Raw genomic sequence first — 55,257 nt, 5'->3', positions numbered from 1 at the left:
AATCGGCCAAGGGCTGAAATTCCTTGATACACAAGGGATATTAACGTTTCGAGAACTGAGGAGCGCGACGAGCCGCTTTGAGACCGTACTTCTTACGTTCCTTCATCCGCGGATCGCGAGTCAGGAATCCGGCTTTCTTCAGGGAAGAACGGAATTCCGGGTCAGCTTTCAGCAGTGCACGGGAGATGCCGTGACGGATAGCACCGGCTTGGCCGGAGATTCCGCCGCCGTGCGCGATAACGAGCACGTCGTAGCTTCCCAGTGTTTCTGTCAGTGTCAGAGGCTGCTTAACGATCAGTTTGAGTGTTTCCAAACCGAAATATTCATTGATGTCGCGTTTGTTGATGACAATGCGTCCTTCACCCGGTACGAGGCGAACACGTGCTACCGAATGTTTACGACGACCTGTCCCATAGTATTGTACTTGTGCCATGAAACTGTCCTCCCTTATTCTTATCCGCGAAGTTCGTAAACTTCAGGTTTTTGTGCTGCGTGTGGATGCTCGGCGCCTGCATATACTTTCAATCTCAGCTTCATTGCGTTACCTTGGCGAGTCTTAGGAATCATGCCGTGTACAGCAGATTCGATGACGCGTTCCGGTTTCGTCTTCAGCAGATCTTCAGCAACCGTAACTTTCAGGCCGCCCGGGTGCATCGAGTGACGGTAGTATTTCTTGTTCTGCAGCTTCTTGCCAGTCAGGTGAATCTTCTCAGCATTGATTACGATGACGAAGTCGCCGCCGTCAACATGCGGAGTGAATTGCGGTTTATGTTTGCCGCGGATCAAAGCCGCCGCTTCGCTGGCCAGACGTCCAAGCGTTTTGCCTTCGGCGTCGATGATGTGCCATTTGCGATCGACTTCGCTTGGCTTAGCCATATAAGTGGTACGCATGAATAGTTCCTCCTTGTTCTCATACAAAAATCATGGGGTTCATCTATCTCGTTTGTTCATTACATTTCGTAGTTAGGTCATACATTCAAAGGTATTACGGCGGTTCTCCTGAGGGGGGCCGTGGGATAGCCATCAAGAAAACACAACTTTTATTTTACAGCATAATGACACCGGACGCAAGCCGTTTTTTTGAATCTTATTCAAGGATTTTCAGCTATCGGAGGAGGCGCGTCCCACGAGTCATATTCCACGCTCCAGAGCGCCAGTCCTTTGGAGACCGCCGTTGGTCCGGCCGCTGCACGGTCGCATGCGGCAAGGATATCGGTGACCTGCTCCGGACGCCGCTTGCCCTCCCCAACCTCAATAAGCGTACCCATGATAATACGTACCATATGCTGCAAAAATCCGTTACCGGTAATAAACGTATGAATCACCCCTTGATCCTCCGTGCCGGGGCGGCACATGCTCCGGTCCACTTCCATACGGACTTCGTATATCGTGCGCACATGAGAAGCCTTTGTGGAATGTCTGGAAGCAAAGGAGGTAAAGTCATGGGTGCCAACTACATGGCGCAGTCCCGACTCCATAGCGGGCACATCCAGCTTCACCGGATGATGAAACTGCCAGCGCCGCTGAAACGGGTCGGGGAACCGGTTCCCGTTAATCGCATACCGGTACGTTTTGCGTTTGGCGAACCGGCGGGAGTGGAACGAGAGCGGAACCTCACGCGCTTCCGTAACGACGATGTCCTCCGGCAGCCGGGCGTTTAGCGCCAGGCACCAGCGTTCCAGCGGGATCTGCGAGCCGGTTATGAAGTTAAACGGCTGCCCGTACGCATGCACGCCGGCATCCGTTCTTCCCGAACCCGTGATTTTCAGCCGTTCTCCCGTCAGATGGAAGATCGCCTGCTCCAGGCAGTCCTGGATTGTAGCCCCTTTAGGCTGCGTCTGAAAGCCGTTGTAGTTCGTGCCGTCATAATGAACTTTCATCAATAGGTTGCGCATTGAATCTCCTTTTCTCAAAAAAAAGAAGCCCCTACGGGAGCTCCTTCCATTGAACCAAGCGGATTTCCACGGGCTCGAGAAGTGCAGCGCACTGCCTGCTCGGCGTCCGCCGGAACCGGCCGTCGGTAGGAGCCGGGACATGACGCCGCCGCCTCTCTCAGCTTGTACTGCCCCGTCGGGGCTTCCCATGGCTTAAGCCTTTGGGCAAGCCGAGGGAAGAGCCGGGCCATATTCCACTGATACAATATCACCGATCATTTCCCCTATCCGTTCTCCGGAGGAAAACGGGGTCAGGGATCTAATCGTTTATAAATGCCTTATTCGCTTACGCGCGGTCTACCAATTCAAGATAAACCATAGGCGCTGCGTCGCCGCGGCGAGGTCCCAGCTTCAGGATACGCGTGTATCCGCCTGGACGCTCGGTGTAGCGAGGTGCGATTTCGGAGAACAGTTTTTGGATTGCGTCCTGTTCGCCGTCAACCGTTTCGCGGCGAACGAAAGCCGCCACTTGACGACGGGCATGCAGATCGCCCTTCTTCGCTTTAGTGATCAGTTTCTCAGCGATGGAACGAACTTCCTTCGCTTTGGCTTCCGTAGTCTGGATGCGCTCGTACAGGAACAGGTCCGTTACCAAGTCGCGGAACAGCGCCTTACGCGCACTGGAGTCACGCCCCAATTTTTGGTATGCCATGTTTTTCCCTCCTTTGCAGTCGTGAGTCTCGTTCTATTCTTCCGTGCGGAGTCCCAAACCCAGCTCTTCGAGCTTCTCTTGAACTTCCTCCAAAGACTTGCGGCCCAGGTTGCGGACCTTCATCATGTCTTCTTCAGTTTTCGTTGTCAGCTCCTGCACCGTGTTAATGCCGGCGCGTTTGAGGCAGTTGTAGGAACGTACGGACAAATCGAGCTCTTCGATCGTCATCTCAAGCACTTTTTCTTTCTTGTCTTCCTCTTTTTCGACCATAATTTCGGCGTCTTTCGCTTCGTCCGTCAGACCGACGAACAGAACGAGGTGCTCGTTCAAAATTTTGGCCCCGAGGCTTACCGCCTCTTCCGGTCTGATGCTTCCATCCGTCCAGATTTCCAGCGTCAGCTTGTCGTAGTTAGTCACTTGTCCGACGCGTGTATTGTCAATGGTATAGTTGACGCGAGAAATGGGAGTGTAGATGGAATCCACCGGAATCACGCCGATCGGCTGATCTTCGCGTTTATTGCGGTCAGCTTGGACATAGCCGCGACCACGGCCTGCAAAAATCCGCATATGCAGTCTCGCACCGGGTCCCAGCGTGGCAATATGAAGGTCCGGGTTCAGGATCTCAACGTCGCTGTCCGCACGGATATCTCCTGCAGTAACGACGCCTTCTCCTTCCGCATCAATCTCGAACACCTTCTCCTCGTCGGAATGAATCTTCAGAGAGAGAGCTTTCAGGTTCAAGATGATTTCGGTCACGTCTTCCATTACGCCGGGAACGGTGGAGAACTCATGCAGAACGCCGTCTATCTGGACCGAAGTTACTGCAGCACCGGGAAGCGAGGACAGCAGGATGCGGCGAAGCGAATTCCCCAGCGTCGTGCCATATCCGCGTTCCAGCGGCTCAACTACGAATTTCCCATAGGTTCCTTCTTCATTAGCTTCAACGGTCTCGATTTTCGGCTTTTCGATTTCTATCACGAGTGTACCCCTCCTTCAAACGTCGCTCCTAAATGAAACGGTCACCTGTTCGGTGCATCATGTAGTATGCCTAAACAACCATTATTAGCAGATGGCGCCGGTATTATACCACATTGTACATGCTTATTTCACTAGACGCGGCGACGTTTTGGCGGACGGCATCCATTGTGAGGAACCGGAGTCACATCTTTAATCAGGTTAACTTCCAGGCCAGCAGCCTGAAGGGAACGGATGGCTGCCTCGCGGCCCGCGCCCGGTCCTTTAACCATAACTTCTACGGATTTCATGCCGTGCTCCATTGCCGCTTTGGCTGCAGTTTCTGCCGCCATTTGCGCTGCAAACGGAGTGGATTTACGGGAACCTTTAAATCCTTGGCCGCCGGAGCTTGCCCAGGAGATTGCGTTACCGTGAGGATCCGTAATCGTAACGATGGTGTTGTTGAACGTGGAACGGATGTGTGCCACGCCGGATTCGATATTTTTACGGTCGCGACGTTTGGTACGTACGACTTTTTTAGGTTTAGCCATTGTCTCTTATCCCCCCTTACTTCTTCTTGTTAGCTACCGTACGACGCGGGCCTTTCCGGGTACGGGCATTGGTTTTGGTACGCTGACCGCGAACAGGCAATCCACGACGGTGACGAACACCGCGGTAGCAGCCGATCTCAGTAAGACGTTTAATATTCAAGGAAATTTCACGACGCAGGTCGCCTTCCACTTTGACCGATTTGTCGATCGTTTCACGCAGTTTGCTCACTTCATCTTCCGTCAGATCACGGACACGTGTATTAAAGTCAATCCCTGTTTCTTTCAGAATCTTTTGGGAAGTTGTTCTGCCGATTCCGAAAATGTAAGTCAAGGCGATCTCAACGCGTTTGTCACGTGGTAAATCCACACCAGCTATACGAGCCATTTTACGCTACACCCCCTTCTTTAACCTTGTTTTTGTTTGTGCTTCGGATTTTCGCAAATTACCATTACAGTCCCTTTGCGGCGGATGACTTTGCATTTCTCGCAAATGGGCTTTACAGAAGGTCTTACCTTCATGCTTATTACCTCCTAAAAGTTTTACAAAAGTAAAACCGGCTGTGAAAGCATACGCCCGTTCATCGCTAGGGGCGAAATCTTTCTTGAATGAGTAGCAATCTATTTACGATAGGTTATACGGCCTTTGGTCAAATCATAAGGCGATAACTGTACGACCACCTTGTCTCCCGTCAGAATACGGATAAAGTGCATCCGCAGCTTTCCGGAAACATGGGCAAGAATCTGATGACCGTTCTCCAGCTCGACCTTAAACGTTGCGTTCGGCAACGGTTCGATGACGGTACCTTCCACTTCAATGACATCTTCTTTGGCCACAGTCAGTCTCCTTTCTTTATAGCGCTAGGATCCGCGGACCGGACATAACTCTGAACGGCAAACCGCAGCTTCCCATTCGTTACGCGTCCGCTTTCCTGCAGGCTGTTTACAACTTCTCCGCTGATCCGGGGCAGCAGCTCCAGATGAAGAACATTCTTCTTCTTCGGCTGGTCAAACTTGCGTTTGTCCCCGTCCGCAATCCACACAAACCGGCTGTCTGCAACCGAGATCACCACGGCATACTCTCCGGCGTCCTTGCCTCTTAAAATTCTCACGATTTGACCGACCTGCGGGCTGCTCGTCACTGTCATGAAGATCACCTATGCATTCAGTTTCGTGAAAATTTCCATGCCGTCAGGCGTTACCGCCACTGTGTGTTCAAAGTGAGCGCACAGCGATCCGTCCACCGTGACGACCGTCCAATTGTCTTCCAGCGTCTTGACGTAACGTCTGCCGGCGTTGACCATCGGCTCGATCGCAAGCACCATCCCCGGCTTAAGCCGCGGTCCGCGGTCCGCAATGCCATAGTTCGGAATTTGCGGTTCTTCATGCAGTTCTGTCCCAATTCCATGACCAACATACTCGCGGACAACCGAGAAGCCGGCATCTTCGATGTATCGCTGAATGGCATTGGAGATTGTAAACAATCGAACGTCCGGTTTTACGAGCGCCAGACCCGCGTAGAGGGAGCCTTCCGTGACGTCCAGCAAACGCTGGGCTTCTTCGGAAATGCTGCCGACCCCGTACGTCCAGGCGGAATCGCCATGGTATCCCTGGTACTGAGCGCCGATGTCCAGCGTCACAATGTCGCCTTCCACCAGCTTGCGTTTCCCTGGGAATCCGTGTACCAATTGTTCGTTAACCGAAGCGCATATACTGGCCGGAAACCCGTTGTAGCCTTTAAAAGACGGCACAGCGCCTTGACTGCGAATGTACTGATCGGCAATTCTGTCGAGTTCCCCAGTCGTTATCCCCGGCTCTATGGCCTCCGCAATGCGGCGGTGGCATTCGGCTACAATCCGCCCGGCTTCCCTCATAAAAGCAAGTTCCTGTTCGGACTTACAAATGATCATTACACTAACCTCGCAGTAAAGACACAATTTCGGACGAAACCGTATCGATTTCCTGTTCACCGTTGATTTGACGCAGCAGACCCTTCTCCTGATAGAAACTGAGCAGCGGCGCCGTCTTGTTGTCGTACTCGTCCAGACGTTTTCCGACGCTTTCTTCGTTGTCGTCCGGCCGTTGGTACAATTCTCCGCCGTCCAGGTCGCAAATACCGGCCTCTTTCGGCGGATTAAAAATCAGATGATAGGATGCGCCGCACACGGTGCAGATCCGGCGGCCGGTCAGACGCGCCAGCAGCTGTCCGCGGTCGACATCCAGATTGATAACATGATCCAGCGATGTGTTCAGACGGGCCAGAATATCATCCAGCGCTTCCGCCTGCGAAAGGGTTCTTGGAAATCCGTCAAGCAGAAAGCCCTTTTTGCAATCGGGCTGCTGCAGCCGTTCTTCCACAATGCCAATCGTTACATCATCCGGTACAAGCAGTCCCTGATCAATAAAGGATTTGGCTTTCAGCCCAACCGGCGTACCCTGTTTGATCGCCAGGCGAAACGCGTCGCCCGTCGAAATATGGGGGATGCCAAACTCTTTCACGATCACGGCCGCTTGCGTCCCTTTGCCTGCCCCGGGAGGGCCCATAAATAGGATGTTCACGCTTTAGTCTCCCCTCCAAAAGTTCGCCGTCAAGCAGGAAACAGCACAATAGGTGCCGGGAAACAGGCTAACACGCTTCTCCGGAACCTATCGCCTATTTATTGATAAAGCCTTTGTAGTGACGCTTGATCAGCTGGCTCTCGATTTGTTTCATCGTATCCAGCGCTACGCCGACTACGATCAGCAACGCCGTGCCGCCGATCTGAACCGATTGCGGCAGACCGGACAATGCGCCGAAGATCATCGGCAGTACGGAGATAAGAGCCAGGAACAGCGCGCCGGACATGGTCAGGCGGGACATTACTCTGGTCAGATATTTTTCCGTTGCTTTACCCGGACGGATGCCGGGAATGTATCCGCCGTTCTTCTTCATGTTATCCGCCATTTGCTGCGGATTCATCTGAACGAAGGTGTAGAAGAACGTAAATCCGATGATCATCACAACGTACAGGACCAGCCCAAGCGGACTATGAATAGACAAGTTATTCGTAACCCACTTGGCCCACTGGTGAGTGGACCAGAACGAGGAAATCACTACCGGGAATTGAAGCAGCGACACCGCGAAAATGACCGGAATTACACCTGCCGCGTTGATTTTCAGCGGAATATGGGTATTTTGTCCGCCGTACATCTTGTTCCCTACCACACGCTTAGCGTATTGGACAGGAATCTTACGGATGGCCTGCTGAACGAAAATTACACCGACGATTACCAGCACAATTACGACCAGCACGAGAACGACTTTAAGAATATTGAGGAACACCTGACCCGGTACGATAAAGCTCGACTGGGCCGTTGTGGTGATATACCCCGGAAAGCCTGCGACGATTCCCGCAAAAATCAGGATGGATATCCCGTTCCCAATCCCCTTCTCGGTAATCTGCTCCCCAAGCCACATCAGGAACGAAGTACCGGCTGTCAGCACAATAGCAACCAGCAGGTAATCCGCAAAGGTTGCATTCGGCATCATAGGGGTTGAATACATACGGTTAAATCCGATCGTGGTGGCAAACGCCTGGATCAGGCCCAATATTACGGTACCATATCGGGTAACCTGAGCCAACTGCTTTTTCCCGTGCTCGCCCTGTTTTGCCCATTCGGCAAATTTCGGGATGACATCCATCGACAGCAGCTGCACGATAATCGATGCCGTGATATACGGGTAAATGCTGATGGCAAAGATCGAGAAGTTCTTGAGCGCGCCACCCGAGAAGGTGTTGAGCAGATTCATCAACGCTTCCCCTGCTTGATTGGATGCTTCTAACGCTTCTTTGTTTACGCCGGGAACCGGCACATACGATCCGATGCGGTAGATGATCAGCACGAACAGGGTGAACATGATCTTTTTGCGCAAATCCTCAACATTCCATATATTCTTAAGCGTCTTGAACATTAGATCACCTCGGTTTTACCGCCGGCAGCCTCGATTTTCTCTACCGCAGATTGAGAGAACTTATTTGCTTGTACAGTCAGCTTCACGGTCACTTCACCGTTACCGAGTACCTTGATGCCGCTTTTCGCATTTTTTACAATGCCCGTTTCCATTAGCAGCTGAGGAGTAACTTCAGTTCCTTCTGCAAAGCTGTTCAGTTCCTCAATGTTCACAATCGCGTACTCTTTGCGAGTAGGATTGACGAAACCACGTTTTGGCAGACGACGATAGAGCGGGTTCTGTCCACCCTCGAATCCAGGGCGTACACCACCGCCGGAACGAGCGTTTTGACCTTTATGACCGCGGCCCGACGTTTTGCCGTTACCGCTGCTGGAACCGCGACCTACACGGTTGCGTTCCTTGCGGGATCCGGGAACCGGAGCAAGTTCATGTAACTTCATCGTTTGCACCTCCTTATTGTTGTTGATTGTATACCAGGCGCTTAGCCTTCAATTTCAGTAACGGATACCAAGTGGCTCACTTTGTTGATCATACCGCGAATTGCGGGATTATCGTTGTGTACCACTGTGGAGTTCAGCTTACGCAAGCCCAGCGTCTTAACGGTTACGCGCTGCGTTTCCGGACGTCCGATCAGACTGCGTACGAGGGTGATTTGCAATTTAGCCATTGACGTTCCCCTCCTTAACCGCGCAGTTCTTCGACGGATTTGCCGCGGAGTTTCGCGACTTCCTCAATGCGCTTCAGACGGGACAAACCCTCCAAAGTGGCATTGACCATGTTCATGGAGTTCGAAGAACCCAGAGATTTAGTCAAAATATCGCCAACGCCGGCAAGCTCGAGCACTGCACGAACCGGACCGCCTGCGATAACCCCGGTACCTTGGGATGCCGGTTTCAGCAGCACGCGTCCTGCGCCGAAGTGGCCGGTAACCAGGTGAGGAATCGTTGTTCCTACGAGCGGGATATGGATCAGGTTTTTCTTGGCATCTTCGATGCCTTTACGGATGGCGTCCGGTACTTCACCGGCTTTACCGATGCCTGCACCGACCCAGCCATTGCCGTCGCCGACAACAACCAGTGCGCTGAAGCTGAAACGGCGTCCGCCTTTTACAACTTTAGCAACACGGTTAATGTGAACAACTCTTTCTGTCAGCTCTAAAGTGTTCGGATCTATACGCAAGTCGTTAACCTCCTTCTTAGGTATATTCTAGAATTCAAGGCCTGCTTCGCGAGCTGCGTCAGCCAGTGCTTGAATCCGTCCATGGTACAGGTAGCCTCCGCGGTCAAATACAACTACAGAGTGACCTTTAGCTTTTGCACGCTCAGCGACCAGACGGCCCACCTTGCTTGCTGCTTCTACGCTGCCGCCGTTCTTGATTTCAGAGCTCAGCTCTTTGTCAAGCGTCGATGCGGATGCCAGCGTTACGCCAGCCACGTCGTCGATCAGTTGTGCGTAGATGTGCTTCGAAGAACGGAACACATTCAGACGCGGACGTTCAGCCGTACCTTGGATTTTCTTACGAACACGCAGGTGTCTTTTCAGGCGTGCTTTGTTTTTGTCCTCTTTGGTAATCATGACTTTCCTTTCACTCCCTTCGGTTTGCCGTATAGCGGCTTCCCTTTAAGAAGCCTGGAGTAATCCGCCGGTCAGCCGGTTATTTCTTCTTACCGGCTTTACCTTCCTTACGGATGATGCGTTCGCCTTCATATTTAATCCCTTTGCCTTTGTAAGGCTCAGGCTCACGTACAGAACGGATTTTGGCAGCATAAGCGCCGACACGCTCTTTGTCGATCCCTTTTACGATGATCTTCGTGTTCGCCGGAACTTCGAATTCGATGCCCGGCTCCGGAACGATTTCCACCGGATGGGAGTAGCCCACGTTCAGAACGATTTTATCTCCGGACTTGCTTGCACGATATCCGACCCCAACCAGTTCCAGAGATTTCGAAAATCCTTCCGTCACGCCGCTGACCATGTTGTTGACAACGGAGCGGGTCGTGCCGTGAAGAGAGCGATGCAGTTTGTTGTCCGAAGGACGAACAACGTTAATTTCGTTATTTTCAACCGTAACCTTCATATCTTTATGAAGCTCACGAGTCAAAGTACCCTTAGGGCCTTTTACAGTAATCACGGTGTTGTTGACAGTTACGTCTACACCGCTTGGTACTGCGATTGGTTTGCGACCAATACGAGACATGTGTTGCACCTCCTTATCTTGTGACTTGTATTACCAAACGTAGCAGACAACTTCTCCGCCGGATTTAGATTGACGAGCTTCCTTGTCGGTCATAACACCTTTGGAAGTCGAGATGATCGCGATGCCCAGGCCGCCCAGTACGCGAGGCACTTCGTTGCTCTTCGTGTACACGCGAAGACCAGGCTTGCTGATTCTTTTCAGACCGGAGATGACGCGCTCTTGGTTCGGGCCGTATTTCAGGAAAATACGGATAATCCCTTGTTTGCTGTCTTCGACAAACTCCGCGTCGCGGATGAAACCTTCACGCTTCAGGATGTCGGCGATCTGTTTCTTCATTTTCGAAGCAGGCATTTCTACCGTTTCGTGGCGAACCGTGTTCGCGTTACGAATACGAGTAAGCATATCTGCAATAGGATCAGACATAGTCATTGTGTGGAAACCTCCTTCCCGTTATAAGCTACTTACCAGCTTGCTTTTTTCACGCCAGGAATCTGGCCTTTATAAGCTAATTCTCGGAAACAAATTCTGCAAATTTTGAACTTTTGCAGGACCGAATGTGGACGACCGCAACGTTCGCAGCGTGTGTAAGCACGAACTTTAAATTTCGGCGCGCGTTGTTGCTTTACTTTCATCGAAGTCTTTGCCACTTTAGCCTGACACCTCCCAGGGTAATTTGACGAATCGGGTCAACCGTCTTATTTTGCGAAAGGCATTCCCAACTGAGTCAAGAGCTCGCGGGATTCCTCGTCTGTCTTAGCCGTCGTTACGATAACGATGTCCATACCGCGCACTTTGTCTACTTTGTCGTATTCGATTTCCGGGAAAATCAGTTGTTCTTTCAGTCCGAGCGTATAGTTGCCGCGTCCGTCGAACGCTTTGGTCGACACGCCGCGGAAGTCACGCACACGCGGAAGCGTTACGTTGAACAATTTGTCCAGGAAGTAGTACATCCGGTCGCCGCGCAGTGTTACTTTTACGCCGATCGGCATGTTTTCGCGCAGTTTGAAACCGGCGATGGATTTTTTTGCTTTTGTGATAACCGGCTTTTGTCCGGAAATCAGCTGCATATCGTTTACAGCGGAATCAAGCACCTTCGAGTTTTGTACCGCGTCGCCCACGCCCATGTTGATAACGACCTTCTCGATTTTCGGCACTTGCATAACCGTCGAATAGTTAAACTTCTGCATCAAAGCAGGGGTAATCTCGTTCAGAAAACGTTCCTTCATTCTTGCTGCCATGAAGTTGAACCTCCTTTCTTAAAAACTGTATTAGTCGATCACTTCTCCGGATTTCTTAGCTACGCGAACCTTTTTACCGTTATCCAGCACTTTGTAACCGATACGGGTTACGCCGCCGCTCTTCGGATCGATGTGCATTACGTTGGACACATGGATCGGAGCTTCCTGCTCGATAATTCCGCCCTGCGGGTTCAGTTGGTTCGGCTTCTGGTGTTTCTTCACCATGTTCACGCCTTCTACGAGAATGCGATTCTCACGGGGATACGCAGCGATGACGCGGCCTTTTTTGCCTTTGTCTTTACCGGTGATCACCATAACCACGTCGTCTTTCTTCACGTGCAGGTGGTTGTTGTAAGACTCCAGAACTTTTTTCACTTTAGGCATTCGTTACACCTCCTATGACTAGCCTTGGCAAGCATAATTGTCATTCTATATCGGGGCCCTGAAAAAGCAACCGGAATCGGCTTCCAGCCTGCTTACTTTCAAGGGAGGTTATTAAATAACTTCCGGTGCCAAGGAAACGATCTTCATGTAGTCCTTGTCGCGAAGTTCACGGGCAACCGGTCCGAAAATACGGGTTCCGCGCGGGCTTCTGTCGTCTTTTACGACAACCGCTGCATTCTCGTCGAATGCGATGTAGGATCCGTCTTTACGGCGTACAGAACGTTTGGTACGAACAACAACAGCCTTCACCACGTCGCCTTTTTTGACAACGCCGCCTGGTGTTGCTTGTTTAACGGAACAAACGATCAGATCACCGATTGCAGCCGTACGGCGTCCGGTACCACCCAGTACGCGGATACACATCAGTTCCTTCGCACCAGAGTTGTCGGCCACATGCAAGCGTGTAAATGGTTGAATCATTAGTAGTTCCTCCTTTCGGAAAAATGGTCATATTCAAAGGTTAGATGATAACCGCTTTTTCCACCACTTCAACCAGTCTCCAGCGTTTGTCCTTGGAGAGCGGACGAGTTTCCATGATTTTTACGGTATCGCCGATCTGCGCAGTGTTGTTCTCATCATGCGCTTTGAATTTCTTCGTGTACTTGATGCGTTTGTGGTACAGATCATGCTTTTTGTAAGTTTCAACAGCTACCACGATGGTTTTATCCATTTTGTCGCTGACCACTTTGCCGATTTGCACTTTACGCGCGTTCCGTTCCTCGCTCATAATTAGCCTCCTTCCTGAATACGGACATTACATCCGCTTCATTAACTAATCCCAAGTACTCTTTCATGGATAATGGTTTTAGCACGAGCTATTTCTCTGCGCACGTCACGAATCCGAGTCGGGTTATCCAGTTGGCCCGTAGCCAATTGAAAACGGAGATTAAAAAGCTCTTCTTTGAATCCGGCGATCTTTTGCTCAATCTCGGCAGTGGTTAAGTTGCGAAGTTCATTAGCTTTCATTTGCTTCACCACCCACTTCTTCACGTTTCACAAACTTAGTCTTCACAGGCAGCTTGTGAGCGGCGAGACGCATAGCTTCGCGGGCGATTTCTTCCGATACGCCTCCGAGCTCGAACATAATCTTGCCAGGCTTCACTACAGCAACCCATTTTTCTACGTTACCTTTACCGCTACCCATCCGGACCTCGAGAGGCTTCTGAGTGATCGGCTTGTCAGGGAAAATTTTGATCCATACTTTACCGCCCCGGCGGATATAGCGAGTCATCGCGATACGCGCAGCTTCGATCTGACGGTTGGTGATCCAGGAAGGCTCAAGAGCTTGCAGACCGAATTCGCCGAAGTTCAGCTCGGTGCCGCCTTTCGCCATACCTCTCATATGACCGCGTTGTTGTTTGCGGTGCTTAACACGTTTTGGTACCAACATGATTAGTTGCCTCCTTCCTGAGCAGCTTGTTTCTTAGCTGTGGGAAGAACCTCTCCACGGTAGATCCATACTTTCACGCCGATACGGCCGTAAGTTGTATGAGCTTCAGCCGTTCCGTAGTCGATGTCCGCACGGAGCGTATGAAGTGGAACTGTTCCTTCGCTGTATCCTTCCGAACGAGCGATTTCGGCGCCGCCAAGACGTCCGCCCACTTGTGTTTTGATACCCTTGGCACCGGCGCGCATCGTTCTTTGGATCGCTTGCTTCAGCGCACGACGGAAAGATACCCGGCGTTCCAGCTGTTGAGCGATGCTTTCCGCAACAAGAATCGCGTCCAGTTCAGGATGTTTGATTTCGTTGATGTTGATGTGCACTTTTTTGCCGCCGGCAATTTTGGTTACTTCGCTGCGCAGAACTTCAACTTCCGCTCCGCCCTTACCGATAACCATGCCCGGTTTTGCTGTATGAATCGTAACGTTCACGCGGCTTGCCGCTCTTTCGATCTCGATGCGGGAAACAGCGGAATCCTTCAATTTGCCTTTGAGGTACTCACGGATCTTGACGTCTTCCAGCAGAAGAGTACCAAAGTCTTTACCTGCGTACCATTTGGATTCCCAATCGCGAATAATACCGATCCGGAGTCCGACGGGGTTTACTTTTTGACCCACACGTTATCCCTCCTTATTTCTCAGATACCACCAAAGTGATGTGGCTGGTGCGTTTGTTGATCCGGCTTGCGCGGCCCATGGCGCGCGGGCGGAACCGTTTCATCGTAGGCCCTTGGTTAACGAATACTTCGCTAACGTACAGGTTGTTCACGTCCATCGAATAGTTGTGCTCGGCATTGGCGATCGCCGAGTTCAGCAGCTTCTCAACAACCGGAGAAGCGGATTTCGGGGTGTGGCGCAGAATGGCGATGGCCTCGCCTACTTGCTTGCCGCGGATCAAATCCACAACCAGCTTCGCTTTGCGCGCGGAAATCCGTACCGATCTCGCATGTGCTTTAGCTTCCATTGTATTCCCTCCTCTCAGACGAAAAACTTATATTATCTTCTTGTCTTCTTATCGTCACCCGCGTGGCCTTTGTAAGTACGCGTCGGCGCGAACTCGCCCAACTTGTGACCTACCATATCTTCCGTAACGTATACAGGCACGTGCTTACGGCCGTCGTATACACCAAACGTATGTCCGATAAACTGAGGGAAAATGGTTGAGCGGCGGGACCAAGTTTTGATGACCACCTTTTTCCCGGACTCGTTCAAGTCTTCAACCTTTTTCAGCAGGTAACCATCAATAAACGGTCCCTTTTTCAAACTGCGGCTCATGTGTGAATCCTCCCTTCATCAGATTGCAAACCGCGAAATCGACGCTTCGCGCTGTTCTAACCTGCCAGAAGCGTCTTATTTCGTGCGGCGGCGAATGATATATTTATCAGAAGCCTTGTTTTTCTTACGCGTTTTGTAACCAAGGGTCGGTTTGCCCCAAGGAGACAGCGGCGATTTACGTCCGATCGGAGCGCGGCCTTCACCACCACCGTGCGGGTGATCGTTCGGGTTCATTACGACACCGCGAACTTCAGGGCGCTGACCGAGCCAGCGGCTGCGTCCGGCTTTACCGATCTTCACGAGCTCGTGATCCTCATTGCCTACGGAACCGATCGTTGCGCGGCATACGCTCAGGATTCTGCGAACTTCGCCGGAAGACAGGCGAACGGATACGTATTTCTCTTCTTTACCAAGCAATTGGGCTTCCGTGCCTGCTGCGCGAACGAGCTGGCCGCCTTTGCCTGGTTTCAGTTCGATGTTGTGGATAACCGTACCGACTGGAATGTTAGCCAGCGGAAGGGAGTTACCCGTTTTGATGTCGGCGTTAGGACCGGATTCGATCTTATCCCCAACTTTCAACCCTTTAGGAGCGATGATGTAGCGTTTCTCTCCGTCCGCATAGTGGATCAATGCGATGTTGGAAGTACGGTTCGGATCGTATTCAATCGTAGCAACGGTGCCTGGAATGCCGTCTTTCGTCCGTTTGAAGTCGATAATCCGGTATTTACGCTTGTGTCCGCCGCCATGATGACGAACCGTAATTTTACCTTGGTTGTTGCGGCCTGCCGTCTTGCTCAGGGGCGCCAGCAACGATTTCTCAGGCTGGTTGGTGGTGATTTCTTCAAACGTGGATACGGACATCGCACGTCTGGCCGGAGAAGTCGGTTTGTACTTTTTGATTGGCACAGTGTTTCCCTCCTTACTTTAAGAGTATTATTCTACCGACTCAAAAAACTCGAGCGGCTTGCTGTCCGGGCTAAGCTTAACGATGGCTTTTTTCCATTCCGGAGTGTAACCGGAGTAGCGGCCATAACGTTTCAATTTGCCAGGTACGCGCATTGTGTTCACATTAACGACTTTCACTTTGAAAATAGCCTCAACGGCCTGCTTGATTTCGGTTTTGTTGGCACGAATGTCCACTTCAAAAGCGTACTTCATGTCATTCATATAATCGGCAGTACGTTCCGTAATCACCGGACGTTTGATAATATCACGAGGATCTTTCATTACGCGAACACCTCCTCTACCTTCGAAACTGCCTCTTTAGTGATGATCAGTTTGTCGTGCGTCAGCACGTCCAGAACATTAATGCCTTCAGCCGCAACGAATTTCACCCCAGGGATGTTACGTGCGGACAGAGCCACATTGTCATCATAGCTAGGAGCTACAATCAGAGCTTTGCGGTCAACCTTCAGGTTGTTCAGGATTGCCGCGAATTCTTTCGTCTTAGGAGCATTCAAGCTCAGCGCGTCCAGTACGATAATGTCGTTGCCGATCACTTTCGAAGACAGCGCGGATTTGATAGCCAGACGGCGAACCTTCTTAGGAAGCTTCCAGGAGTAGCTGCGCGGTGTTGGTCCAAAAACTACGCCGCCGCCTTTCCATTGTGGAGAACGGATCGAACCTTGACGAGCACGGCCGGTGCCTTTTTGTTTCCAAGGCTTACGTCCGCCGCCGCGTACTTCGGAGCGTCCTTTGACTTTGTGCGTTCCGCGGCGCAGGGAAGCTCTCTGCATCAGAACTGCTTCGTTAAGAACGTGTACGTTCGGCTCAATACCGAAAACCGTATCGCTCAGCTCAACTTCGCCTACTTCTTTGCCGCTCATGTTGAATACTGTTACTTTTGGCATTTCTGTTCCTCCTTTCTTCTAAACTTATTTCTTAACGGTTTCTTTAATTTTCACGAAGCTGTTCTTCGCACCAGGCACGGAGCCTTTAACAAGCAGCACGTTGCGTTCAGCGTCTACCCGGACGATTTCGAGCTTTTGCACCGTTACGGTGTCATGGCCCATATGTCCTGGCAGGCGTTTACCTTTAGGAACACGGTTAGCTTGGATCGAGCCCATGGAACCCGGTCTTCTGTGGTAACGGGAACCGTGCGCCATTGGTCCGCGACTTTGTCCCCAACGTTTGATAACGCCTTGGAAGCCTTTGCCTTTGGAAATACCGGTTACGTCAACAAATTCGCCTTCGCTGAAGATATCAGCCTTCAGTTCTTGTCCAACCTCGAGGGCCCCGAGGTCAACACCGCGAATTTCGCGAACGTAGCGCTTAGGTGTTGCATTTGCCTTTTTGGCGTGACCTGCTTCAGGCTTGTTGGCGCGTTTCTCTTTCTTGTCGGCAAAACCGAGCTGAACCGCTTCATAGCCGTCAGTATTCAGGTCTTTCTTTTGCAGTACAACGCAAGGACCGGCTTCGATTACCGTTACGGCAACCACATTGCCCTCCGGAGTAAATACTTGAGTCATACCGAGTTTTTTTCCCAAGATACCTTTCATGTTGACACCTCTTTTCTTTTCCTTATTCCGTAGTGGAAGTTATTACAGTTTGATTTCGATATCTACACCGGACGGCAGGTCCAAGCGCATCAAGGCATCCACAGTTTGCGGAGTAGGATTCACAATGTCGATCAGACGTTTGTGAGTCCGCATCTCGAACTGCTCACGGGAATCCTTGTACTTGTGTACCGCACGGAGAATGGTGATGATTTGTTTTTCGGTAGGCAGCGGAATCGGCCCGGAAACACCAGCACCGGAACGTTTTGCTGTCTCAACGATTTTCTCAGCGGATTGATCAAGAATTCTGTGGTCGTATGCTTTCAAGCGGATACGAATTTTTTGCTTTGCCATTTTAGTCCCTCCTTCTATCGCCCAATTTATTATCGGACATACTCCGTGAAAATTTTCTGACGCCGTCCTCATGGCAAAGGGGCCGGGTGTGTCAGTAACCTCTCACATCATCGCAACGTCGCAGAACAACATTTATTATTATATCTAAAGAACCTGCCTATTGCAAGCATAAAACACAAAATTATTGAACTTATTCATCCATCCGATTGTAAATGTAATTTGCGTTCAGTTACGGTCCAATTTTTCCTTTCAAAGGATGGTGCTCCACGGATTTAACAAGACGATCACAAAACGTCTTCAAACATAAAACAGGGTTTCTTCTATATAGAAGAAACCCTGTTTCGAAATGCATTGCCGTCTCAAGACGGCAGCAGCATTATTTTTGGATGGAAGCTACAGTACCGGCACCAACCGTACGGCCGCCTTCACGAATGGAGAACTTAGTTCCTTCTTCGATAGCGATCGGGGAAATCAGCGAAACAGTTACTGTGATGTTGTCGCCAGGCATAACCATTTCGGAACCTTCCGGCAGGTTGATGATGCCTGTTACGTCCGTTGTACGGAAGTAGAACTGCGGACGGTAGCCAGTGAAGAACGGCTTGTGACGTCCACCCTCTTCTTTAGTCAGGACGTAGATTTGAGCAGTGAACTCAGTGTGCGGGTTAACGGAGTTCGGTTTGGACAATACTTGTCCGCGCTCGATTTGGTTACGGTCAACACCGCGAAGCAGTGCGCCGATGTTGTCGCCGGCTTGAGCGGAGTCAAGCAATTTACGGAACATTTCAACGCCCGTAACGACGGATTTTTTCTTCTCTTCGCTGATACCAACGATTTCGATTTCGTCGCCCACTTTAACTGTTCCGCGCTCTACGCGGCCAGTTGCCACGGTACCGCGGCCAGTGATCGAGAATACGTCCTCGACAGGCATAAGGAAAGGCTTCTCAGTGTCGCGCTCAGGCAGCGGGATGTACTCGTCGATCGTTTCGAACATTTCCACGATTTTTTGAGCCCAGTCGCCGTCCGGGTTTTGCAGAGCTTCACGAGCGGAACCGCGAGTGATCGGAGTGTCGTCGCCCGGGAACTCGTATTCGTTCAGCAGGTCGCGAACTTCCATTTCAACCAGTTCCAGCAGCTCTTCGTCTTCAACCATGTCGCATTTGTTCAGGAATACGACGATGTAAGGAACGCCTACCTGACGGGAGAGCAGGATGTGTTCGCGAGTTTGCGGCATAGGGCCGTCAGCTGCGGATACAACCAGGATCGCGCCGTCCATTTGAGCCGCGCCAGTGATCATGTTTTTAACATAGTCGGCGTGACCAGGGCAGTCTACGTGAGCGTAGTGGCGGTTAGGAGTTTCGTATTCTACGTGAGCGGTGGAGATAGTGATACCGCGCTCGCGCTCTTCAGGAGCTTTGTCGATTTGATCGAAAGCAACAGCTGCACCGCCGTATTTTTTGGACAATACGGTTGTGATTGCTGCAGTCAGAGTCGTTTTACCATGGTCGACGTGACCGATCGTACCGATGTTAACGTGCGGTTTATTACGTTCAAACTTAGCCTTTGCCATTTGAACAGTTCCTCCTTATTGTGGGGTTCATTATATTGAAGCCGCCCGAAAGATGAAACTCTAAGCTGACTGAATTAAAAGGTCCGGGCGGCAGTTAAAACTGTTGTTACTCTGCGCCTTTATTCTTGGACACGATTTCTTCAGCAATGTTCTTCGGAACTTCTTCATAGTGAGAGAGTTCCATGGAGAACACGCCGCGTCCTTGGGTACCGGAACGAAGAGTCGTGGAGTATCCGAACATTTCGGAAAGAGGCACTTTCGCACGGATAATTTGCGCGCCCGCACGGGAATCCATACCTTCGATCCGTCCGCGGCGGGAGTTCAGCATACCCATAACGTCGCCCATGTATTCCTCAGGCACGGTTACTTCGACTTTCATGATCGGCTCGAGCAGGACAGGCTTACACTTGTCTTTCGCTGCTTTCAGCGCCATCGAGCCGGCGATTTTGAACGCCATTTCGTTGGAGTCGACATCGTGGTAAGATCCGTCTACGATCGTAGCCTTAACGTCTACCAGCGGGAAGCCAGCCAAGACGCCGTTCTTCATTTGTTCTTCGATACCGGCAAGAGCTGGACCGATGTACTCTCTAGGAACGGAGCCACCGACGACCTTGCTTTCGAATTGGCTGCCAGTACCTGCTTCAAGCGGTTCAAACTCGACCCATACGTGACCGTATTGGCCGCGTCCGCCCGACTGACGAACGAACTTGCCTTCGACACGGGCCGGAGCGCGGAACGTCTCACGGTAAGCTACTTGAGGTTTACCAACATTGGTCTCCACTTTGAACTCACGACGCATACGGTCGATGATGATATCAAGGTGAAGTTCGCCCATACCTGCGAGAATGGTTTGGCCAGTCTCTTCATTTGTACTCGCACGCAATGTCGGGTCTTCTTCAGTCAGCTTGCCAAGCGCAACGGACATCTTGTCTTGGTCAGCCTTGGTTTTCGGCTCAACCGCAATTTCGATAACCGGGTCAGGGAAGTTCATCGATTCGAGAATAACAGGGTTCTTCTCATCACACAGTGTATCACCTGTGCCGGTGTCTTTCAAACCTACCGCAGCCGCAATGTCCCCGGAGTAAACTACGGAGATTTCTTGACGGCTGTTCGCGTGCATCTGCAGAATCCGGCCAATCCGTTCACGTTTGCCTTTAGTGGCATTCAGAACGTAGGAACCCGACTCCAGAATACCGGAGTACACACGGAAGAAGGTCAGTTTACCGACGTAAGGGTCGGTCATGATTTTGAAAGCAAGCGCGGAGAACGGCTCTTCATCGGAAGAGTGACGCTCAGCTTCCGTGCCGTCTTCCAGATGACCTTTAATCGCAGGAATATCAACCGGCGACGGCAGGTAATCGATAACCGCATCCAGCATCAGCTGAACGCCTTTGTTACGATAGGAAGATCCGCAGATAACCGGGAAGATCTTAACCTCAACAACGCCTTTGCGCAGTGCGGCCTTGATTTCTTCAACGGAGATCTCTTCGCCTTCAAGATACTTCATGGTCAGGTCTTCGTCAAGCTCAGCAACTTTCTCGATGAGTTCGTTGCGAAGCTCTTCCACCTGATCCGCGAATTCGGCGGGAACTGCCGTTTCTTCGATATCGCGACCAAGGTCGTCTTTGTACATGTATGCTTTTTGCTCAACGATGTCGATAATGCCGACAAAGTCGTTTTCAGCGCCGATTGGCAGCTGAATCGCAACTGCATTTGCTTGAAGACGATCACGCATATCCTTAACGACGTTAAGGTAATCCGCACCGATGATGTCCATTTTGTTTACGTATGCGATCCGTGGAACGCCGTAGCGATCAGCCTGTCTCCATACGGTTTCGGACTGAGGCTCTACGCCTTCTTTCGCACTGAATACGCCTACTGCCCCGTCCAATACGCGCAGGGAGCGTTCAACTTCAACTGTGAAGTCAACGTGCCCCGGGGTATCAATGATATTGACGCGGTGACCTTTCCAAGAAGCGGTGGTAGCGGCGGACGTAATCGTGATGCCGCGCTCCTGTTCCTGCTCCATCCAGTCCATTGTTGCCGCACCTTCGTGTACTTCACCGATTTTGTGCGTACGGCCTGTATAGAAGAGGATCCGTTCCGTGGTCGTGGTCTTACCAGCGTCAATATGAGCCATGATCCCGATATTACGCGTATTTTTCAAGGAGAACTCTCTTGCCATGTAGTGGATCTCCCTTCAAAATTGAAGTTATTTGTATGACCCTGCTCCTACCAGCGGTAATGAGCAAATGCTTTGTTGGCTTCGGCCATTTTGTGCGTGTCTTCGCGTTTTTTGACAGATGCGCCTGTGTTGTTGGAAGCGTCGATAATCTCGGCCGCCAAACGCTCTTCCATCGTCTTCTCACCGCGGTTGCGGGAGTAGTTTACGAGCCAACGTAATCCCAGGGATGTACGTCTTTCCGGCTTAACTTCGATCGGCACCTGGTAGTTGGCACCGCCGACACGGCGAGCTTTTACCTCCAGGACCGGCATAATGTTCTTAATAGCGGCTTCGAAGACTTCCATCGGGTCTTTGCCCGTACGTTCCTGGATCAGTTTGAAGGCATTGTACAGAATGCTCTGAGCGACACCTCTCTTACCATCCAGCATAATACGGTTGATCAGACGGGTAACAAGCTTGCTGTTATACACCGGATCTGGCAGTACGTCTCTTTTGGAAACTGGACCTTTGCGTGGCATGGATATCCCCCTTTCATCAGATTGTTATTATTTTATCTGTATTACTTCTTAGCTTTCGGACGTTTTGCGCCGTATTTGGAACGCGCCTGCATCCGGTTGTTAACGCCGGCTGTGTCCAGCGCGCCGCGAACGATGTGATAACGAACACCCGGAAGGTCTTTTACCCGGCCGCCGCGGATCAGAACAACACTGTGTTCCTGCAGGTTATGGCCGATACCCGGAATGTAAGCAGTCACCTCGACTTTGTTCGTCAAGCGAACACGGGCATATTTACGAAGCGCGGAGTTCGGTTTCTTCGGAGTCATCGTACCTACACGAGTGCAGACACCGCGTTTTTGCGGAGCGCTCAGGTCAGTCGCCTCACGCTTCAGGGCGTTGTACCCTTTTTGCAGAGCCGGCGATTTCGATTTCTCGATTTTGGCTTGACGGCCTTTCCGAACCAATTGGTTAATAGTTGGCATGTTAATTGCCACCCCCTTCCTCTGATAATGTCCTTCTTATAAACCTCATTTTAAGTCCACAGACCCAGGCGGTTCATTTAAGGACAAATGAAAAGTCTTTGCCATCCAGCTTGCAGCCGGCTGCAAAAACAGTTTCGTAGCTATTATTTTAAGACAGCTGCCATCGCTGCTCCCACTTCAATCCCGCAAGCCTTGCCCAAGTTGGTCATCGAATCAACATAAGTCAATTTGACGTTCTTCTTGGCACATAGTGTTACAATCTTCGAAGTGAGTCGCGGATCGCCGTCTTCAGCCACATAGACTTCTGCGGCTTGGTCCTGCTCGACCGCCTTAACGGTCTGCTTGGTCCCGATCTTGATCTGAGCGTCTTGTAGTCCTCTATCATCAGCCATCATAACTACCTCCAATGAGGAAAGATAACAAGGATACTCACGCACCTTTGCTATATTAGCATTGTCGGTTTCCGTTTGTCAAGAAATTCGGGAATGTTTTCTGCAAAAAAAATCATAACGGCCTTCAGCGGCCTTCGCCCCAGGAAGAAAACCGCGCCGCTCTGCAATCGAACGGCACGGTTTCTACTCAGACGAATCTACTCTGCTTTACTTTATTCCGCCGAAACGGTTTCCAGCGCTTCTTCATCGCCAAGCTCTTCGTCCTGGGTGCTGAGCTTCACATTGCGGTAACGGTTCATCCCCGTACCCGCCGGAATCAGCTTACCGATAATGACGTTCTCTTTCAGGCCGAGCAGCTGGTCGACTTTGCCTTTGATGGCGGCGTCGGTCAACACGCGCGTCGTCTCCTGGAAGGAAGCCGCGGACAGGAAGGAGTCTGTCTCGAGCGAAGCTTTGGTGATACCGAGCAGCACAGGTTTGGCAACAGCCGGTTCTTTACCGGACAAGATCGCTTCCTTGTTGGCTGCTTCGTATTCATGAATGTCCGCAAAGGCGCCCGGCAGCAGGTTGGTATCTCCCGCATCGATAATCCGGATTTTACGCAGCATCTGCTTGATCATTACTTCCACGTGCTTGTCGTTGATTTCTACGCCCTGGTTCCGGTATACGCGCTGAACTTCCTGAAGGATGTAGTTCTGCACGCCGCGGATGCCTTTGATGCGCAGCATTTCTTTCGGGTCGATCGAACCGTCCGTCAACTCGTCGCCGGCTTCCACTTCCTGCCCTTCGCTTACGCGCAGACGGGAACCGTACGTAATCGAATAAACTTTCGATTCCGCTTCGCCTTGGACCTCAATTTCGCGGCGGTCCTTGGCTTCACGGATTTCTTTAATAACGCCGTCGATCTCACTGATTGTTGCTTGGCCTTTCGGATTCCGCGCTTCAAACAGCTCCTGGATACGCGGCAGACCTTGGGTAATATCGTCACCCGCTACGCCCCCGGTATGGAACGTACGCATCGTGAGCTGGGTTCCGGGCTCCCCGATGGACTGTGCGGCGATAATGCCAACCGCTTCGCCGATTTCGACATGCTTGCCGGTTGCCAGGTTGCGTCCGTAGCACTTCTTGCAGACGCCATGACGCGCGCGGCAGCTAAGAACCGAACGGATCTGCAGCTTCTGTACGCCGGCATTGACGATCTCCTGAGCTTTGTTAGAGTCAATCAGATCGTTACGGCCAACAATGATTTCACCTGTTTCCGGATGACGAACCGTCTCAAAGCTGTAACGGCCTTCAAGGCGATCGTACAGGTCCTCGATGACTTCCTTGCCGTCTTGAATCCGGCTTACGGTAAAGCCTTTGTCCGTTCCGCAATCTTCTTCGCGCACGATTACGTCCTGCGCAACGTCGACGAGACGGCGGGTCAAGTAACCCGAGTCGGCCGTCCGAAGCGCCGTATCCGCCAGACCTTTACGGGCACCGTGCGTGGAGATGAAGTACTCCAGGACGGTGAGGCCTTCACGGAAGTTCGCTTTGATCGGGAGCTCGAAAATCCGGCCCGACGGCGTAGCCATCAGACCCCGCATGCCGCCCAGCTGGGTGATCTGCGATTTATTACCCCGCGCTTTGGAATCGACCATCAGCATGATGGAGTTGAACCGGTCCATCGACTTCATCAGGACGTTCGTCAGATCGTCCTTTGTCTTCGACCAGATCTCGATAACGCGGTCATAACGCTCTTCGTTGGTGATCAGGCCGCGGCGGTACTGCTTGGCAACGACGTCGACCTTTTCCTCGGATTCGCGCAAGATTTCTTTTTTCTCTTCCGGCACGATAACGTCCGATACAGCGATCGTAACGCCGGCGCGGGTCGAGTAGGTGAAGCCGAGCTGCTTGATTTTGTCCAGAATGACGGAGGTTTCCGTCGTGTGGTACGTCTCAAAACAGCGGGCAATGATGGAGCCCAGATACTCTTTGCCAACCGCGCTTGCGATCGGAAGATCCATCATCCGCTCACGGATGTCTACACCTTTTTCGTAAATGAAATATTTCTCCGGTGTGCCTTCCAGCAGGTTGGCACGGGTAGCTTCGTTAATGTACGGGAAGCTGCTCGGGAAAATTTCGTTAAAGATGATTTTGCCGACAGTGGTCAGCAGCATGGCGTTTTGCTGTTCTTCGGTGAAGCTCGTTTTGCCGAGAGCTTTAACCGGAATCGCAACACGCGCATGCAGGCCCGCCGTACCGCGCTGGTACGCCGACACCGCTTCGTTAACGGTGCGGAGAATCATACCGGAGCCCTTTTCCTCCGCGTTGTCCATGGTCAGGTAGAAGGAACCAAGGACCATATCCTGCGAAGGTGTAACGACCGGCTTGCCATCTTTCGGGTTCAGGATGTTGCCCGAAGCCAGCATGAGAATGCGGGCTTCCGCCTGCGCTTCCGCGGACAGCGGAACGTGCACGGCCATCTGGTCACCGTCGAAGTCGGCGTTGTAAGCCGTACATACGAGCGGGTGCAGACGAATGGCGTGGCCTTCTACCAGGATCGGTTCGAATGCCTGGATACCGAGACGGTGAAGCGTGGGGGCACGGTTCAGGAGAACCGGGTGCTCCTTGATCACTTCTTCAAGCACATCCCATACTTCAGGGCTTACGCGCTCAACTTTGCGTTTTGCGCTCTTGATGTTATGGGCTAGGCCCTTGTTTACAAGTTCTTTCATAACAAAAGGCTTAAACAATTCCAGCGCCATTTTCTTCGGCAGGCCGCACTGGTACATCTTCAGGTACGGACCTACGACGATAACGGAACGGCCGGAGTAGTCAACCCGTTTACCGAGCAAGTTCTGACGGAAACGGCCTTGCTTACCTTTCAGCATGTGGCTGAGCGATTTCAGCGGACGGTTGCCGGGACCCGTTACCGGGCGGCCGCGGCGGCCGTTGTCGATGAGCGCGTCAACCGCTTCTTGGAGCATACGCTTCTCGTTCTGCACGATAATATCCGGCGCACCCAGATCGAGCAGCCGTTTCAGACGGTTGTTGCGGTTAATTACGCGGCGGTACAGGTCGTTAAGGTCAGACGTAGCAAAACGTCCGCCGTCCAGCTGTACCATTGGACGCAGTTCCGGCGGAATAACCGGGAGCACATCCATGATCATCCATTCCGGCTTGTTGCCGGAGTTGCGGAAGGCTTCGATGACTTCCAGACGTTTGATCGCACGGTTGCGGCGTTGGCCTTGCGCCGTGCGCAGCTCTTCTTTCAGGAACTCCAGCTCTTTTTCGATATCCAGATCCTGAAGCAGTTTCTTAACCGCTTCGGCGCCCATGCTGGCTTGGAAACCGTAGCCGTATTTCTCACGGTAGCTGCGGTATTCCTTTTCGGACAGCAGCTGCTTTTTCTCCAGCGGCGTATCGCCTGGATCGGTAACGACATAGGATGCAAAATAAATGATCTCTTCCAGCGATCTCGGGGACATATCCAGCGCCAGACCCATACGGCTCGGAATGCCTTTGAAATACCAGATGTGAGAAACGGGAGCAGCCAGTTCGATATGGCCCATGCGTTCGCGGCGCACTTTGGCGCGTGTTACTTCAACGCCGCAGCGGTCGCAGACGACACCCTTGTAGCGGACGCGCTTATATTTGCCGCAGTGACATTCCCAGTCCTTCTGCGGTCCGAAGATCCGTTCGCAGAACAGGCCTTCCTTCTCCGGTTTGAGCGTGCGGTAGTTGATGGTTTCCGGTTTTTTAACTTCTCCGCGGGACCAAGAACGAATTTTCTCCGGAGAGGCGAGACCGATTTTCATAAACTCAAAATTGTTAACGTCCAACAAGGAGCAACCCTCCTTAACCTAATCCTTATTTAGTACCGCAGCCCCTGCCCGTGCCTTCCGGCAAGGCAGGGGCGTGCGATTCTGTCTAGAAGCTGTTCCGGGTACAGGCCCCGCCCCGGCACCTCTGTGCCAGAAGCTGCGCCGCCACCGGTTATTATTCCACTCCGACTTCCGCGCCTTCCAGGTTCAGGCTCAATCTGTCACCCGACACCTCGTCTTCGTCGTCCAGTTCCTTCATCTCGATCTCCTGTTCGTCTCCGCTCAGGATCTTAACATCCATGCCGAGCGACTGAAGTTCCTTGATAAGAACCTTAAACGATTCCGGAACGCCCGGCTCCGGCACGTTTTCGCCTTTGACAATCGATTCGTACGTCTTCACCCGGCCGACCACGTCGTCGGATTTGACGGTAAGAATCTCTTGCAGCGTATACGCCGCGCCATAGGCTTCCAGCGCCCACACTTCCATCTCCCCGAAGCGCTGGCCGCCGAATTGGGCTTTACCGCCCAGCGGCTGTTGCGTAACGAGGGAGTACGGACCCGTAGAACGGGCGTGGATTTTGTCGTCGACCATGTGCGCCAGCTTGATCATGTGCATGACGCCGACGGTTACTTCACGCTCGAAGCGTTCGCCCGTACGTCCGTCATAAAGCACCGTCTTACCGTTACGCTGCATGCCGGCTTCTTCCATCGTATCGAATACGTCGAACTCGCGTGCGCCGTCAAATACCGGTGTGGCCACATGGATGCCAAGACGCATCGCGGCCATGCCGATATGGACTTCCAGCACCTGTCCGATGTTCATCCGGGAAGGTACGCCCAGCGGGTTCAGTACAACTTGAACCGGCGTGCCATCCGGCAGGAACGGCATATCTTCTTCAGGCAAAATACGGGCTACGACACCTTTGTTACCATGGCGTCCGGCCATTTTGTCGCCTTCGGAGATCTTACGTTTCTGCGCGATGTAGACGCGGACCAGCTGGTTCACGCCCGGCGGCAGCTCGTCGCCGTTCTCGCGGGTAAATACCTTGACGTCCACGATGATGCCGTCGCTTCCGTGCGGAACGCGCAGCGAGGTGTCGCGGACTTCGCGTGCTTTCTCGCCGAAGATCGCATGCAGAAGGCGTTCTTCCGCTGTAAGCTCCGTCACGCCTTTAGGCGTTACTTTGCCGACAAGGATATCGCCTGCGCTGATTTCGGCACCGATACGGATAATACCGCGCTCGTCGAGATTGCGGAGCGCTTCTTCGCCGACGTTCGGAATATCGCGGGTGATTTCTTCCGGTCCCAGCTTCGTGTCGCGGGCTTCGGATTCGTACTCCTCGATATGGATTGAAGTGTAGACGTCCTCTTTCACCAGCTTCTCGCTAAGCAGGATCGCATCCTCGTAGTTGTAGCCTTCCCATGTCATGAACGCCACGACTACGTTGCGGCCCAGTGCCAATTCGCCCATTTCCGTGGACGGACCGTCGGCCAAAATATCGCCTTTCTTGACGATATCGCCCCGCTTGGCGATCGGACGCTGGTTAATGCAGGTGCCTTGGTTCGAACGCATGAATTTGTGTAATTTATACTTAACTATATCGCCTTTAACTTCCTTGCCTTCGACGGTTTCGACGCGGCGCAGCCAAATTTCATTGGCGGACGAACGCTCGATAATTCCGTCGTACTTGGAAACAATACATACGCCGGAGTCTTTGGCAGACTTATGTTCCATCCCCGTGCCGACCAGCGGCGCTTTCGGGATCAAGAGCGGAACGGCCTGACGCTGCATGTTCGATCCCATCAGGGCGCGGTTGGAGTCATCGTTCTCAAGGAACGGAATGAGCGCCGTAGCGACCGATACGACCTGTTTAGGCGATACGTCCATATAGTCTACGCGATCGCTAGGCATCGTTGTGATGTTGTCGGAAAGCTTGTTATAGCGGACGATAACCATTTCCTCTTTAAATCCGCCTTCTTCGTCCAACTCAACGTTCGCCTGTGCGATAACATAGTTATCTTCTTCATCGGCGGTCAGATAGTCGATTTGCTCCGTGACTTTGCCCGTCTTCGGATCCACCCAGCGGTACGGGGCTTCAATAAAGCCGTATTCGTTGATGCGCGCAAAAGTCGACAGGGAGTTGATCAGACCGATGTTCGGTCCCTCCGGCGTCTCGATTGGACACATCCGGCCGTAGTGACTGTGATGGACGTCGCGGACCTCAAAGCCCGCACGTTCCCGGGTCAAACCGCCGGGTCCCAGTGCGGACAGACGGCGTTTGTGCGTCAGCTCCGCCAGCGGGTTCGTCTGGTCCATAAACTGCGACAGCTGGGAGCTTCCGAAGAACTCCTTAATCGAAGCGATAACCGGACGAATGTTGATCAGGGCCTGCGGCGTAATCGCGTTAGCATCCTGGATCGACATTCTTTCGCGGACCACCCGTTCCATCCGGGACAGACCGATACGGAACTGGTTCTGCAGCAGTTCGCCGACAGAACGCAGACGGCGGTTACCCAAGTGGTCGATATCGTCCGTGTTGCCGATGCCGTGCAGCAGGTTGATGAAGTAGCTGATCGAAGAAATGATATCGGCCTGCGTGATATGCTTGACCGATTTGTCGATGTTGCCGTTGGCGATCAGCTTGATGACCTTGCCGTCTTCGATCGGCGAGAATACATCGATCGTCTGCAGCGGAATATCGGTGCTGTCAAGCACGCCGCCGCTAACATGATACGTCTTCGCAGCTAGGCCGTTTTCGAAGTAAGGCAGCAGCTCGTCAAGCAGACGGCGGTCAACCATCTGACCTGCTTCAGCCAAAATTTCTCCCGTCGATTCGTCCACCACCGGCTGAGCCAGGCGCTGGTTAAAGAGACGGTTTTTGATGTGCAGCTTTTTGTTGATTTTGTAACGGCCCACATTGGCCAAGTCGTAACGCTTTGGATCGAAGAAACGCGCTACAAGCAAGCTTTTGGCATTGTCCAGCGTAGGCGGCTCGCCCGGACGCAGACGCTCGTAAATCTCGATCAGCGCCTTCTCCGTCGAATCCGTATTGTCTTTGTCCAGCGTATTGCGAATATATTCGTCATTGCCAAGCAGGTCCAGGATTTCGGCATCCGTGCCGAAACCAAGCGCCCGGAGCAGAACGGTGACCGGAATTTTACGTGTGCGGTCGATCCGGACATACATGATGTCCTTGGCGTCCGTCTCCAGCTCCAGCCATGCGCCGCGGTTCGGGATCACTGTGGCGGTGTAGGTTTTTTTGCCGTTTTTATCCACTTTTGTGCTGAAATAGACGCTAGGAGAGCGAACCAACTGGCTGACAATTACCCGTTCCGCACCGTTAATAATAAAAGTGCCGGTCTCCGTCATCAGCGGGAAATCCCCCATGAACACTTCCTGTTCCTTGACCTCGCCGGTCTCCTTGTTGATGAGCCGCACCTTAACCCGGAGCGGTGCCGCGTACGTTACGTCGCGTTCTTTGGCGTCGTCAACCGTATATTTCGGCTCACCCAGGCTGTAGTCAATGAACTCCAGCACCAAATTGCCCGTGAAATCCTGGATCGGCGAGATGTCCTGGAACATTTCACGCAATCCTTCCTCCAAAAACCAGTCATACGATTTTTGTTGGATCTCAATCAGGTTCGGGACTTCGAGTACCTCGTTAATTCTCGCATAGCTTCGCCGAGTGCGTCGACCATACTGAACAAGATGTCCTGCCAACTTTACTCACCCCTCATGTCTACTCACTTAAAAATTGATTGCGAACCCCTGTTTGGACCCGTATAATGGAACCATAAACAACGGATTCTTCCACAAATAAAGAAAAGCCCTTATCGAAATCTTTCGAAAAAAGAGCGCACTTATCCATGGCGAAGACCCCATACCAGTAGATTTGCCCAAAACGTACATATTATACGTCAACCCGCCGCGATTTATACCCGATTGAACGGCAAACGGCGAAAAGCAGGCGCCCGGGCAGCCTCACAGCTTAACCCAGAGATAACATATAACTTGACATTTCAGCCAACTAAAGACATGAAGCCTATCTTAATACTGACATTTTATAATAATACCACTACACTACTCCTGTGTCAACAACGGTTTGTGAATTTATTCATTGAACCGTTTTTTATTTCTCTGCCCGGAAGATTCGATACCCTTTGTCCTTACCGATTTCCTCCACCTTCGCGAACAAGCTTTCCAGTTTGCTCATGGCAGACGGCGCGCCCTGCTTCTTCTGAATAACCACCCACAGGCTTCCGCCTTCCCGGAGATGCTCATATGCCTGTTCAAAAATAGCGTGCACCACCGCTTTGCCTGCCCGGATCGGCGGATTCGTCAGCACCACGTCAAAGGTCTGCCCCGCCACCGCCTGCAGCACATCGCTTTCCATCACGGTCACGTTGGATATGCCGTTGCTGCGGGCATTTTCACGGGCCAGTTCAACCGCCCTCTGGTTGATATCAACCATCGTCACATGACCCGCCGGGGCCAGTACGGCCGCCGTCAGCCCAATCGGGCCATATCCGCACCCCACATCAAGCACGGAAGCTCCTTCGGGAATCTCCATGGCTTCAATCAGCACTTTACTTCCATAATCCACATCGCCTTTAGAGAAAACGCCGGCGTCGCTGACCAGCCGGAATTTCTTGCCCCGGAGTGTCGTTTCAATTACACGGCGATCATGTTTGGTCTCCGGCTGGCGGGAATAATAATGCTGCGGCATACTCCCTCCCCTTTCTCTTACGCTATCATTCATCCCCTCAGAGCGCTTCCGCTATACCCCGCGAGGTCTGAATTTAAAAGCAAACCCCTTGAACGGGTTCAAGGGGTTTGCTGAAATTCAAGGTAAGGCAAAGTGAGAAACGAATTACTTCACTTCTACAGTTGCGCCTGCTTCTTCGAGTTTTGCTTTCAGAGCGTCTGCATCTTCTTTGCTTACTTTTTCTTTGATCGGTTTCGGAGCGTTGTCTACGAGGTCTTTTGCTTCTTTCAGGCCCAGACCCGTGATTTCGCGAACGATCTTGATTACGTTGATTTTGGAACCGCCAGCGTTAGCCAGGATTACGTCGAATTCAGTTTGCTCAGCTTCTGCTGCAGCAGCGCCGCCGCCTACAACAGCTACCGGAGCAGCTGCAGTTACGCCGAACTCTTCTTCAATTGCTTTAACCAGGTCGTTCAGTTCCAGTACGGACATGCCTTTGATGGCTTCCAGGATTTGCTCTTTACTCATGATTAAACCTCCATTTATATTCATAGTTTTGGGTTTGTCTTACATTAGGACACAGCGAAGTTCAAAGGCTTACGCGCTTTGTTCTTCTTTCTCGGCCACAGCTTTAACCGCAAGCGCGAAGTTGCGCACCGGTGCTTGCAGCACGCTGAGCAGCATGGACAGCAAACCTTCGCGGGAAGGAAGCTCAGCCAGCGCTTTCAGTTGGTCCGCGTCTACGACACGGCCTTCTACTACGCCGCCTTTCAACTTCAGAGCATCATTCTTCTTGGCGAATTCGTTCAAGATCTTGGCAGGCGCCACAGCATCTTCCGTACTGAACGCGATTGCTGTAGGACCAGTCAGGACTTCGTCCAGTTCGGTCAGCTCAGCAGCCGCAGTCGCACGGCGGAGCAGGGTGTTCTTCAGAACTTGAAAATCGATGCCAGCTTCGCGAAGCTGCTTACGCAGTTCGGTTACTTGAGCAACGTTCAGACCGCGGTAGTCTGCAACAACAGTGGTTACGCTGTTCTGCAGTTTGCCGGTTACAACGTCAACCGCTTCCTGTTTCGCTTGAATCACTTTTGCATTTGCCAATGTATACACCTCCTGGGAATTTATATGACGGCAGTCGCCTTCTTGCATCGGGCCTACCTACACGGGCATTAGAAAAGCCTCCGCAGATTTGCGAAGGCTGGATAAACAGAAAGGGGCGTAAGGACTTACGCCCTCTACCATTTCTATCACAACACCTCGGTAGGAAATTAAGCCTTACGGCACCTACTGTCTACGGTAAGCATATTCGAATTAAGGAATGATCACCTTAAATACTCACAACTGTTATAGAATATCAGAATTGACTCTAAGAGTCAACAATAATTTATCTGTAAGCAGCTGTGTTCACACGAGCGCTCGGGCCCATTGTGGAAGATACGGAGATGCCTTTAAGGTATACACCTTTGGCAGCAGCCGGTTTCGCACGGTTCAGAGCGTCGATGAGGGATTTGAGGTTATCGTTCAGTTTGTCGGCGTCAAAGGACACTTTGCCGATTGGCGCGTGAATTTGACCCGCTTTATCGAGACGGTATTCGATTTTACCAGCCTTGATTTCTTGAACGGCTTTGGTAACGTCGAACGTAACGGTTCCGGCTTTCGGGTTAGGCATAAGGCCTTTACCACCAAGCAGACGGCCCAGTTTACCGACTTCGCTCATCATGTCAGGTGTAGCTACGCAGACATCAAACTCGAACCAACCTTGTTGGATCTTGTTGATCATGTCCTGATCGCCTACATAGTCCGCTCCGGCAGCTTCCGCTTCCTTCGCTTTTTCACCTTTTGCAAATACAAGTACGCGCTTTGTTTTGCCTGTGCCGTGAGGCAGGACAACAACGCCGCGAACGGCTTGGTCTTGTTTACGAGGGTCTACGCCCAAACGAACGGCAACTTCGACAGTTTCGTCGAATTTGGCGGTCGATGCCTTTTTGACAAGCTCAACGGCTTCCATAGGCTCGTAAGTCGCTTCGCTGTCAAACAGCTTAGCGGCTTCTTGGTACTTCTTACCGTGTTTAGCCATGTGTGTTCCTCCTTTGTGGTATTAGCGGAAATTCCTCCCACGTATACGCGGTCATGAAAGACCGCAAAGCGCAAAGACTCGATTAGTCTTCGATCGTGATGCCCATGCTGCGGGCAGTACCTTCAACCATACGCATAGCCGCTTCCACGTCTGCTGCATTCAGGTCAGGCATTTTTTGCTCAGCGATTTCACGCACTGCTGCGCGGTTCAGCTTAGCAACTTTCTTTTTGTTCGGTTCACCGGATCCTTTTTCTACTTTCGCAGCGATGCGGAGCAGAACGGCAGCCGGAGGAGTTTTGGTGATGAACGTAAAGGAACGGTCTTCGAACACCGTAATTTCAACCGGGATGATCAGGCCAGCCTGGTCGGCGGTACGAGCGTTGAATTCCTTACAGAATGCCATGATGTTGACACCTGCTTGACCGAGCGCCGGACCAACCGGAGGCGCAGGGTTCGCTTTCCCCGCAGGAATCTGCAGTTTCACCATTTTAATAACTTTTTTAGCCATGAGTGACACCTCCTTGCATCAGTAGTGGTATTCGGACCTTACAGTCCTCCCACAAGAAACCCAGACAACCTTATATTTTCTCCACCTGAGTGAAATCCAACTCCAGCGGGGTTTCCCGTCCAAACATGTTGACGTGAACCTTGATCTTGCTCTTGTCAGCCAAAATCTCTTCAACGGAGCCCACAAAATTCGCAAAAGGACCAACTTTGATGCGCACGGACTCCTTAATGTCGAAATCAATCTGCGGTTTCGGCTCGGCGATCCCCATATGCTTCAGAATCTGGTCAACCTCTTCCGGAAGCAGAGCTGTGGGTTTGGAACCTGAACCAGTAGATCCGACAAATCCCGTAACGCCCGGCGTGTTGCGAACCACATACCAGGAATCGTCAGTCTGGATCATTTCGACCAAAACGTATCCGGGGTAAACTTTACGCATGACGGTTTTCTTCTTGCCATCCTTGTTTACCAGTTCTTCTTCCATTGGAACAAGAACACGGAAAATTTTGTCCTCCATGCCCATGGACTCAACGCGTTTTTCCAAATTGGCTTTGACCTTGTTCTCATACCCTGAATAGGTATGAACGACATACCATCTTTTTTCCATATCAAGCCACCTGGGACCTCTCTAAATAATCCATTCGATCACAGCGGAAATACCGATGTCCAGAACCCAGAAGTAGAGCGTCATTACCACGATTGTACCCAGTACAATCAGAGAGTAGTTCTTGAGCTCTTTGCGACTAGGCCAGCGAACTTTCTTAAGCTCGCTCCAGCTCTCAGAGAAATAGGAAAACAAAGACTTGAAACTGCGTTTCACGCCGACTACACCTCCAAAAAACTATCTCGTTTCGCGATGAGGAGTTTGCTCGTTACAGAACTTGCAAAATTTCTTCATCTCCATGCGGTCGGGGTGATTACGCTTGTTTTTGGTTGTCGCATAATTTCTTTGTTTGCAGTTTGTACAAGCCAAAGTAATAATTACCCGCATGATGTGCACCTCCCGGATACGTCATTCCGATCACCATCAGAAGACGTAATTATTGATCCTAAAGAAAGCCGCGAATTTGGGCCTACCTAAAACACTTTAGCATAACGCGGCAATCGATGTCAACGATAGTTTTTCTTATTCTTGCGCCATTGTCCCCGCCTGCCAGTGCGTTCCACGCTGTCGCCTTTGCCTGTTTCCTTTATTATCCCGAGATTCCGCCGTTCATCCTGTAAGTATAGGAAATTTACGCTGTGATTAAACGTTTTGACCTTCATCTTCTTCTTGCGGAACAAACTAAAAAAGACTCGGTTGCCGAGCCTTTCCTTGTATTATAGCATTAATTGTCACGCACTTCCAGATATCGTTCCAGCTTGCGTTTCACCCGCTGCAGGGCGTTGTCGATCGATTTGACATGACGTTTCAGATCTTCTGCAATTTCCTGATATGATCTGCCGTCCAAATACAGCATCAGCACCTTGCGTTCCAGATCGCTCAATATCTCCGCCATCTTGTCTTCCAGCCCGACAAACTCTTCCTGGTTGATAATCAGTTCTTCCGGATCAAGCACCTGAGAGCCGCAGATCACATCCATCAGCGTTCGATCCGAATCCTCATCGTAAATAGGCTTGTCCAGCGAGACGTAAGAGTTAAGCGGAATATGCTTCTGGCGGGTTGCCGTCTTGATTGCGGTAATAATCTGCCGCGTGATGCACAGCTCCGCAAACGCTTTAAACGAGGACAGCTTGTCGCCCTTGAAATCCCGAATCGCTTTGTATAAACCAATCATGCCTTCTTGAACAATGTCTTCCCGGTCCGCCCCGATCAAAAAATAAGAGCGTGCCTTCGCGCGTACGAAATTGCGATACTTGTTGATCAGATGCTCCAGAGCGACGCTGTCGCCCGCACGGAAAGCCTCAACGATGTCTTCATCGCTTATGAAATCATACTCGGACAGCATTATTTCCTTGAGGTCGACACTCACTCTGAATCCCCCCGGCTGCAACGCAAGACGCACCGTCACTTCGCGAAATATACGAACAGTATATATTATGTTACCTTTCATCGTCAACAGCGTGCTGCCCAAAAAAAATCATGAATAACAGAAAATCCCAATATTGTGCTTTTCTATTCACAAACGCCCATGCATTTGCTCCTTCAAAAAAGGAACTTTACGTTATGCCGCACCACCAAGCCCTAACAGGCAATGCCGCCGCTGGTGGCTGTTGATCCCAAGCTGGTTAAGGTTGTTTCCTACTGCCTCCGCCACTTCTCCAGCCGGCTCAAAATATCCGGCGGCAGCTTGCCTTCAATCGAATTGCGCGTGCCGCCCGGCTGGCGGTTCTCGATCTGCTTCTGCACTTCCCGCTCTGTCTCTTCGACTTCGATCCGCAGCTCTCTGGCAGACACCCGCAAAGCACCCTGCGCAAAAATCACGTGCTGCTCCACAAAATCGCTGGTCGCCACGTAAATTTGCCGCCGCCGGTGACTGAGCTCCCCGACCAGGCGTTCGATGCATTCATCCGCCGTCTCCTTCTCCTTGGTGAAGCAGACCTGGACCCTGCCCTGCTCGAACGAACGGCCGAGCCCCGGCACCCGGTAAGCGTCAAACACCGCAATTACCCGGCGGCCGCGGTATGCCTGATAATCTGCGAGCGCGTCCAGCAGCCGGTCCCGGGCATCCTGCATGCTCTTCCGGGACAGCTCTGCCAGTTCCGGCCATCCGCCGATCATGTTGTACCCGTCCACCAGCAGAACGTCCCGCCAATCGGACATGACCTAGACTTGCGGGCGACGGCGCCGCAATACCTCATACATCACGACTCCGGCCGCCACGGAAGCATTCAGCGAGTTGATCCGGCCGATCATCGGGAGCTTCAGCAGCACATCGCATTTTTCACGGATCAGCCGGCCCATGCCTTTACTTTCATTGCCGATAACAACAGCCACCGGTCCGGTAAAAATATCAGAGCTGTACAAATCCTGCACCGCTTCCACGTCGGTGCCGACCACCCAGATGCCCAGCTCCTTCAGCTGATCGATGGTCTGCCCCAGGTTGGTGACCCGCGCGACCGGGACGTATTCGACCGCTCCGGCGGATGTCTTCGAGACCGTAGCAGTGATTTGGGCCGAACGCCGTTTTGGCACAATTACGCCGTGCACACCGGTGCAGTCCGCCGTCCGCAAAATCGAACCCAGGTTATGCGGGTCCTCGATCTCGTCCAGCAAAATCAGAAACGGCGCTTCTCCTTTGTCTTCCGCCGCTTTCAGCAGATCGTCCACTTCTGCATAAGCATAAGGCGCGGCTTGGGCGACGACGCCCTGATGCTGCACGCCCGGCGCAAGCTGGTCCAGCTTACGCTTGTCCACATGCTGTACGACAATGCCGGCCTTGCGCGCTTCGGCGATAATCGGAGCGGTCAGATGTTTTTGCGCCGTTTCGGCGATCCAGATTTTGTTCAGCGTCCGTCCGGCGCGCAGCGCTTCGGTCACGGAGTGCTTCCCGGCCAGTATTTCTTCCTCCATCGTAATTCCTCCCGTACTCTATAATCAGGATAATCAGGGACGCTTGTCCATGTGTTCGATACCTTTATGCACCAGTTCCTGTATTCTGTCCGTTCGCCCGGAATAATAAAGATGCCCGATCAGCGTCTCAAACGCCGTCGCGTGCCGGTACTCCAGCACGTCGGCGTTCTTCGGCACGGTGCCGGATTTTGCGTTCCGGCCTTGGCGGACAACCTCCCGTTCTTCCTCCGTCAGCCCGGGCTCGAGATAGGCTAGAATCCGGCTCTGCGCCTTGGCGGACACCAAACCTGTCGACGAACGGTGCAGATGGTTTGGCCGCAGATTGGGCAGCGACACCAGATACTGCCGGACCGCTACTTCGTACACCGCATCGCCTACGTAAGCCAGCACAATCGGAGGAATCAGGCGGACCGGTTTGGACGGCGGGTAAGGAAACCATCCGGTTGGCGCGTTCCCGCTCAGCAGGTCCCCGGCCAGTGCATTCCTGCCCAGCCCTTCTTCCCGCTGTCCCGCCGCCGCATCCGGCGAGGACAATGGCCGCCCGTGTTCCTCCGGAGGCCGCGTGCCGCCCCCGCTCATTTGCGCCGCCACCGCATGCCCTGCGGCGTATCCTCCAGCACGATGCCCATATTCGACAGCTGGTCGCGAATTTCGTCGGCACGCGCCCAATTTTTGGCCTTGCGCGCTTCCGCCCGCTCTTCGATCAGACGGTCGATTTCTTCGCCCGGCACTTCCTCTTCGGCTTCGGGAACGAGGCGCAGCACGGCGTTCATCTCGCCGAAAATCTCCAGCGCGGCCGCAAGATCGGCCGCAGACGCGTCGGCGCTTGCCATCAGCTGATTGACCGCATTCACCCACTCGAAGACCGCCGTAATGGCATCCGGCGTGTTGAAATCATCCTGCATTTTATCATGGAACCGGGCCAATACAGCCTCTAGTTCGGACCGGAAGGACGTAGACTCCGCAGCCGCCGTTCCCGGCGCTCCGCCTGCCAGTTCAAGCCGGTGCTTCACATTGCCTGCCGCCAGGGCAATACGCTCCACGCTTTTGGCCGCTGCAGCCAGCGCTTCTTCGGAATAGTTCAGCGGATTGCGGTAATGGGTCGACAGCATGAAGTAGCGGATCGTACCCGGCTTGAAGCGTTCCCGGATATCTTTCACCTGCATGCCGTTGCCGAGCGATTTCGACATTTTTTCGTCCCCGATGTTAAGGAAGGCGTTATGCATCCAGTAGTTGGCCAAAGGTTTACCTGTAACCGCCTCGGATTGGGCACATTCGCATTCATGGTGAGGGAACTGGAGGTCTACCCCGCCGCCGTGAATGTCGATGGTGTCGCCAAGATATTCGCGCGCCATAGCCGAGCATTCGATATGCCAGCCCGGGCGGCCTTCGCCCCAAGGACTGGACCAGCTGATTTCTCCGGGCTTTGCCGCTTTCCAAAGGACAAAATCCTCCGGATGTTCCTTGCGCGGGTCAACCTCGATCCGGATGCCAAACTGCAGCTCTTCAAGGTTCTGCCGGGACAGCTTGCCGTAATCGGCAAACTTCGCCGTGCGGTAAAACACATCGCCGCCGTTCGCATACGCATAGCCTTTAGCTTCAAGCTTGGCAATAAAATCGATGATCAGATCCATGCTCTCGGTCACGCGGGGATTCGCGGTAGGACGCCCCACGCCGAGCCCTTCAAGATCATCGTAATAGGCTTGGATGAACAGGTCGGCCACCTCGGGTACCGCCAGGTTCATTTCCTCCGCCTTGCGGATCAGCTTATCGTCCACATCCGTGAAATTCACGACATAATCCACTTTGTTGCCCTGCTGCTCCAGATACGTGCGCACCACATCGAAAAAAATCACCGGACGCGCATTACCGATATGCATATACCCGTATACCGTCGGGCCGCATACGTACATTTTAACCCGTCCCGGCTCCTGCGGCTTAAAGCTTTCCTTACTCCTGCTAAGTGTATTGTAAATTTGAAGCGTCATGCTTCCAATCCTCCCTGTTCGCTTGGTTCCTAAATTTCATAATCCCCGACAAACACCTGCTCGCTTTCAAGCCGGCGCTGTTCCGCTTTGCGCTGGTCGCTGTCACCCAGCTTCTGCCGCAGCTCTTCGATTTCCTTTTGCAAAAAACGAAGCGAATCGACAAAGGGATCGGGCAGCTTCGTATGATCGAGCCGGTCGGAGACCCGTTCGCCGTTGCGTTTCACCACTCTGCCCGGGTTGCCGACCACGGTACAGTTCGGCGGCACCTCGCGGAGAACGACCGCATTGGACCCGATATTTGAATTATCCCCAATCCGGAACGATCCGAGAACCTTGGCACCCGAACCGATAACCACATTATTGCCGACCGTCGGATGCCGTTTCCCCTTCTCTTTACCCGTGCCGCCGAGCGTAACCCCCTGGTAGATGATCACATCGTCCCCGATTTCGCAGGTTTCGCCGATAACGACCCCCATCCCATGGTCGATAAACAGACGCTGGCCGATGACCGCCCCCGGGTGAATCTCGATGCCGGTCATAAACCGGCTGACCTGGGAGACTATCCGCGCCATCGTAAACCACCGCCGTTTATAGAGCCGGTGAGCGATCCGGTGGCTCCAGATCGCATGCAGGCCGGCATACGTAAAGATGACCTCGAACCGGCTGCGGGCCGCGGGATCGTTATCCAGCACCGCCTGAATATCCGATTTGATTTGGCTGAGCATGCCCGCTCCCCCTTCGCTTCTTCTCTATGGCAAGACCACTCTGGCACAAGACCACTCCGGCAACGAAAAAAACGCCCCTGCAGCTTCAAGCTGCAGAGACGTTCGAACGCGGTTCCACTCTGCTTGGATGTCCCGTGACACAGCAGCCGCTTGTTACGGCTTTCTGCGGGCATCCCCCTCTGGCGTCGGTAACGGCGACGTTCCGGCACGGCCTAACAGGACTCCCGCATCGAAGGGTCATCCGGCTCAACCGTGCAGCTCCACAGGCGCATCTTCTGCGGCGGACGAACGAATAACTTCCAGCCCGGAAGGGAAACCCTTCTTCGGTTATTCTCTCTGATAGTTGTCCGGACCGCATACTTCTCCTGGTCACAGCTATTGCATTATTTCTATATCTTAGCGAAAAGAGCTCGGCCTGGCAAGACAATTCGCCGCCTGCCCGTCCGTTTTACGCGCCTTTGATCTGGGCCTTCAGCCGGTCGAGGACACGGCTTTTGCCGAGCAGCTCGATCGTGGCGTTCAGGTCGCGGCCGTGCATCTGGCCGGTTAGGGCAACGCGGATCGGCATAAACAGCTGTTTGCCCTTGAAGCCGGTTTCCTTCTGCACTTCCTTGATCAGCGCGCCGATCCGGGCTGCCGTAAAGTCTTCTTCGCTCTTCAGCTTGTGCAGGAAAGCAGACAGGACTTCCGAAACCTGCGGTTCCGCCAAAATCTGCGCACTCTCCGTATCCAGCTCCAGATGCGTCCGGAAAAATAACTCGGACAGCTCCACGATATCGGAAGCGGCGGTCATCTGTTCCTGGTAAAGCGCCGTCAGCTTCTCCGCCCACGCCTGCTGCTCCTCCGTTAATTCCGAAGGAAGCCGGCCCGCTTTCTGCAGATGCGGGATGGCCAGGCGCGCGATCCGGCCGGGATCGGCGTTTTTCGTGTAGTGGTTGTTCAAATGTGCCAGCTTATGGGTATCGAACACAGCCGGACTCTTGGACAGCCGGTCCGCGGTGAAAATCGAGATCAGCTCTTCTTTGGAGAAAATCTCTTCTTCGCCTTCCGGCGACCATCCCAGCAGGGCGATGAAATTGAACATCGCTTCCGGCAGATAACCAAGCTGGTCGTATTGCTCGATGAACTGGATCACCGACTCATCTCGTTTGCTGAGCTTCTTGTGGTTCTCGCCAACAATCAGCGTCATATGGCCGAACTTAGGCGGCTCCCAGCCCAGCGCTTCGTAGATCATCAACTGGCGCGGCGTGTTCGAGATATGGTCTTCCCCGCGCAGCACGTGCGAAATTTTCATCAAATGGTCGTCCACCGCTACGGCAAAATTGTAAGTCGGAATGCCGTCTCTCTTGACGATAACGAAGTCGCCCATCTCATGGGTAGTGAAAGAAATCGGCCCTTTGACCATGTCGTCAAACGTATAAGTACGGTCCTCCGGCACGCGGAAACGGATGCTGGGCACCCGGCCCTCCTGCTCAAACGCGATCCGCTGTTCTTCGGTCAAATTGCGGTGTTTGCCGGAGTAACGCGTTGTTTCGCCGCGGGCAAGCTGCTCCTCGCGCTCCGCTTCCAGCTCTTCTTCGGTGCAGTAGCAGCGGTAAGCCAGACCCCGGTCGATCAGCTCCTGCCAGTATATTTTATAAATATCAAGACGCTCCGTTTGACGGTATGGGCCATATTCTCCGCCTACATCAATGCTTTCGTCCCAATCGATACCAAGCCATTTCAAGTATTTAAGCTGGCTTTCTTCGCCGCCCGCAATATTGCGCTTCACATCCGTGTCTTCAATCCGGATAATGAATTTGCCGCCGTGATTCCGGGCAAACAGATAGTTGAACAACGCCGTTCTGGCGTTGCCGATATGCAGATGTCCCGTAGGGCTTGGCGCGTAACGCACCCGGACTTCATCCGCCATGGTATTCCCTCCGTTTCAATAATCGAATCTTGTCGGATCCAATGTTGTTAACCATCTAATGATCATAGCATATCGCCGATTAGGCATACAATAGCTTGTGCCGCGATGCCTTCGCCGCGTCCGGTGAAGCCAAGCTGTTCCGTTGTGGTAGCTTTTACGTTCACCTGGGTTGGTTCAGCCTTTAGGGAGCCTGCAATCGTCTCTACCATCTGCGGGATGTACGGAGCCATTTTCGGCCGCTGGGCAATAATGGTACAGTCCAGATTGCCGAGCCGGTAGCCGCGTTCCGCCGCCATCTCCCACACCCGGTCCAGCAGCTTCAGGCTGTCCGCGTCCTTGAACGCAGGGTCGGTGTCGGGAAAATGCCGGCCAATATCGCCGAGTCCCAACGCGCCTAAAATGGCGTCGCTCACTGCATGCAGCAGCACGTCCGCATCCGAGTGGCCCAGCAGCCCTTTTTCATAGGGAAGGGTAACACCTCCGATAATGCAGGGCCTCCCTTCCACCAGCTGATGCACATCAAATCCTTGTCCTACCGCGATCTTCACAGTTTATCTCCTCTCACTTCTGCTTCTGAACTCCGCAAACTCCAAATCCTCGGGTGTCGTCAGCTTAATATTCGCATAGCTGCCTTCGACCACAGCGACAGCGATTCCCGCCCGCTCCGCAAGCATGGAATCGTCCGTTCCGAGGAAGCCTTCACGGGCAGCCGCTTCATAAGCCGCCAGCAGCTCGGACAGGCGGAATGTCTGCGGCGTCTGAATCGCCCACAGGCTGCGGCGGTCCGGGGTGGAGACGACCATGCCCTGCCCGTCAACCTGTTTGATCGTATCTTTGACCGGCACCGCAAGCACCGAAGCCCCCGTCCGCTCCGCCTGCTCGCAGCAGGCCGTAATTTCGGACGCCTGGACGAACGGCCGCACACCGTCATGTACCATTACCCATTCGGTGTTCAGCCGCTTCAGGCCTTCATGAACGGAATACTGCCGCTCTGCTCCGCCAGCCACAACCGCCGTCACCTTGGTCAGGCTGTATTGCCCGATCCACTCCAGGCAGCGCTCCCGGTCCCCGGTCCCCGTGACCAGCACGATTTCCTGAATTCGTTCATGCCGCTGAAAAACTTCCAAAGTATGTACAATTACCGGCTTATCCCGAAGCAGCAGAAACTGCTTGCTTTCGGCGGTTCCCATCCGGCTTCCTTTTCCTGCCGCTACAATTACGGCGCCAACACTGTTCGACATTTCTCTGACGGCTCCTGTCCCTGGCGTATACCCTCATCATAACGTGTTTGCCGGGCATTTCCAACCCTAAGCTTAGGCAAAAGACCGGCTGTCACAGGCTGCAAACGCCTGCTTAAGCCGGTCTTTTTGTCGAATTACTGCGCCTTCTCCAGCAGCTTCGGTTTGGCGAAAATCATACGTCCGGCGGACGTCTGCAGGACGCTGGTGACCAGCACCTCCATCGTCGAACCGATATACTCCCGCCCGCCTTCGACAACAATCATCGTGCCGTCGTCGAGGTAAGCAACCCCTTGGCCGTGTTCCTTGCCGTCCTTGATGACCTGCACAATAATTTCTTCACCCGGAAGCACAACCGGCTTCACAGCGTTGGCAAGATCGTTGATGTTGAGTACGGCGACTCCCTGCAGCTCGCATACCTTATTGAGGTTGAAGTCGTTGGTGACCACTTTGCCCTGAAGTGCCTTGGCCAGCTTGACCAGCTTGCTGTCGACCTCGGAAATCTCCTCGAAATCCCCTTCATAGATCAGGACTTTGACATCCAGTTCTTTCTGAATTTTATTCAGGATGTCCAGTCCCCGGCGTCCGCGGTTGCGTTTGAGCAGATCGGACGAATCGGCGATATGCTGCAGCTCCTCCAGCACAAATTCGGGGATGACGATGGTGCCCTCAATAAATCCCGTCTTGCAGATGTCAGCAATCCGGCCGTCGATAATCACGCTGGTATCCAATATTTTGTGCTCATGCAGCGGACGTTCTTCCGCTTCAGGTTCCCGGCCCCAGCGTCCGCTGGTCCACAGCGAAGCCAGCTCGTCCCGTTTTTCCAGGCCCACCCGCAGGCCGATGTACCCCAGCCCGGCTGTAAGGACTACCTGGATCAGTTCTCCGCTTTTACCAAGCCAGCTGATACAAGGATACAGCAGCAGCGACAGCAGCAGTCCCGCAAGCAAGCCGGCGGCGCCCGCCGCCAATTCGTTCATCGGCAGCTTCACGCACCGCGCCACCGTTTCGCGCAGCTTGGCGCCGCCCCAATCCGCAAGCAGCGCTCCGGCAATCAAAAAAATAATAGCTCCCAGCACGGTAAACCCGATACCGGCTTCCACTGGAAATCTCTCATCCAACCTTTGCATCCCTAAGGGAAACCGTTCCGAGGCCTGGATATACAATGAATATCCGGCCCACCCTCCGGCCAAACCGGCAAAGGCCAATACTCCTTTTTTCCACATGGCCGCACCTCCTCCGCTTCTTTAAAAATGGCTTTGTGAATGGATGGCCCCACCTTTGGGTAAAGGGCCTTTCCTCCCCAGTATGTTCCATTTTCGTAAGGGATAATCCTGACAGACACGGGATTTTTTTTGACCCCTTTTCCGAGCGATGCCTGCCCTGCCGTTCGTTTGCTTGTTGAAATGGTTCCGCCGGGTGGCATATAATGAACTCAATTCAAGAGCCAGGAGGGAAATGGAAATGAGCGCACCAAGTTTGCAGGAATTCCAGGATCAGGTATCCGAACTGCTGCTCCGCCACCGAAGCCTGCTGGACGTCCTCTCCAAGGGCGGACAGAGCAGCGCCTCCGTCAACCGGGCCGTCGTCAAGGCTGTTACCGAATGCGGCTGCATCGAGCTGCACGCCTCCAAGCAGGCATTTGAACCGGGCTCCAGCCTGATGGAGGCCAAGGACCAGGCCGGCACCCACGTTCAAGGGCATCTATGCGAGAACTGCCGCGAAGTCATCGGCTCGGAGCTGGGACGCGAGCTGTTTTATATGTCGGCACTGTGCAATTTGCTTGATATCCGTATGGATGAGATCGTTGCCAAGGAATCGCAGAAATGCGCTACGCTCGGACTGTTCAATTTATCCTGAACCCGCCGTTCCCTTTACCGGAGCTGCCGCGGCAGGATAGTTTTCCGCTTCATACCCATTCAGGCTTACAACAAGAAAGGACGCTCCTCGTCTGACGGATCAGACGGAAGGAACGTCCTTTTGCGTATATTCTTGCAGCATCCGGAGGCTTAACTACCGGAATCAGCTATTCTTCGATTGGTAAGCTTCTTTCTTCGTCCGCTTTCTTCGGCGCATTCTTGTCGTCAGCCGCGTCACGTTCTGCTTCATGCCATACAAGGCATATACACCAAGCAGTGCAAAAATCATCTTGGAAATCTGCTCGGGGAACATTACCGCCACGGCCACCGCAATTACAATGACGATGGGAGCGCCGATTACGGCTTTTTTTGGAAACCCGATCTTCTTGAAGTTCGGATATTTTACGGTGCTGACCATCAAATAGGATAACAAGAGAGCAGTGAACATCATCAGCAGCGGGGATACTTCTTCATGAAACAGCGACATGGTCGCGAGTACGCCTCCGGCCGCCGGTATCGGCAAACCGATAAAATAACCGGGAATTCCCGGACGGACATTAAAACGGGCTAATCGGAGCGCGCCAAAGACAGGGAAAATTGCGGTAACTGTCCAGGCCAGCGCCGGGCTCACGTTCTGCAGGGAAGTTACATACATGATCACCGCCGGTGCGACTCCGAATGAAACGACGTCGGACAGGGAATCCAGCTCTTTGCCAAATTCACTTTCGGCTCCAAGCGCGCGGGCTACGCGTCCGTCCAGACCGTCGAGCAGCATTGCGATAATCACCATAATGGCAGCCATATCGATTTTTCCGTCGAAAGCCATCATGATGCCAAACATTCCGAGCATCAGGTTACCGATGGTAAACAGACTCGGAATTGATTTTGATATCATTATGTCACCTCATGTTTTCATTAGGCCTTAACGACTCCAACATTACGTGATTGTATGGGATTTACATTTGTCTGTCAATAAGAACTTGTTTCTGCAGCCGCTTGAGTCCTTCCTGAATGCCCCGGGCACGGGCTTCCCCGATGCCGTCGACTTCGTCCAGCTCCGCAATGCTTGCCGTCATCAGGTTGGGCAGCATTTCAAACCGTTCCACCAGGTTATGGATAATGACGTTCGGCAGACGCGGAATTTTGTTCAAGAGCCGGTATCCTCTCGGCGTGACCGCTTCTTCGGAGGTAATGGACGTCGGCGAATAGCCAAGGAGCCGGGCGATGTGGTTGTCATCCATCAGCTCGTCGTCGGTTGCGCGTTTCAAACCATTGATAATATCGCGGATCTTCTCTTCTTCCTCCACCCGGGCATAATCGCGGTACAGCAGCCAGGCTTCCTCCTCGGTGTTGCCGACCAGCTCCTCCATCTGCATGCTGATGAGCCGGCCTTCGTTGCCCAATTCATTGATATAACGTTTGATCTCCATCTTGATGCGCAGCACCATCTCTACGCGCTGAATGACACCGACCACTTCCGGCACCGTAACGATTCCTTCATACTCCGAAGCCGACAAATTTGTCAGCGCCTGGGTCAGGACAGCCCGGTATTTCTCAAGCGTCTGAATCGCCTGGTTGGCCTTGGTCAAAATAACACCGATCTCCTTCAGCGCATACCGGATATTGCCTTGGTACAACGTGATGATGTTGCGGCGCTGGGAAATGGAGACGACCAGCTTGCCCGTCTGCTTTGCGACGCGTTCGGCGGTCCGGTGGCGGATACCGGTCTCGATCGACGGAATCGATGAGTCAGGAATAAGCTGGGTGTTCGCATATAAAATCCGTTTTAGATCCTCGCTCAAAATGATGGCCCCGTCCATCTTCGCAAGCTCATAGAGGTAGTTGGGCGAAAAATCGCAGTTGATGGAAAACCCTCCATCCACCACATCCATCACTTCCGGGCTGTAGCCGACCACGATCAGCGCGCCCGTCTTGGCTCTAAGCACATTCTCCAGACCGTCCCGGAACGGCGTCCCGGGTGCCGCAAGCCGGAGCAGGTCATTCATGTTTTCCAGTTGGTTGTGTTCTTTCATCTCTATAATAAGCCCCCTAATCTAAAGCGACCGCTAGTGCGTCTGCAACCGTTCCGACCCCGATAAGCTGTATATCTTTAGGATGCTTCCATCCTTTTAAACTTTTCTCCGGCAAAATCACCCGGCGGAAGCCCAGCTTCGCCGCTTCCTTCACCCGCTGCTCCGCACGCGACACCGCTCTTACCTCCCCGGTCAACCCGACTTCGCCGAATACCACATCGTCCGGTTTGGTCGCAATGTCGCGGAAGCTGGAGGCAATGCTGAGCGCAACGGCAAGATCGACCGCCGGTTCATCCAGCTTGACGCCGCCCGCCACATTCAGATACGCGTCTTGATTCTGCAGGAACATCCCCATCCGTTTCTCCAGCACCGCGATAATTAGCGACAACCGCTGATGATCCATGCCGGTGCTCATTCGTCTAGGGGACGGAAAATGCGTAGCCGACACAAGCGCCTGGAGCTCCACAAGCACCGGCCGGGTGCCTTCCATGCTCGCCACAACGGTCGAACCGGCCACCCCAAGGGGGCGCTCCGACAAGAACAGCTCCGAAGGATTGTCGACCTCGGTCAGCCCGATTTCGCCCATTTCAAAAATGCCGATTTCGTTGGTTGAGCCAAACCGGTTTTTCACCGCCCGCAGCAGCCGGTACGTATGGTGGCGTTCGCCTTCAAAATACAGCACGCAGTCCACCATATGCTCCAGCAGTCTCGGACCGGCGATGGCCCCTTCCTTGGTAACATGCCCGACTAGCACCGTCGCAATGCCGCGAATTTTGGCGATCCGCATAAACCGGGTTGTGCATTCCCGAACTTGCGCCACACTGCCCGGCGCACTCGTCACCTCAGGCATAAAGACGGTTTGAATGGAGTCAATGACCAGAAATTGGGGCTGGATATGCTCGATCGCTTCTTCAATCGTCTCCATGTTCGTTTCGCACAGGACATACAGCTCGGCGGACAAAGCACCGAGACGGTCGGCGCGCAGCTTGGTCTGCCGGACCGATTCCTCCCCCGAGATATAGAGCACACGCAATCCCTGAGCGGTCAGCGCATGAGAAGTCTGCAGCAGCAGCGTCGACTTGCCGATACCGGGGTCTCCGCCCACGAGGATCAGCGAACCCGGAACAATCCCTCCGCCAAGCACCCGGTTCAGTTCTCCGATGCCGGTCAAGATCCGCGGCTCCTGATCGCTTTCTATATTTATGATGGATTGCGGTTTTTCTTTACTATGAAAAATGGGGGCATTCATCCCCGCCGTTTTGACGACGCTTTCCGTTTCCTCGACCATGGTGTTCCATGCCTGGCAGCCCGGGCATTTCCCCAGCCATTTCGGAGATTCGGTTCCGCATTCCGTGCAGATAAACTTTGTTTTCGCTTTTGCCATTTGGTAATCTCCTATACAGCGGGAAATATCTGTTTCTATTAAAAGTTTAACATTTCTGCTCGTGTAACGAAAGGCCGGGCGACCCGCAAAACCACCCATTTATGATCAATAATTTACATTTCTTTCTGCCGCTGACTTCTGACGCAGGGCGTGAGGCCTGCCGCTTCAGCCGTCCAGTCCGCTTTACTCTATATATCGACATTCGGACGAAAAAAAAGAAGCCTGCTGCCAAAATGCGGCAGCAGGCTTTCTGTGCAATGAGCGGCAGAAAGCTCGCTCCTTGCGAAATTTTAAGGTGTGAATTACTCCGATTTCTCCATGTTCAACGCCACATCGCGTTTTTTTACGGACAAGTCGCCGTTGTCCTCGTCGATGATCAGGGAATCGCCTTTGGTCACATTGCCCTTCAGCAGCTCTTCGGACAGACGGTCCTCGATGTGCTTCTGGATCGCCCGGCGCAGCGGACGGGCACCAAATGCCGGATCGTAGCCTTCTTTAGCCAGGAAGGCCTTCGCCTTATCTGTCAGTTCGAAGTCGACGTCGTATTCACGCAGCCGCTTGCGCAGCTCTTCGGACATCAGCGTTACGATTTCGGCGATGTGTTTCTCATCGAGCGAGTGGAAGACGATAATTTCGTCGATCCGGTTCAGGAACTCAGGACGGAAGCTCTTCTTCAGTTCTTCCATCACTTTGCCCTTCATGTTGTTATAATCCGCTCCCGCATCCTGTACGGCGGTGAAGCCAAGAGTCGAGTTTCTGCGGATTGCTTCCGCGCCAACGTTGGAGGTCAGGATAATCAGCGTGTTGCGGAAGTCGACTACACGGCCCTTGGAGTCGGTCAGACGGCCATCCTCCAGCACCTGAAGCAGGATATTAAACACTTCCGGGTGCGCCTTCTCGATCTCATCCAGCAGCACGACGGAGTAAGGTTTGCGGCGGACTTTTTCGGTCAGCTGGCCGCCTTCTTCGTAACCGACGTATCCCGGAGGCGCTCCGACAAGACGGGACGTGGAGTGTTTCTCCATGTACTCCGACATATCGATACGGATCACGGCGTTCTCGTCGCCGAACATCGCTTCTGCCAGCGCACGGGCCAGCTCGGTTTTACCTACGCCAGTCGGTCCAAGGAAGATAAACGAGCCCATCGGACGCTTTGGATCCTTCAGACCGGCACGGGCGCGGCGGATCGCGCGGCTGACCGCTTTAACCGCTTCGTCTTGACCGATAACCCGGTCATGAAGCAGTGCTTCCATATTGAGCAGGCGTTCGGTCTCCTCTTCTTTCAGCTTGCTGACCGGAATGCCGGTCCAGCTTGCCACCACCTGGGCGATATCCTCAGGCGTTACTTCGGAGTCGGTACGGCCTTGTTTTTCTTTCCACTGGTTTTTCGTCGTATCGAGTTCTTCGCGAATCTTCTGCTCCGTGTCGCGCAGAGCCGCCGCTTTCTCAAACTCCTGGCTCTGAACGGCTGCGTCTTTTTCCTTGCGGATGTCGTCCAGACGCGTTTCCAGCTCTTTCAGATTCGGCGGAATCGTGTAGGAGTTCAGCCTTACTTTGGAGCCCGCTTCGTCGATCAGGTCAATCGCTTTGTCCGGCAGGAAGCGGTCCGTAATGTAACGGTCGGAGAGCTTCACAGCCTGCACAATCGCTTCGTCCGTGATCTTCACGCGGTGATGCGCTTCATAGCGGTCGCGGAGTCCGTACAAAATCTGTACAGCTTCTTCCGGCGACGGCTGATCCACCGTGATCGGCTGGAAGCGGCGTTCCAGCGCGGCATCCTTTTCGATATATTTGCGGTATTCGTCAAGCGTCGTCGCCCCGATGCACTGCAGCTCGCCGCGCGCCAGCGCCGGCTTCAGAATGTTGGAGGCGTCGATTGCGCCTTCCGCGCCGCCCGCGCCAATCAGCGTGTGCAGCTCGTCAATAAAGAGCACGATATTGCCGGCTTGACGAATTTCGTCCATGATCTTTTTGAGCCGGTCCTCGAATTCACCGCGGTATTTCGTTCCCGCTACAACCGAACCCATATCCAGCGTCATCACCCGCTTGTCGCGCAGTGTCTCCGGAATCTCATTGTTGATGATCCGCTGTGCCAGTCCTTCGGCAATCGCCGTTTTACCTACGCCCGGTTCACCGATCAGCACCGGGTTGTTTTTGGTCCGGCGGCTGAGCACCTGAATAACGCGTTCGATTTCTTTGCCGCGTCCGATAACGGGATCCAGGTTGCCGTCTTTGGCGTAAGCCGTCAGGTCGCGCGCCAGACCGTCCAGCGTCGGCGTGCTAACATTAGCCGGCGTTCCGCTGTGGCTGGAAGCCGCTTCGCTGCTGCCGAGCAGCTGCAGCACCTGCTGGCGGGCTTTATTCAGGCTGATGCCAAGGTTGTTCAGCACCCGGGCTGCAACGCCTTCACCCTCACGGATGAGGCCAAGCAAAATGTGCTCGGTGCCCACGTACGTATGGCCCAGCTTGCGGGCTTCGTCCATCGACAGCTCGATGACTTTTTTGGCACGCGGCGTGTAGGCGATATTGGTCGGCTGTTCCTGCCCTCTTCCGATGAGCGCTTCCACTTCGTCCTGAATTTTCTCCAGACCGAGTCCCAGGCCGATCAGCGCCTTGGCCGCGATTCCGTCTCCCTCACGAATGAGTCCAAGCAAAATATGTTCTGTTCCGATATTGTTGTGTCCCAAACGGACAGCTTCTTCTTGAGCCAGAGCCAGCACTTTTTGCGCGCGTTCCGTAAATCTTCCAAACATCATAGCATTAGCACCTCCGAAAATGTGATTAGCATCTATAATTAAGTCGTAGTTCCCAATGTTTCGCGAATCAGCTTCGCGCGGTTCATATCCCGTTCGGCAGCGCTCATATTCGCTCCAAACGTCTTTTGCAGAAATCCGGGCTGCGTCATTACATTTAACTCATTCAGCTTAGCAAGGCTTGGACTTTGAAGAATGCCCAAATCCACCCCAAGCCGGACATCGGACAGCCGCTGTGCGGCTTCTTTCAGTTCCATTACGGCCGCATAAGACAAAATGCCGTAAGACCGCATGATCCGGTCGGTAATCCGAATGCGCGACTCCGCCATCAGCCGCTCCCGGGCATGCCGTTCATGCTCAATGATCTGAGCGACAACGCCCTGCAGGTTATCGATAATTTCGGTTTCGGTCTGCCCCAGCGTAATCTGGTTCGAGATCTGGAACAGATTGCCGACCGCTTCGCTGCCCTCGCCGTAGATGCCGCGCACGGTCAAGCCTACCTGGTTGACTGCGGACAAAATCCGGTTGATCTGCTGGCTCATCACCAGCGCCGGCAAATGCATCATGACCGAAGCACGCAGCCCCGTGCCAACGTTGGTCGGACAGCTGGTCAAATACCCGCGTTTGTCATCAAAAGCAAAGTTCACAGAAGCCTCAAACAAGTCGTCAATCGACGTTGCGCGCTCCCAGGCCTCCCGGACCTGAAATCCGGGGAATAAGCATTGAATCCGCAAATGGTCCTCTTCGTTGATCATAATGCTGACGGATTCGTCATCATTCAGCAGCACCGCACCGCCTCTCGACTCGTTCACCAAGCTCGGGCTGATTAAATGCTTCTCCACCAGCACTTTCTTGTCGATCTCTTCGAGTTCTTCCATCTTAAGCAGTTGGAAGGTGCCGAATCCGGACGCTTCGCCGCTGTCCATGACGGGCGACAGCTGGTTCAGCACTTCCTCCGCCTGTCCGGCCGTAGCCAGCAGAGGAAAAGGGAGGTGCTGCAAATTGCGGGCGATCCGCACACGGCTGCTGATTACAATCTCGGAGTGGCTGCCGCCGCTGCGCATCCAGTCGCTGAGCGCATGTTCGGTAAACCGGAGATTAGGCATCGCGTATTCCCCCTATATATCAAAGACTTTACTCTTGTGCCATTTCTTTTTCAAGTCGGCGAATCTGGTCGCGCAGCTCTGCGGCCCGTTCGAATTCTTCCTGGGAAATGCTGCTCTGCAGCTCGCGTTTCAGCTCCGTAATCTTGCGCTGGACCTGAATGTGCGCGCCGGCGCGTTTCGGGATTTTGCCGACATGGTTTGTGCTGCCGTGCACCCGTTTAAACAACGGATCCAGACCGCTGTCAAAATACTTATAGCAGGAGCTGCAGCCGAAGCGGCCGAGCTTGCTGAACTGGGAATAGGTCATCCCGCATTCTTCGCAGCGCACGGACTGTGCGGTTTTGACCGCCGCCTTGTTCGCGCCTGTCTTATCCAAATCTAAAAGTCCCGATAACAGGCTGTGGATGGAAAAACCGCCGGCCGTTCCGGGAATCAGTTCGCCCTTCTCCCGGGCGCAGCTCTCGCAAATATGGAACTCTGTCTTCTCTCCGTTCACGATTTTGGTGAAATGGAGTGTCGCCGGTTTTGATCCACATTCTTGACACAGCATGGTGATTCCTCCCCCAACTTATTTGCCCAGTATTGAAACCAGCATCGCCTTCATCAGCTTGGCGCGGATTTCGTCCCTGTAAGGCAGTTTAACCGCAAGGCATTCGCGGGATACCGCCGCCCGCATAAGACAGGCCTCACGCTTGGTAAGAAAGCGGGCCTCCTCAAGCTGGTATATCAATCCCTCGGCCGCCGTCTGATCAATTCCGGAGCCAATCGTCTGGTTCAGATGCGTATGCAGAGCCATGTGCTGCGGCAGCTCGATCCGCTGTATCCGGATATACCCGCCGCCCCCGCGTTTGCTCTCCACCAGATACCCCTTCTCCAGAGTGAACCGTGTGCTGATCACATAATTGATCTGCGAAGGAACGCAGGAGAACTGATCGGCAAGCTCGTTACGCTGAATTTCCACGGTGCCTTCGGGACTTTCATGCAAAATATTCTTCAGATATTGTTCGATAATATCAGAGATATTACGCATCACTCATCCTCCACTGTCTGAAGCTTGCATTCTCGGCTCCGGTCGCCTGACGACGCGCTTTTAAAGGAACCTTAACCAAACCTTCTGAAACCGAATCCCCGGTGCAGCAGTATCCTCAAGAACCCTGACTTTCTTGCACAGTACTTGTGAAAAAGTCCTTATGGAACCGCCCCGGCAGTTTACGTTGTACTGCTGTCAGTATCGGCCTTCTTCCCGCCAATCATGCGGGCTGCCTGCAAGCTTCGCTGACTTTGACTTTCTTTGACTTTGATTATATTATAACACATTCTTCCGGAAAGCCAAGGGGCCCGGAAATATTTTTTGCGTAGGCTCCAGCTAGGGCAGAAAAAAGAGCCCTCCAACAGGTGGAAGGGCCTAATCAACGTATATCCATATCTATGCATCCTAAACATTTTAAAAGAAATCAAACAACGCGGTAGCCGCCTGCGGTACACGCCGTTCCATACGTTCAGCCGCCGCCGCGTCACCAGTGAGAATCCCAAAACGATAAAGTTCAGCGGGACGTCTGTATCCAAGCAGCATGGCCGTCATCGCCCCAATATCGCATGAGAGCTTAGGCGTTTCCCCGCCGGACTCGAGACGTGTCCAAACGGAGCGGCCTTCTTCGTCGACCCGGCACTCCCAGGTTCCGTTGTTCCAAGGCGCATGGCGGTCCGCCAACCCAATGGTCCACCGCTCGGCCGAGACGGAAGCAGCAAATCTCAACCGCTGCGCAAAAGATTGAATGTTCACAATCCGGGCCATGAAATAGGGATGGGTCTCCTGCTTAACCCCTCTCGGGTCCGGAAGAAGATGCGGCAAAATATCATTGGCGGGAACAAACGTGATGGATACCGCATCAATCATGGAATCGTGATTCGCCACGAATGTCCACAATGCCCGTCTAGCCTGTTCAGTCCGGTACACCAGCTCATTAATCGCAAACTCTCTTTTTTCCACCTTGTACAGCATATAGCCTTCTGGTTCGCCGGACTCCGCAAAAAAGACCACATTATGTTCATCCGCTTCAAGAACGGATTGGGTCCACCACTCTTTGTCCCGTCTAAGCGTACCATTATAGGCAGCCGCATATTCCTGGTACAGCCGGTCCAGCAGTTCTACGTCCTCCACATCCCGTACAATTCGGCCCGGGACGGTTTCTTTGACTGGAAGTTTATCCACAGGAACGTGGTATTTCTTCTGATCGCAGTACACCTCCCAGCCGAATTTCCGGTAAAACGGCACGTAAAAGGGATGCAGACAAGAAACGGTGACGCCTTCCCGGTTCATATGCTCCAGCGCATGGGTCAGAAGCCGGGCTACCAGACCTTGACGCCGATTTTCGGGCCACGTGGACACCCCGGCAATTCCGCCCATCCGTACCGGCTCGCCCTGTACATAAATTTCTAGGGGGAGTAACGTAAATTTGGCCTCCAGCTGATTACCTTCAAATGCACCCCAGATTCGTTCCGGGCGAAAACGCTGTTTGGCTGACTCCCTTGCTTCTCCGGACACCTTATATTGAAACGCATATTCCGACAACGTTAGACTTGCCTCGAACTCTTCCTGCCTTAACTGCCTGATCTCCATCCCAGCGTCCTCTCCCTGCTACTTAGCTTTGTAGTCCGGCTGTCGGCCGGACTCTTATCTCGAGTGTGCCAGAGAAGCCAGATCGTGTCAATTTTCCGAAACTTATCCACAAGCAGTCAAACACATAACAAAGCAGTTTATCGCTAAATCCACAATTTGTTCACGCTATCCACATAATTAAGAGGGTATCCACATTTCATTGTGGATGCCGTGTAGATTTGCTGAACAACTTCAAGCTCAGATTTTGCTTATCCACATTTCTTCAGACCAGCGGCCTTTAATATAAGAAGAGCAATGGAATTCCCAATACACAATATTTTATCCACAGAACACAACAAAATTTTTAGCCGGGTTATGGAATAACTGAATAACTTGTTGAAAACTCACCGCTTTTTTTTATAATCCAGATTCCTTATGTAAGCACA

Annotated in this window: 68 protein-coding genes and 1 other annotated feature; of the genes, 1 reads left to right on the top strand and 67 read right to left on the bottom strand. The window is 53.0% G+C overall.

What is annotated here, in order from left to right:
* Positions 1–40: 40 nt before the first annotated feature.
* The 59 genes from rpsI to ACE6ED_RS23740 all read right to left on the bottom strand — a co-directional run bounded on the left by rpsI (position 41) and on the right by ACE6ED_RS23740 (position 44,303).
* A complete protein-coding gene (gene rpsI / locus ACE6ED_RS24030; protein WP_018753963.1) occupies positions 41–433 on the bottom strand; it encodes a 30S ribosomal protein S9 in 393 nt (130 codons plus the stop codon).
* Positions 434–453: 20 nt separating this feature from the next.
* Positions 454–891: a 50S ribosomal protein L13 gene (gene rplM / locus ACE6ED_RS24025; protein WP_410829961.1), complete on the bottom strand. Its 438-nt coding sequence runs from the start codon at positions 889–891 to the stop codon at positions 454–456.
* 200 nt (positions 892–1,091) lie between these two features.
* The gene (truA, locus tag ACE6ED_RS24020) at positions 1,092–1,895 is read right to left on the bottom strand and encodes a tRNA pseudouridine(38-40) synthase TruA (RefSeq protein ID WP_410829960.1); all 804 of its coding nucleotides are present in this window, start codon (positions 1,893–1,895) and stop codon (positions 1,092–1,094) included.
* Between the two features lie 325 nt (positions 1,896–2,220).
* Positions 2,221–2,586 (bottom strand): 50S ribosomal protein L17, encoded by a 366-nt coding sequence (rplQ, locus tag ACE6ED_RS24015; RefSeq protein WP_410512469.1) that lies wholly within the window; start codon positions 2,584–2,586, stop codon positions 2,221–2,223.
* Between the two features lie 33 nt (positions 2,587–2,619).
* Positions 2,620–3,564, bottom strand: coding sequence for a DNA-directed RNA polymerase subunit alpha (locus ACE6ED_RS24010; protein ID WP_410829959.1), 945 nt, complete (start codon positions 3,562–3,564; stop codon positions 2,620–2,622).
* 131 nt (positions 3,565–3,695) lie between these two features.
* The gene (gene rpsK / locus ACE6ED_RS24005) at positions 3,696–4,091 is read right to left on the bottom strand and encodes a 30S ribosomal protein S11 (protein ID WP_020427052.1); all 396 of its coding nucleotides are present in this window, start codon (positions 4,089–4,091) and stop codon (positions 3,696–3,698) included.
* Between the two features lie 16 nt (positions 4,092–4,107).
* Positions 4,108–4,476, bottom strand: a complete 369-nt coding sequence (gene rpsM / locus ACE6ED_RS24000) for a 30S ribosomal protein S13 (protein WP_410829958.1) — start codon at positions 4,474–4,476, stop codon at positions 4,108–4,110.
* 20 nt (positions 4,477–4,496) lie between these two features.
* On the bottom strand, positions 4,497–4,610 hold the full coding sequence (rpmJ, locus tag ACE6ED_RS23995) for a 50S ribosomal protein L36 (protein ID WP_003322638.1): 114 nt from the start codon (positions 4,608–4,610) through the stop codon (positions 4,497–4,499).
* Positions 4,611–4,709: 99 nt separating this feature from the next.
* The gene (infA, locus tag ACE6ED_RS23990; RefSeq protein WP_006212898.1) at positions 4,710–4,925 is read right to left on the bottom strand and encodes a translation initiation factor IF-1; all 216 of its coding nucleotides are present in this window, start codon (positions 4,923–4,925) and stop codon (positions 4,710–4,712) included.
* A 2-nt stretch (positions 4,926–4,927) separates the two neighbouring features.
* Positions 4,928–5,236, bottom strand: a complete 309-nt coding sequence (locus tag ACE6ED_RS23985; RefSeq protein WP_410829957.1) for a KOW motif-containing protein — start codon at positions 5,234–5,236, stop codon at positions 4,928–4,930.
* Between the two features lie 9 nt (positions 5,237–5,245).
* Entirely contained in the window at positions 5,246–5,998 is a 753-nt protein-coding gene (gene map, locus ACE6ED_RS23980) for a type I methionyl aminopeptidase (protein ID WP_410829956.1), read from the bottom strand.
* 4 nt (positions 5,999–6,002) lie between these two features.
* Positions 6,003–6,647 carry an adenylate kinase gene (locus ACE6ED_RS23975; RefSeq protein ID WP_410829955.1) on the bottom strand — a complete coding sequence of 215 codons (645 nt, stop codon included), beginning with the start codon at positions 6,645–6,647 and terminating at the stop codon, positions 6,003–6,005.
* Positions 6,648–6,741: 94 nt separating this feature from the next.
* Positions 6,742–8,040, bottom strand: a complete 1,299-nt coding sequence (secY, locus tag ACE6ED_RS23970) for a preprotein translocase subunit SecY (protein WP_410829954.1) — start codon at positions 8,038–8,040, stop codon at positions 6,742–6,744.
* Positions 8,040–8,480, bottom strand: a complete 441-nt coding sequence (gene rplO / locus ACE6ED_RS23965; RefSeq protein ID WP_410829953.1) for a 50S ribosomal protein L15 — start codon at positions 8,478–8,480, stop codon at positions 8,040–8,042. Before rplO ends, secY begins: the two co-directional genes overlap by 1 nt.
* 41 nt (positions 8,481–8,521) lie before the next feature.
* Positions 8,522–8,707, bottom strand: coding sequence for a 50S ribosomal protein L30 (gene rpmD, locus ACE6ED_RS23960; RefSeq protein ID WP_223080873.1), 186 nt, complete (start codon positions 8,705–8,707; stop codon positions 8,522–8,524).
* 14 nt (positions 8,708–8,721) lie between these two features.
* A complete protein-coding gene (gene rpsE / locus ACE6ED_RS23955) occupies positions 8,722–9,219 on the bottom strand; it encodes a 30S ribosomal protein S5 (protein ID WP_410829952.1) in 498 nt (165 codons plus the stop codon).
* Between the two features lie 27 nt (positions 9,220–9,246).
* Positions 9,247–9,615: a 50S ribosomal protein L18 gene (gene rplR, locus ACE6ED_RS23950; RefSeq protein ID WP_410829951.1), complete on the bottom strand. Its 369-nt coding sequence runs from the start codon at positions 9,613–9,615 to the stop codon at positions 9,247–9,249.
* A 79-nt stretch (positions 9,616–9,694) separates the two neighbouring features.
* Positions 9,695–10,237: a 50S ribosomal protein L6 gene (gene rplF / locus ACE6ED_RS23945; protein ID WP_410829950.1), complete on the bottom strand. Its 543-nt coding sequence runs from the start codon at positions 10,235–10,237 to the stop codon at positions 9,695–9,697.
* A gap of 30 nt (positions 10,238–10,267) precedes the next feature.
* Entirely contained in the window at positions 10,268–10,666 is a 399-nt protein-coding gene (gene rpsH / locus ACE6ED_RS23940) for a 30S ribosomal protein S8 (protein WP_410829949.1), read from the bottom strand.
* A 32-nt stretch (positions 10,667–10,698) separates the two neighbouring features.
* Positions 10,699–10,884: a type Z 30S ribosomal protein S14 gene (locus ACE6ED_RS23935; RefSeq protein ID WP_010348808.1), complete on the bottom strand. Its 186-nt coding sequence runs from the start codon at positions 10,882–10,884 to the stop codon at positions 10,699–10,701.
* A 48-nt stretch (positions 10,885–10,932) separates the two neighbouring features.
* Positions 10,933–11,475: a 50S ribosomal protein L5 gene (rplE, locus tag ACE6ED_RS23930; RefSeq protein ID WP_410829948.1), complete on the bottom strand. Its 543-nt coding sequence runs from the start codon at positions 11,473–11,475 to the stop codon at positions 10,933–10,935.
* A 30-nt stretch (positions 11,476–11,505) separates the two neighbouring features.
* Positions 11,506–11,859, bottom strand: coding sequence for a 50S ribosomal protein L24 (gene rplX, locus ACE6ED_RS23925; protein ID WP_410829947.1), 354 nt, complete (start codon positions 11,857–11,859; stop codon positions 11,506–11,508).
* Positions 11,860–11,970: 111 nt separating this feature from the next.
* Entirely contained in the window at positions 11,971–12,339 is a 369-nt protein-coding gene (rplN, locus tag ACE6ED_RS23920; RefSeq protein WP_019908234.1) for a 50S ribosomal protein L14, read from the bottom strand.
* Positions 12,340–12,379: 40 nt separating this feature from the next.
* Positions 12,380–12,646 carry a 30S ribosomal protein S17 gene (gene rpsQ / locus ACE6ED_RS23915; protein ID WP_025336666.1) on the bottom strand — a complete coding sequence of 89 codons (267 nt, stop codon included), beginning with the start codon at positions 12,644–12,646 and terminating at the stop codon, positions 12,380–12,382.
* Between the two features lie 41 nt (positions 12,647–12,687).
* Complete coding sequence (gene rpmC, locus ACE6ED_RS23910) at positions 12,688–12,885, bottom strand: 50S ribosomal protein L29 (protein WP_410829946.1); 198 nt, start codon at positions 12,883–12,885, stop codon at positions 12,688–12,690.
* Complete coding sequence (gene rplP / locus ACE6ED_RS23905) at positions 12,875–13,309, bottom strand: 50S ribosomal protein L16 (protein ID WP_410829945.1); 435 nt, start codon at positions 13,307–13,309, stop codon at positions 12,875–12,877. The genes rpmC and rplP overlap by 11 nt, the downstream gene beginning before the upstream one ends.
* 2 nt (positions 13,310–13,311) lie before the next feature.
* Positions 13,312–13,977, bottom strand: coding sequence for a 30S ribosomal protein S3 (gene rpsC, locus ACE6ED_RS23900; protein ID WP_410829944.1), 666 nt, complete (start codon positions 13,975–13,977; stop codon positions 13,312–13,314).
* Positions 13,978–13,990: 13 nt separating this feature from the next.
* Positions 13,991–14,323 (bottom strand): 50S ribosomal protein L22, encoded by a 333-nt coding sequence (gene rplV / locus ACE6ED_RS23895; RefSeq protein WP_410829943.1) that lies wholly within the window; start codon positions 14,321–14,323, stop codon positions 13,991–13,993.
* Between the two features lie 32 nt (positions 14,324–14,355).
* Positions 14,356–14,634 carry a 30S ribosomal protein S19 gene (gene rpsS, locus ACE6ED_RS23890; RefSeq protein WP_410829942.1) on the bottom strand — a complete coding sequence of 93 codons (279 nt, stop codon included), beginning with the start codon at positions 14,632–14,634 and terminating at the stop codon, positions 14,356–14,358.
* A 75-nt stretch (positions 14,635–14,709) separates the two neighbouring features.
* The gene (gene rplB, locus ACE6ED_RS23885) at positions 14,710–15,540 is read right to left on the bottom strand and encodes a 50S ribosomal protein L2 (RefSeq protein ID WP_410829941.1); all 831 of its coding nucleotides are present in this window, start codon (positions 15,538–15,540) and stop codon (positions 14,710–14,712) included.
* A gap of 27 nt (positions 15,541–15,567) precedes the next feature.
* Entirely contained in the window at positions 15,568–15,861 is a 294-nt protein-coding gene (rplW, locus tag ACE6ED_RS23880; RefSeq protein WP_410829940.1) for a 50S ribosomal protein L23, read from the bottom strand.
* The gene (rplD, locus tag ACE6ED_RS23875; RefSeq protein ID WP_410829939.1) at positions 15,861–16,484 is read right to left on the bottom strand and encodes a 50S ribosomal protein L4; all 624 of its coding nucleotides are present in this window, start codon (positions 16,482–16,484) and stop codon (positions 15,861–15,863) included. The genes rplW and rplD overlap by 1 nt, the downstream gene beginning before the upstream one ends.
* 24 nt (positions 16,485–16,508) lie before the next feature.
* Complete coding sequence (rplC, locus tag ACE6ED_RS23870; protein ID WP_410829938.1) at positions 16,509–17,132, bottom strand: 50S ribosomal protein L3; 624 nt, start codon at positions 17,130–17,132, stop codon at positions 16,509–16,511.
* Between the two features lie 42 nt (positions 17,133–17,174).
* Positions 17,175–17,483: a 30S ribosomal protein S10 gene (gene rpsJ / locus ACE6ED_RS23865; protein WP_005544556.1), complete on the bottom strand. Its 309-nt coding sequence runs from the start codon at positions 17,481–17,483 to the stop codon at positions 17,175–17,177.
* Positions 17,484–17,859: 376 nt separating this feature from the next.
* Entirely contained in the window at positions 17,860–19,050 is a 1,191-nt protein-coding gene (tuf, locus tag ACE6ED_RS23860) for an elongation factor Tu (RefSeq protein ID WP_410829937.1), read from the bottom strand.
* A gap of 106 nt (positions 19,051–19,156) precedes the next feature.
* Positions 19,157–21,235: an elongation factor G gene (fusA, locus tag ACE6ED_RS23855; protein ID WP_410829936.1), complete on the bottom strand. Its 2,079-nt coding sequence runs from the start codon at positions 21,233–21,235 to the stop codon at positions 19,157–19,159.
* A 47-nt stretch (positions 21,236–21,282) separates the two neighbouring features.
* A complete protein-coding gene (rpsG, locus tag ACE6ED_RS23850; protein ID WP_410829935.1) occupies positions 21,283–21,753 on the bottom strand; it encodes a 30S ribosomal protein S7 in 471 nt (156 codons plus the stop codon).
* 41 nt (positions 21,754–21,794) lie between these two features.
* Positions 21,795–22,214 carry a 30S ribosomal protein S12 gene (rpsL, locus tag ACE6ED_RS23845; protein ID WP_410829934.1) on the bottom strand — a complete coding sequence of 140 codons (420 nt, stop codon included), beginning with the start codon at positions 22,212–22,214 and terminating at the stop codon, positions 21,795–21,797.
* A gap of 143 nt (positions 22,215–22,357) precedes the next feature.
* On the bottom strand, positions 22,358–22,606 hold the full coding sequence (locus ACE6ED_RS23840) for a ribosomal L7Ae/L30e/S12e/Gadd45 family protein (RefSeq protein WP_410829971.1): 249 nt from the start codon (positions 22,604–22,606) through the stop codon (positions 22,358–22,360).
* A gap of 212 nt (positions 22,607–22,818) precedes the next feature.
* Positions 22,819–26,433: a DNA-directed RNA polymerase subunit beta' gene (gene rpoC / locus ACE6ED_RS23835; protein WP_410829933.1), complete on the bottom strand. Its 3,615-nt coding sequence runs from the start codon at positions 26,431–26,433 to the stop codon at positions 22,819–22,821.
* A gap of 154 nt (positions 26,434–26,587) precedes the next feature.
* Entirely contained in the window at positions 26,588–30,133 is a 3,546-nt protein-coding gene (gene rpoB / locus ACE6ED_RS23830; protein WP_410829932.1) for a DNA-directed RNA polymerase subunit beta, read from the bottom strand.
* 409 nt (positions 30,134–30,542) lie between these two features.
* Positions 30,543–31,139: a class I SAM-dependent methyltransferase gene (locus ACE6ED_RS23825; protein WP_410829931.1), complete on the bottom strand. Its 597-nt coding sequence runs from the start codon at positions 31,137–31,139 to the stop codon at positions 30,543–30,545.
* A 144-nt stretch (positions 31,140–31,283) separates the two neighbouring features.
* The gene (rplL, locus tag ACE6ED_RS23820; RefSeq protein WP_410829930.1) at positions 31,284–31,646 is read right to left on the bottom strand and encodes a 50S ribosomal protein L7/L12; all 363 of its coding nucleotides are present in this window, start codon (positions 31,644–31,646) and stop codon (positions 31,284–31,286) included.
* Between the two features lie 69 nt (positions 31,647–31,715).
* Positions 31,716–32,219: a 50S ribosomal protein L10 gene (gene rplJ, locus ACE6ED_RS23815; protein WP_410829929.1), complete on the bottom strand. Its 504-nt coding sequence runs from the start codon at positions 32,217–32,219 to the stop codon at positions 31,716–31,718.
* 61 nt (positions 32,220–32,280) lie between these two features.
* Positions 32,281–32,433, bottom strand: a sequence feature (ribosomal protein L10 leader region).
* A gap of 69 nt (positions 32,434–32,502) precedes the next feature.
* The gene (gene rplA, locus ACE6ED_RS23810) at positions 32,503–33,195 is read right to left on the bottom strand and encodes a 50S ribosomal protein L1 (RefSeq protein WP_410829928.1); all 693 of its coding nucleotides are present in this window, start codon (positions 33,193–33,195) and stop codon (positions 32,503–32,505) included.
* An 82-nt stretch (positions 33,196–33,277) separates the two neighbouring features.
* Entirely contained in the window at positions 33,278–33,703 is a 426-nt protein-coding gene (gene rplK, locus ACE6ED_RS23805; RefSeq protein ID WP_410829927.1) for a 50S ribosomal protein L11, read from the bottom strand.
* Positions 33,704–33,773: 70 nt separating this feature from the next.
* Entirely contained in the window at positions 33,774–34,307 is a 534-nt protein-coding gene (gene nusG, locus ACE6ED_RS23800; protein WP_410829926.1) for a transcription termination/antitermination protein NusG, read from the bottom strand.
* Positions 34,308–34,328: 21 nt separating this feature from the next.
* On the bottom strand, positions 34,329–34,520 hold the full coding sequence (gene secE / locus ACE6ED_RS23795; RefSeq protein ID WP_410829925.1) for a preprotein translocase subunit SecE: 192 nt from the start codon (positions 34,518–34,520) through the stop codon (positions 34,329–34,331).
* 21 nt (positions 34,521–34,541) lie between these two features.
* Complete coding sequence (gene rpmG / locus ACE6ED_RS23790; RefSeq protein WP_410829924.1) at positions 34,542–34,691, bottom strand: 50S ribosomal protein L33; 150 nt, start codon at positions 34,689–34,691, stop codon at positions 34,542–34,544.
* Positions 34,692–35,028: 337 nt separating this feature from the next.
* Positions 35,029–35,673 (bottom strand): RNA polymerase sporulation sigma factor SigH, encoded by a 645-nt coding sequence (sigH, locus tag ACE6ED_RS23785; protein ID WP_410829923.1) that lies wholly within the window; start codon positions 35,671–35,673, stop codon positions 35,029–35,031.
* A gap of 269 nt (positions 35,674–35,942) precedes the next feature.
* Positions 35,943–36,464: an NYN domain-containing protein gene (locus tag ACE6ED_RS23780; protein ID WP_410829922.1), complete on the bottom strand. Its 522-nt coding sequence runs from the start codon at positions 36,462–36,464 to the stop codon at positions 35,943–35,945.
* Positions 36,465–36,467: 3 nt separating this feature from the next.
* A complete protein-coding gene (gene rlmB, locus ACE6ED_RS23775; RefSeq protein ID WP_410829921.1) occupies positions 36,468–37,214 on the bottom strand; it encodes a 23S rRNA (guanosine(2251)-2'-O)-methyltransferase RlmB in 747 nt (248 codons plus the stop codon).
* 33 nt (positions 37,215–37,247) lie between these two features.
* Positions 37,248–37,793 (bottom strand): Mini-ribonuclease 3, encoded by a 546-nt coding sequence (locus tag ACE6ED_RS23770; protein ID WP_410829920.1) that lies wholly within the window; start codon positions 37,791–37,793, stop codon positions 37,248–37,250.
* Positions 37,790–39,202, bottom strand: a complete 1,413-nt coding sequence (cysS, locus tag ACE6ED_RS23765; RefSeq protein WP_410829919.1) for a cysteine--tRNA ligase — start codon at positions 39,200–39,202, stop codon at positions 37,790–37,792. The genes ACE6ED_RS23770 and cysS overlap by 4 nt, the downstream gene beginning before the upstream one ends.
* Positions 39,203–39,231: 29 nt before the next feature.
* Positions 39,232–39,927: a serine O-acetyltransferase gene (gene cysE, locus ACE6ED_RS23760; RefSeq protein WP_410829918.1), complete on the bottom strand. Its 696-nt coding sequence runs from the start codon at positions 39,925–39,927 to the stop codon at positions 39,232–39,234.
* A gap of 448 nt (positions 39,928–40,375) precedes the next feature.
* Positions 40,376–41,839, bottom strand: a complete 1,464-nt coding sequence (gene gltX / locus ACE6ED_RS23755) for a glutamate--tRNA ligase (protein WP_410829917.1) — start codon at positions 41,837–41,839, stop codon at positions 40,376–40,378.
* 62 nt (positions 41,840–41,901) lie between these two features.
* Positions 41,902–42,387: a 2-C-methyl-D-erythritol 2,4-cyclodiphosphate synthase gene (ispF, locus tag ACE6ED_RS23750; RefSeq protein WP_410829916.1), complete on the bottom strand. Its 486-nt coding sequence runs from the start codon at positions 42,385–42,387 to the stop codon at positions 41,902–41,904.
* A gap of 3 nt (positions 42,388–42,390) precedes the next feature.
* Positions 42,391–43,080 carry a 2-C-methyl-D-erythritol 4-phosphate cytidylyltransferase gene (gene ispD, locus ACE6ED_RS23745; RefSeq protein ID WP_410829915.1) on the bottom strand — a complete coding sequence of 230 codons (690 nt, stop codon included), beginning with the start codon at positions 43,078–43,080 and terminating at the stop codon, positions 42,391–42,393.
* 134 nt (positions 43,081–43,214) lie between these two features.
* Complete coding sequence (locus ACE6ED_RS23740) at positions 43,215–44,303, bottom strand: PIN/TRAM domain-containing protein (protein ID WP_410829914.1); 1,089 nt, start codon at positions 44,301–44,303, stop codon at positions 43,215–43,217.
* 238 nt (positions 44,304–44,541) lie between these two features.
* Here ACE6ED_RS23740 and ACE6ED_RS23735 point away from each other — a divergent pair, with 238 nt between their 5' ends.
* Positions 44,542–44,937 (top strand): nucleoside triphosphate pyrophosphohydrolase family protein, encoded by a 396-nt coding sequence (locus tag ACE6ED_RS23735; protein WP_410829913.1) that lies wholly within the window; start codon positions 44,542–44,544, stop codon positions 44,935–44,937.
* A gap of 162 nt (positions 44,938–45,099) precedes the next feature.
* Here the strand turns inward: ACE6ED_RS23735 and pssA are convergent, their stop codons facing one another.
* The 8 genes from pssA to ACE6ED_RS23695 form a co-directional block, all read right to left on the bottom strand.
* Complete coding sequence (gene pssA / locus ACE6ED_RS23730; protein WP_410829912.1) at positions 45,100–45,831, bottom strand: CDP-diacylglycerol--serine O-phosphatidyltransferase; 732 nt, start codon at positions 45,829–45,831, stop codon at positions 45,100–45,102.
* Between the two features lie 61 nt (positions 45,832–45,892).
* Positions 45,893–46,969 (bottom strand): DNA integrity scanning diadenylate cyclase DisA, encoded by a 1,077-nt coding sequence (disA, locus tag ACE6ED_RS23725; protein WP_410829911.1) that lies wholly within the window; start codon positions 46,967–46,969, stop codon positions 45,893–45,895.
* A 16-nt stretch (positions 46,970–46,985) separates the two neighbouring features.
* Positions 46,986–48,353 (bottom strand): DNA repair protein RadA, encoded by a 1,368-nt coding sequence (gene radA / locus ACE6ED_RS23720; protein ID WP_410829910.1) that lies wholly within the window; start codon positions 48,351–48,353, stop codon positions 46,986–46,988.
* Positions 48,354–48,655: 302 nt separating this feature from the next.
* Positions 48,656–51,109, bottom strand: coding sequence for an ATP-dependent protease ATP-binding subunit ClpC (clpC, locus tag ACE6ED_RS23715; protein WP_410829909.1), 2,454 nt, complete (start codon positions 51,107–51,109; stop codon positions 48,656–48,658).
* A 38-nt stretch (positions 51,110–51,147) separates the two neighbouring features.
* Positions 51,148–52,212, bottom strand: a complete 1,065-nt coding sequence (locus ACE6ED_RS23710) for a protein arginine kinase (RefSeq protein WP_410829908.1) — start codon at positions 52,210–52,212, stop codon at positions 51,148–51,150.
* Positions 52,213–52,240: 28 nt separating this feature from the next.
* Positions 52,241–52,762 carry a UvrB/UvrC motif-containing protein gene (locus ACE6ED_RS23705; RefSeq protein WP_410829907.1) on the bottom strand — a complete coding sequence of 174 codons (522 nt, stop codon included), beginning with the start codon at positions 52,760–52,762 and terminating at the stop codon, positions 52,241–52,243.
* An 18-nt stretch (positions 52,763–52,780) separates the two neighbouring features.
* Positions 52,781–53,242, bottom strand: a complete 462-nt coding sequence (locus tag ACE6ED_RS23700; protein ID WP_410829906.1) for a CtsR family transcriptional regulator — start codon at positions 53,240–53,242, stop codon at positions 52,781–52,783.
* 414 nt (positions 53,243–53,656) lie between these two features.
* The gene (locus ACE6ED_RS23695) at positions 53,657–54,832 is read right to left on the bottom strand and encodes a GNAT family N-acetyltransferase (protein ID WP_410829905.1); all 1,176 of its coding nucleotides are present in this window, start codon (positions 54,830–54,832) and stop codon (positions 53,657–53,659) included.
* Positions 54,833–55,257 lie beyond the last annotated feature (425 nt).

This window comes from Paenibacillus nanchangensis (genome assembly GCF_046543445.1).
GTDB classification, from domain to species: Bacteria; Bacillota; Bacilli; order Paenibacillales; family Paenibacillaceae; genus Paenibacillus_AQ; species Paenibacillus_AQ nanchangensis.
This window is presented reverse-complemented; position numbering and strand designations above follow the sequence as displayed.

Bases quoted from the DNA above. Each gene is read 5' to 3' on its own strand.
- ACE6ED_RS23740 (WP_410829914.1), bottom strand. From the start codon at position 44,303: ATGTGGAAAAAAGGAGTATTGGCCTTTGCCGGTTTGGCCGGAGGGTGG.
- rplE (WP_410829948.1), bottom strand. From the start codon at position 11,475: ATGGCAGCAAGAATGAAGGAACGTTTTCTGAACGAGATTACCCCTGCT.
- rplQ (WP_410512469.1), bottom strand. From the start codon at position 2,586: ATGGCATACCAAAAATTGGGGCGTGACTCCAGTGCGCGTAAGGCGCTG.
- nusG (WP_410829926.1), bottom strand. From the start codon at position 34,307: ATGGAAAAAAGATGGTATGTCGTTCATACCTATTCAGGGTATGAGAAC.
- rpsJ (WP_005544556.1), bottom strand. From the start codon at position 17,483: ATGGCAAAGCAAAAAATTCGTATCCGCTTGAAAGCATACGACCACAGA.
- rplR (WP_410829951.1), bottom strand. From the start codon at position 9,615: ATGATTACCAAAGAGGACAAAAACAAAGCACGCCTGAAAAGACACCTG.
- ACE6ED_RS23700 (WP_410829906.1), bottom strand. From the start codon at position 53,242: ATGCGTAATATCTCTGATATTATCGAACAATATCTGAAGAATATTTTG.
- rplA (WP_410829928.1), bottom strand. From the start codon at position 33,195: ATGGCTAAACACGGTAAGAAGTACCAAGAAGCCGCTAAGCTGTTTGAC.
- rplC (WP_410829938.1), bottom strand. From the start codon at position 17,132: ATGAAAGGTATCTTGGGAAAAAAACTCGGTATGACTCAAGTATTTACT.
- clpC (WP_410829909.1), bottom strand. From the start codon at position 51,109: ATGATGTTTGGAAGATTTACGGAACGCGCGCAAAAAGTGCTGGCTCTG.
- rplN (WP_019908234.1), bottom strand. From the start codon at position 12,339: ATGATTCAACCATTTACACGCTTGCATGTGGCCGACAACTCTGGTGCG.
- rplD (WP_410829939.1), bottom strand. From the start codon at position 16,484: ATGCCAAAAGTAACAGTATTCAACATGAGCGGCAAAGAAGTAGGCGAA.
- ACE6ED_RS23780 (WP_410829922.1), bottom strand. From the start codon at position 36,464: ATGTCCGATTGGCGGGACGTTCTGCTGGTGGACGGGTACAACATGATC.
- cysS (WP_410829919.1), bottom strand. From the start codon at position 39,202: ATGACGCTTCAAATTTACAATACACTTAGCAGGAGTAAGGAAAGCTTT.
- ACE6ED_RS23695 (WP_410829905.1), bottom strand. From the start codon at position 54,832: ATGGAGATCAGGCAGTTAAGGCAGGAAGAGTTCGAGGCAAGTCTAACG.
- disA (WP_410829911.1), bottom strand. From the start codon at position 46,969: ATGAAAGAACACAACCAACTGGAAAACATGAATGACCTGCTCCGGCTT.
- ACE6ED_RS23735 (WP_410829913.1), top strand. From the start codon at position 44,542: ATGAGCGCACCAAGTTTGCAGGAATTCCAGGATCAGGTATCCGAACTG.
- rpmG (WP_410829924.1), bottom strand. From the start codon at position 34,691: ATGCGGGTAATTATTACTTTGGCTTGTACAAACTGCAAACAAAGAAAT.
- cysE (WP_410829918.1), bottom strand. From the start codon at position 39,927: ATGCTCAGCCAAATCAAATCGGATATTCAGGCGGTGCTGGATAACGAT.
- rplF (WP_410829950.1), bottom strand. From the start codon at position 10,237: ATGTCTCGTATTGGTCGCAAACCAATCGCAGTACCAAGCGGTGTAGAC.
- rplO (WP_410829953.1), bottom strand. From the start codon at position 8,480: ATGAAGTTACATGAACTTGCTCCGGTTCCCGGATCCCGCAAGGAACGC.
- rplX (WP_410829947.1), bottom strand. From the start codon at position 11,859: ATGCCTAAAGTGAAAAAAGTTCTGGAGTCTTACAACAACCACCTGCAC.
- secY (WP_410829954.1), bottom strand. From the start codon at position 8,040: ATGTTCAAGACGCTTAAGAATATATGGAATGTTGAGGATTTGCGCAAA.
- truA (WP_410829960.1), bottom strand. From the start codon at position 1,895: ATGCGCAACCTATTGATGAAAGTTCATTATGACGGCACGAACTACAAC.
- map (WP_410829956.1), bottom strand. From the start codon at position 5,998: ATGATCATTTGTAAGTCCGAACAGGAACTTGCTTTTATGAGGGAAGCC.
- ACE6ED_RS23770 (WP_410829920.1), bottom strand. From the start codon at position 37,793: ATGAGCGGGGGCGGCACGCGGCCTCCGGAGGAACACGGGCGGCCATTG.
- rplL (WP_410829930.1), bottom strand. From the start codon at position 31,646: ATGAGTAAAGAGCAAATCCTGGAAGCCATCAAAGGCATGTCCGTACTG.
- radA (WP_410829910.1), bottom strand. From the start codon at position 48,353: ATGGCAAAAGCGAAAACAAAGTTTATCTGCACGGAATGCGGAACCGAA.
- rlmB (WP_410829921.1), bottom strand. From the start codon at position 37,214: ATGGAGGAAGAAATACTGGCCGGGAAGCACTCCGTGACCGAAGCGCTG.
- rplW (WP_410829940.1), bottom strand. From the start codon at position 15,861: ATGAAAGATCCTCGTGATATTATCAAACGTCCGGTGATTACGGAACGT.
- tuf (WP_410829937.1), bottom strand. From the start codon at position 19,050: ATGGCAAAGGCTAAGTTTGAACGTAATAAACCGCACGTTAACATCGGT.
- rplM (WP_410829961.1), bottom strand. From the start codon at position 891: ATGCGTACCACTTATATGGCTAAGCCAAGCGAAGTCGATCGCAAATGG.
- rpsS (WP_410829942.1), bottom strand. From the start codon at position 14,634: ATGAGCCGCAGTTTGAAAAAGGGACCGTTTATTGATGGTTACCTGCTG.
- ACE6ED_RS23840 (WP_410829971.1), bottom strand. From the start codon at position 22,606: ATGGCTGATGATAGAGGACTACAAGACGCTCAGATCAAGATCGGGACC.
- rplK (WP_410829927.1), bottom strand. From the start codon at position 33,703: ATGGCTAAAAAAGTTATTAAAATGGTGAAACTGCAGATTCCTGCGGGG.
- ACE6ED_RS23705 (WP_410829907.1), bottom strand. From the start codon at position 52,762: ATGCTGTGTCAAGAATGTGGATCAAAACCGGCGACACTCCATTTCACC.
- rplP (WP_410829945.1), bottom strand. From the start codon at position 13,309: ATGTTGGTACCAAAACGTGTTAAGCACCGCAAACAACAACGCGGTCAT.
- rpmC (WP_410829946.1), bottom strand. From the start codon at position 12,885: ATGAAAGCTAATGAACTTCGCAACTTAACCACTGCCGAGATTGAGCAA.
- rpsM (WP_410829958.1), bottom strand. From the start codon at position 4,476: ATGGCTCGTATAGCTGGTGTGGATTTACCACGTGACAAACGCGTTGAG.
- rpsI (WP_018753963.1), bottom strand. From the start codon at position 433: ATGGCACAAGTACAATACTATGGGACAGGTCGTCGTAAACATTCGGTA.
- pssA (WP_410829912.1), bottom strand. From the start codon at position 45,831: ATGATATCAAAATCAATTCCGAGTCTGTTTACCATCGGTAACCTGATG.
- rpsQ (WP_025336666.1), bottom strand. From the start codon at position 12,646: ATGAGCGAGGAACGGAACGCGCGTAAAGTGCAAATCGGCAAAGTGGTC.
- rpsL (WP_410829934.1), bottom strand. From the start codon at position 22,214: ATGCCAACTATTAACCAATTGGTTCGGAAAGGCCGTCAAGCCAAAATC.
- fusA (WP_410829936.1), bottom strand. From the start codon at position 21,235: ATGGCAAGAGAGTTCTCCTTGAAAAATACGCGTAATATCGGGATCATG.
- rpsK (WP_020427052.1), bottom strand. From the start codon at position 4,091: ATGGCTAAACCTAAAAAAGTCGTACGTACCAAACGTCGCGACCGTAAA.
- ACE6ED_RS23710 (WP_410829908.1), bottom strand. From the start codon at position 52,212: ATGCCTAATCTCCGGTTTACCGAACATGCGCTCAGCGACTGGATGCGC.
- rpsH (WP_410829949.1), bottom strand. From the start codon at position 10,666: ATGACTATGTCTGATCCTATTGCAGATATGCTTACTCGTATTCGTAAC.
- ACE6ED_RS23985 (WP_410829957.1), bottom strand. From the start codon at position 5,236: ATGACAGTGACGAGCAGCCCGCAGGTCGGTCAAATCGTGAGAATTTTA.
- rpmD (WP_223080873.1), bottom strand. From the start codon at position 8,707: ATGGCTAAATTGCAAATCACCCTCGTACGCAGTCTGATCGGACGTCCG.
- rpsG (WP_410829935.1), bottom strand. From the start codon at position 21,753: ATGCCACGCAAAGGTCCAGTTTCCAAAAGAGACGTACTGCCAGATCCG.
- rplV (WP_410829943.1), bottom strand. From the start codon at position 14,323: ATGGAAGCTAAAGCACATGCGAGATCGGTACGGATTTCCGCGCGCAAA.
- ispD (WP_410829915.1), bottom strand. From the start codon at position 43,080: ATGTCGAACAGTGTTGGCGCCGTAATTGTAGCGGCAGGAAAAGGAAGC.
- gltX (WP_410829917.1), bottom strand. From the start codon at position 41,839: ATGGCGGATGAAGTCCGGGTGCGTTACGCGCCAAGCCCTACGGGACAT.
- rpmJ (WP_003322638.1), bottom strand. From the start codon at position 4,610: ATGAAGGTAAGACCTTCTGTAAAGCCCATTTGCGAGAAATGCAAAGTC.
- ACE6ED_RS23825 (WP_410829931.1), bottom strand. From the start codon at position 31,139: ATGCCGCAGCATTATTATTCCCGCCAGCCGGAGACCAAACATGATCGC.